The 57671-nt window shown below is 45.7% G+C and carries 58 protein-coding genes (1 of these 58 running past the window's edge); 39 read left to right on the top strand and 19 right to left on the bottom strand.

Going from position 1 to position 57671, the window contains the following annotated elements; genetic code table 11:
• Window positions 1–580: the 3' portion of an indole-3-glycerol phosphate synthase TrpC gene (gene trpC / locus IEV16_RS07225; RefSeq protein ID WP_188365017.1), read on the top strand. It extends 230 nt beyond the left edge of the window; 580 of the gene's 810 nt are visible here — the last part of the coding sequence; the start codon falls outside the window, past its left edge; its stop codon occupies window positions 578–580.
• Here trpC and IEV16_RS07220 read toward each other — a convergent pair.
• Window positions 566–937, bottom strand: coding sequence for a hypothetical protein (locus IEV16_RS07220; protein ID WP_188365016.1), 372 nt, complete (start codon window positions 935–937; stop codon window positions 566–568). The genes trpC and IEV16_RS07220 overlap by 15 nt on opposite strands.
• A 152-nt stretch (window positions 938–1089) precedes the next feature.
• Between IEV16_RS07220 and IEV16_RS07215 the strand changes: the two genes are divergently transcribed.
• Complete coding sequence (locus IEV16_RS07215) at window positions 1090–2295, top strand: YihY family inner membrane protein (RefSeq protein ID WP_188365015.1); 1206 nt, start codon at window positions 1090–1092, stop codon at window positions 2293–2295.
• Window positions 2292–2855, top strand: a complete 564-nt coding sequence (locus IEV16_RS07210; protein WP_188365014.1) for a TlpA family protein disulfide reductase — start codon at window positions 2292–2294, stop codon at window positions 2853–2855. Before IEV16_RS07215 ends, IEV16_RS07210 begins: the two co-directional genes overlap by 4 nt.
• Before the next feature lie 157 nt (window positions 2856–3012).
• Here IEV16_RS07210 and queG read toward each other — a convergent pair whose 3' ends face one another.
• Complete coding sequence (gene queG / locus IEV16_RS07205; protein WP_308611073.1) at window positions 3013–4080, bottom strand: tRNA epoxyqueuosine(34) reductase QueG; 1068 nt, start codon at window positions 4078–4080, stop codon at window positions 3013–3015.
• A gap of 34 nt (window positions 4081–4114) precedes the next feature.
• Between queG and IEV16_RS07200 the strand changes: the two genes are divergently transcribed.
• From IEV16_RS07200 to IEV16_RS07175, 6 genes are all read left to right on the top strand, one after another.
• Entirely contained in the window at window positions 4115–5548 is a 1434-nt protein-coding gene (locus IEV16_RS07200) for an NAD(P)H-hydrate dehydratase (protein WP_188365013.1), read from the top strand.
• Between the two features lie 17 nt (window positions 5549–5565).
• Window positions 5566–5979 carry a secondary thiamine-phosphate synthase enzyme YjbQ gene (locus IEV16_RS07195; protein WP_188365012.1) on the top strand — a complete coding sequence of 138 codons (414 nt, stop codon included), beginning with the start codon at window positions 5566–5568 and terminating at the stop codon, window positions 5977–5979.
• A gap of 173 nt (window positions 5980–6152) precedes the next feature.
• Complete coding sequence (gene tsaE / locus IEV16_RS07190; RefSeq protein WP_188365011.1) at window positions 6153–6569, top strand: tRNA (adenosine(37)-N6)-threonylcarbamoyltransferase complex ATPase subunit type 1 TsaE; 417 nt, start codon at window positions 6153–6155, stop codon at window positions 6567–6569.
• Between the two features lie 91 nt (window positions 6570–6660).
• Entirely contained in the window at window positions 6661–7956 is a 1296-nt protein-coding gene (locus IEV16_RS07185; RefSeq protein ID WP_188365010.1) for an N-acetylmuramoyl-L-alanine amidase, read from the top strand.
• A 42-nt stretch (window positions 7957–7998) separates the two neighbouring features.
• A complete protein-coding gene (locus IEV16_RS07180; protein WP_188365009.1) occupies window positions 7999–8274 on the top strand; it encodes a hypothetical protein in 276 nt (91 codons plus the stop codon).
• A gap of 135 nt (window positions 8275–8409) precedes the next feature.
• A complete protein-coding gene (locus tag IEV16_RS07175; protein ID WP_308611071.1) occupies window positions 8410–9117 on the top strand; it encodes a PepSY domain-containing protein in 708 nt (235 codons plus the stop codon).
• Window position 9118: 1 nt separating this feature from the next.
• Here IEV16_RS07175 and IEV16_RS07170 read toward each other — a convergent pair whose 3' ends face one another.
• On the bottom strand, window positions 9119–9679 hold the full coding sequence (locus IEV16_RS07170) for a MarR family winged helix-turn-helix transcriptional regulator (protein ID WP_188365007.1): 561 nt from the start codon (window positions 9677–9679) through the stop codon (window positions 9119–9121).
• Between the two features lie 113 nt (window positions 9680–9792).
• On the opposite strand from IEV16_RS07170, the gene IEV16_RS07165 reads away from it, so the two are divergent.
• From IEV16_RS07165 to IEV16_RS13500, 7 genes are all read left to right on the top strand, one after another.
• A complete protein-coding gene (locus tag IEV16_RS07165) occupies window positions 9793–10341 on the top strand; it encodes a carboxymuconolactone decarboxylase family protein (RefSeq protein ID WP_229728285.1) in 549 nt (182 codons plus the stop codon).
• A gap of 21 nt (window positions 10342–10362) precedes the next feature.
• Window positions 10363–10806: a DUF4399 domain-containing protein gene (locus IEV16_RS07160; RefSeq protein ID WP_188365006.1), complete on the top strand. Its 444-nt coding sequence runs from the start codon at window positions 10363–10365 to the stop codon at window positions 10804–10806.
• The gene (locus tag IEV16_RS07155; protein WP_188365005.1) at window positions 10796–11065 is read left to right on the top strand and encodes a DUF2024 family protein; all 270 of its coding nucleotides are present in this window, start codon (window positions 10796–10798) and stop codon (window positions 11063–11065) included. Before IEV16_RS07160 ends, IEV16_RS07155 begins: the two co-directional genes overlap by 11 nt.
• A 52-nt stretch (window positions 11066–11117) precedes the next feature.
• Window positions 11118–11900, top strand: coding sequence for a hypothetical protein (locus tag IEV16_RS07150; RefSeq protein ID WP_188365004.1), 783 nt, complete (start codon window positions 11118–11120; stop codon window positions 11898–11900).
• A 168-nt stretch (window positions 11901–12068) separates the two neighbouring features.
• Window positions 12069–14804: a M16 family metallopeptidase gene (locus IEV16_RS07145; RefSeq protein WP_188365003.1), complete on the top strand. Its 2736-nt coding sequence runs from the start codon at window positions 12069–12071 to the stop codon at window positions 14802–14804.
• A gap of 68 nt (window positions 14805–14872) precedes the next feature.
• Entirely contained in the window at window positions 14873–16267 is a 1395-nt protein-coding gene (locus tag IEV16_RS07140; protein WP_188365002.1) for a M28 family peptidase, read from the top strand.
• A gap of 534 nt (window positions 16268–16801) precedes the next feature.
• Entirely contained in the window at window positions 16802–16936 is a 135-nt protein-coding gene (locus IEV16_RS13500) for a hypothetical protein (RefSeq protein WP_268234409.1), read from the top strand.
• Between the two features lie 80 nt (window positions 16937–17016).
• On the opposite strand, the gene IEV16_RS07135 is transcribed toward IEV16_RS13500, so the two are convergent.
• Window positions 17017–20436, bottom strand: coding sequence for an IPTL-CTERM sorting domain-containing protein (locus IEV16_RS07135; RefSeq protein WP_188365001.1), 3420 nt, complete (start codon window positions 20434–20436; stop codon window positions 17017–17019).
• Between the two features lie 381 nt (window positions 20437–20817).
• Between IEV16_RS07135 and IEV16_RS07130 the strand changes: the two genes are divergently transcribed.
• Genes IEV16_RS07130 through IEV16_RS07120 form a run of 3 tightly spaced genes read left to right on the top strand, consistent with a single transcriptional unit; the run spans window position 20818 to window position 23754 of the window.
• Entirely contained in the window at window positions 20818–21708 is an 891-nt protein-coding gene (locus IEV16_RS07130; protein WP_188365000.1) for a prohibitin family protein, read from the top strand.
• A complete protein-coding gene (locus IEV16_RS07125) occupies window positions 21698–22189 on the top strand; it encodes a PH domain-containing protein (protein ID WP_188364999.1) in 492 nt (163 codons plus the stop codon). The genes IEV16_RS07130 and IEV16_RS07125 overlap by 11 nt, the downstream gene beginning before the upstream one ends.
• A complete protein-coding gene (locus IEV16_RS07120) occupies window positions 22186–23754 on the top strand; it encodes a PH domain-containing protein (protein WP_188364998.1) in 1569 nt (522 codons plus the stop codon). Before IEV16_RS07125 ends, IEV16_RS07120 begins: the two co-directional genes overlap by 4 nt.
• A gap of 4 nt (window positions 23755–23758) precedes the next feature.
• On the opposite strand, the gene IEV16_RS07115 is transcribed toward IEV16_RS07120, so the two are convergent.
• The 3 genes from IEV16_RS07115 to dut are packed head-to-tail and all read right to left on the bottom strand — an operon-like array spanning window position 23759 to window position 27165.
• On the bottom strand, window positions 23759–24316 hold the full coding sequence (locus tag IEV16_RS07115) for a cytochrome b (protein WP_188364997.1): 558 nt from the start codon (window positions 24314–24316) through the stop codon (window positions 23759–23761).
• A 10-nt stretch (window positions 24317–24326) separates the two neighbouring features.
• Window positions 24327–26759, bottom strand: coding sequence for a phosphomannomutase/phosphoglucomutase (locus tag IEV16_RS13525; RefSeq protein ID WP_308611100.1), 2433 nt, complete (start codon window positions 26757–26759; stop codon window positions 24327–24329).
• Window positions 26710–27165: a dUTP diphosphatase gene (gene dut / locus IEV16_RS07105; protein WP_188364996.1), complete on the bottom strand. Its 456-nt coding sequence runs from the start codon at window positions 27163–27165 to the stop codon at window positions 26710–26712. Before dut ends, IEV16_RS13525 begins: the two co-directional genes overlap by 50 nt.
• Window positions 27166–27466: 301 nt before the next feature.
• Between dut and radC the strand changes: the two genes are divergently transcribed.
• Together radC and IEV16_RS07095 are read left to right on the top strand one after the other, a co-directional pair.
• Window positions 27467–28150, top strand: coding sequence for a RadC family protein (gene radC / locus IEV16_RS07100; protein WP_188364995.1), 684 nt, complete (start codon window positions 27467–27469; stop codon window positions 28148–28150).
• A gap of 67 nt (window positions 28151–28217) precedes the next feature.
• Window positions 28218–28742 carry a hypothetical protein gene (locus IEV16_RS07095; RefSeq protein WP_188364994.1) on the top strand — a complete coding sequence of 175 codons (525 nt, stop codon included), beginning with the start codon at window positions 28218–28220 and terminating at the stop codon, window positions 28740–28742.
• Window positions 28743–29059: 317 nt separating this feature from the next.
• Here IEV16_RS07095 and dxs read toward each other — a convergent pair whose 3' ends face one another.
• Both dxs and gpmA read right to left on the bottom strand, forming a co-directional pair.
• Window positions 29060–30973, bottom strand: coding sequence for a 1-deoxy-D-xylulose-5-phosphate synthase (gene dxs / locus IEV16_RS07090; RefSeq protein ID WP_188364993.1), 1914 nt, complete (start codon window positions 30971–30973; stop codon window positions 29060–29062).
• Between the two features lie 3 nt (window positions 30974–30976).
• The gene (gene gpmA, locus IEV16_RS07085) at window positions 30977–31732 is read right to left on the bottom strand and encodes a 2,3-diphosphoglycerate-dependent phosphoglycerate mutase (protein ID WP_188364992.1); all 756 of its coding nucleotides are present in this window, start codon (window positions 31730–31732) and stop codon (window positions 30977–30979) included.
• A gap of 159 nt (window positions 31733–31891) precedes the next feature.
• Between gpmA and IEV16_RS07080 the strand changes: the two genes are divergently transcribed.
• Complete coding sequence (locus IEV16_RS07080; protein ID WP_188364991.1) at window positions 31892–32956, top strand: hypothetical protein; 1065 nt, start codon at window positions 31892–31894, stop codon at window positions 32954–32956.
• An 11-nt stretch (window positions 32957–32967) separates the two neighbouring features.
• Here the strand turns inward: IEV16_RS07080 and IEV16_RS07075 are convergent, their stop codons facing one another.
• Both IEV16_RS07075 and IEV16_RS07070 read right to left on the bottom strand, forming a co-directional pair.
• Window positions 32968–33222 carry a helix-turn-helix domain-containing protein gene (locus IEV16_RS07075; RefSeq protein WP_188364990.1) on the bottom strand — a complete coding sequence of 85 codons (255 nt, stop codon included), beginning with the start codon at window positions 33220–33222 and terminating at the stop codon, window positions 32968–32970.
• A 1-nt stretch (window position 33223) separates the two neighbouring features.
• A complete protein-coding gene (locus IEV16_RS07070; RefSeq protein ID WP_229728283.1) occupies window positions 33224–33478 on the bottom strand; it encodes a type II toxin-antitoxin system mRNA interferase toxin, RelE/StbE family in 255 nt (84 codons plus the stop codon).
• A 186-nt stretch (window positions 33479–33664) separates the two neighbouring features.
• Here IEV16_RS07070 and IEV16_RS07065 point away from each other — a divergent pair, with 186 nt between their 5' ends.
• Window positions 33665–33835 (top strand): hypothetical protein, encoded by a 171-nt coding sequence (locus IEV16_RS07065; RefSeq protein ID WP_188364989.1) that lies wholly within the window; start codon window positions 33665–33667, stop codon window positions 33833–33835.
• Here IEV16_RS07065 and IEV16_RS07060 read toward each other — a convergent pair.
• The 4 genes from IEV16_RS07060 to hemP form a co-directional block, all read right to left on the bottom strand.
• A complete protein-coding gene (locus IEV16_RS07060; RefSeq protein WP_229728282.1) occupies window positions 33819–35657 on the bottom strand; it encodes an SLC13 family permease in 1839 nt (612 codons plus the stop codon). The genes IEV16_RS07065 and IEV16_RS07060 overlap by 17 nt on opposite strands.
• Window positions 35657–36343: a tRNA (guanosine(46)-N7)-methyltransferase TrmB gene (gene trmB, locus IEV16_RS07055; RefSeq protein ID WP_188364988.1), complete on the bottom strand. Its 687-nt coding sequence runs from the start codon at window positions 36341–36343 to the stop codon at window positions 35657–35659. Before trmB ends, IEV16_RS07060 begins: the two co-directional genes overlap by 1 nt.
• 179 nt (window positions 36344–36522) lie before the next feature.
• Window positions 36523–37125 carry a hypothetical protein gene (locus IEV16_RS07050; protein ID WP_188364987.1) on the bottom strand — a complete coding sequence of 201 codons (603 nt, stop codon included), beginning with the start codon at window positions 37123–37125 and terminating at the stop codon, window positions 36523–36525.
• Window positions 37126–37206: 81 nt separating this feature from the next.
• Entirely contained in the window at window positions 37207–37377 is a 171-nt protein-coding gene (gene hemP, locus IEV16_RS13545) for a hemin uptake protein HemP (RefSeq protein WP_188364986.1), read from the bottom strand.
• A 148-nt stretch (window positions 37378–37525) separates the two neighbouring features.
• On the opposite strand from hemP, the gene hutU reads away from it, so the two are divergent.
• From hutU to ychF, 5 genes are all read left to right on the top strand, one after another.
• Entirely contained in the window at window positions 37526–39184 is a 1659-nt protein-coding gene (hutU, locus tag IEV16_RS07040) for a urocanate hydratase (RefSeq protein ID WP_188364985.1), read from the top strand.
• Window positions 39184–40710, top strand: a complete 1527-nt coding sequence (gene hutH, locus IEV16_RS07035) for a histidine ammonia-lyase (protein ID WP_188364984.1) — start codon at window positions 39184–39186, stop codon at window positions 40708–40710. The genes hutU and hutH overlap by 1 nt, the downstream gene beginning before the upstream one ends.
• A complete protein-coding gene (locus IEV16_RS07030) occupies window positions 40692–41489 on the top strand; it encodes an N-formylglutamate amidohydrolase (protein WP_188364983.1) in 798 nt (265 codons plus the stop codon). Before hutH ends, IEV16_RS07030 begins: the two co-directional genes overlap by 19 nt.
• Window positions 41490–41564: 75 nt before the next feature.
• Window positions 41565–42962: a metallopeptidase domain-containing protein gene (locus IEV16_RS07025; RefSeq protein WP_188364982.1), complete on the top strand. Its 1398-nt coding sequence runs from the start codon at window positions 41565–41567 to the stop codon at window positions 42960–42962.
• 110 nt (window positions 42963–43072) lie between these two features.
• Window positions 43073–44164, top strand: a complete 1092-nt coding sequence (ychF, locus tag IEV16_RS07020; protein WP_188364981.1) for a redox-regulated ATPase YchF — start codon at window positions 43073–43075, stop codon at window positions 44162–44164.
• Here the strand turns inward: ychF and IEV16_RS07015 are convergent.
• Window positions 44161–45393: a PQQ-dependent sugar dehydrogenase gene (locus IEV16_RS07015; protein WP_188364980.1), complete on the bottom strand. Its 1233-nt coding sequence runs from the start codon at window positions 45391–45393 to the stop codon at window positions 44161–44163. The genes ychF and IEV16_RS07015 overlap by 4 nt on opposite strands.
• Window positions 45394–45406: 13 nt before the next feature.
• Entirely contained in the window at window positions 45407–45811 is a 405-nt protein-coding gene (locus IEV16_RS07010) for a hypothetical protein (RefSeq protein ID WP_188364979.1), read from the bottom strand.
• Window positions 45812–46061: 250 nt separating this feature from the next.
• Between IEV16_RS07010 and IEV16_RS07005 the strand changes: the two genes are divergently transcribed.
• Together IEV16_RS07005 and trmH are read left to right on the top strand one after the other, a co-directional pair.
• A complete protein-coding gene (locus IEV16_RS07005) occupies window positions 46062–48050 on the top strand; it encodes a hypothetical protein (protein ID WP_188364978.1) in 1989 nt (662 codons plus the stop codon).
• 69 nt (window positions 48051–48119) lie between these two features.
• The gene (gene trmH / locus IEV16_RS07000) at window positions 48120–48770 is read left to right on the top strand and encodes a tRNA (guanosine(18)-2'-O)-methyltransferase TrmH (protein WP_188364977.1); all 651 of its coding nucleotides are present in this window, start codon (window positions 48120–48122) and stop codon (window positions 48768–48770) included.
• Here trmH and IEV16_RS06995 read toward each other — a convergent pair.
• Window positions 48747–49655 carry an ELM1/GtrOC1 family putative glycosyltransferase gene (locus tag IEV16_RS06995; protein ID WP_188364976.1) on the bottom strand — a complete coding sequence of 303 codons (909 nt, stop codon included), beginning with the start codon at window positions 49653–49655 and terminating at the stop codon, window positions 48747–48749. The two genes, trmH and IEV16_RS06995, sit on opposite strands and share 24 nt — an antisense overlap.
• 157 nt (window positions 49656–49812) lie before the next feature.
• On the opposite strand from IEV16_RS06995, the gene IEV16_RS06990 reads away from it, so the two are divergent.
• The 6 genes from IEV16_RS06990 to IEV16_RS06965 all read left to right on the top strand — a co-directional run bounded on the left by IEV16_RS06990 (window position 49813) and on the right by IEV16_RS06965 (window position 54686).
• Window positions 49813–49998, top strand: coding sequence for a zinc-finger domain-containing protein (locus tag IEV16_RS06990; RefSeq protein ID WP_188364975.1), 186 nt, complete (start codon window positions 49813–49815; stop codon window positions 49996–49998).
• Window positions 49999–50046: 48 nt separating this feature from the next.
• Window positions 50047–51153 (top strand): glycosyltransferase, encoded by a 1107-nt coding sequence (locus tag IEV16_RS06985; RefSeq protein ID WP_188364974.1) that lies wholly within the window; start codon window positions 50047–50049, stop codon window positions 51151–51153.
• A complete protein-coding gene (locus IEV16_RS06980) occupies window positions 51150–52391 on the top strand; it encodes an O-antigen ligase family protein (RefSeq protein WP_188364973.1) in 1242 nt (413 codons plus the stop codon). Before IEV16_RS06985 ends, IEV16_RS06980 begins: the two co-directional genes overlap by 4 nt.
• Complete coding sequence (locus IEV16_RS06975) at window positions 52381–53136, top strand: glycosyltransferase family 2 protein (RefSeq protein ID WP_188364972.1); 756 nt, start codon at window positions 52381–52383, stop codon at window positions 53134–53136. The genes IEV16_RS06980 and IEV16_RS06975 overlap by 11 nt, the downstream gene beginning before the upstream one ends.
• The gene (locus IEV16_RS06970) at window positions 53111–54013 is read left to right on the top strand and encodes a lysophospholipid acyltransferase family protein (RefSeq protein WP_188364971.1); all 903 of its coding nucleotides are present in this window, start codon (window positions 53111–53113) and stop codon (window positions 54011–54013) included. Before IEV16_RS06975 ends, IEV16_RS06970 begins: the two co-directional genes overlap by 26 nt.
• A 130-nt stretch (window positions 54014–54143) precedes the next feature.
• The gene (locus tag IEV16_RS06965) at window positions 54144–54686 is read left to right on the top strand and encodes a DUF4287 domain-containing protein (RefSeq protein ID WP_188364970.1); all 543 of its coding nucleotides are present in this window, start codon (window positions 54144–54146) and stop codon (window positions 54684–54686) included.
• 97 nt (window positions 54687–54783) lie between these two features.
• Here the strand turns inward: IEV16_RS06965 and IEV16_RS06960 are convergent, their stop codons facing one another.
• Complete coding sequence (locus tag IEV16_RS06960; protein WP_188364969.1) at window positions 54784–55746, bottom strand: integron integrase; 963 nt, start codon at window positions 55744–55746, stop codon at window positions 54784–54786.
• A gap of 217 nt (window positions 55747–55963) precedes the next feature.
• On the opposite strand from IEV16_RS06960, the gene IEV16_RS06955 reads away from it, so the two are divergent.
• From IEV16_RS06955 to IEV16_RS06945, 3 genes are all read left to right on the top strand, one after another.
• A complete protein-coding gene (locus IEV16_RS06955) occupies window positions 55964–56725 on the top strand; it encodes a penicillin-binding transpeptidase domain-containing protein (protein ID WP_188364968.1) in 762 nt (253 codons plus the stop codon).
• A gap of 96 nt (window positions 56726–56821) precedes the next feature.
• The gene (locus tag IEV16_RS06950; protein WP_106761487.1) at window positions 56822–57214 is read left to right on the top strand and encodes a VOC family protein; all 393 of its coding nucleotides are present in this window, start codon (window positions 56822–56824) and stop codon (window positions 57212–57214) included.
• Window positions 57215–57228: 14 nt separating this feature from the next.
• The gene (locus IEV16_RS06945) at window positions 57229–57591 is read left to right on the top strand and encodes a DUF1801 domain-containing protein (protein WP_229728281.1); all 363 of its coding nucleotides are present in this window, start codon (window positions 57229–57231) and stop codon (window positions 57589–57591) included.
• Window positions 57592–57671 lie beyond the last annotated feature (80 nt).

Raw genomic sequence — 57671 nt, 5'->3', positions numbered from 1 at the left:
TGAAGATTTTGATCCCAAAACCATTGCTTTGAATTATCAACAAGGTGGCGCTGCCTGTTTGTCGGTGTTAACCGATACACCTTATTTTCAAGGTCATGATGATTATTTAATGGTGGCGAAACAAGCCACGGATTTGCCGGTTTTACGTAAAGATTTTATCATTGATCCCTGGCAGATTTACCAGTCCAAAGCCCTCGGTGCCGATTGTATTTTACTGATTGTGGCCTGTTTAAGTGATGCGGACTTAATGCATATGACATTATTGGCACAGGATTTGGAGATGGATGTGTTGATGGAAGTGCACGATGAAGAAGAATTGCAACGGGCTTTGAAAACCCCGACACAGTTAATCGGCATCAATAACAGGAATTTAAAGACCTTTGAAACGGACATTGCCACCAGTGAGCGCTTAGTGAAACACATGGATGAAGGGCGTTTGGTTGTGAGTGAAAGCGGTATTGGCCATCATGAGGATATCACGCGCCTACAAGCGGTCGGCATTCATTGCTTTTTGGTGGGTGAGTCTTTAATGCGCCAGCCACAACCCGGTGTGGCGTTACAAGAATTAATGAGCGGTTAAATTAATCAGATCATACAACTCGCGGTATCTCTCCAGTCTATATATGGTGACTTGCATCTCTGTGCCGGCGGTTCTTCTTTGGCAATAACCATTGGGACTGCAGCGCCAGCGTTCAGCGCCATCCCGGGTGGTTAAATCCAACAAATATTCAAATTCAGCCGCCGCATTGTTGGCTTCATGACGATCATGAAATAACTGGCTGATGGTTTTTAACTGCTTTGAATCCTGCGTTTTAAAAACGGTTTCAAAACGCTCATTGATGGCGGCAAAGTGGGTGAGTTTAGGTGGACTTTGACCACAGCTTGCCAAAACCAGTATAAAACCCAAGAGAATTAATTGAGCGTGTCTATTTTTCATAATTATCCCCTGTTTACCCCACACAGTGGGTTGATAAAACCACCCATGACTCAATTAATATAACACAAAATTAATTTCTGCGCCATGAATAGCGACGTCGATATAAAAGGCCAAAGATGTGATAAGATAAACTTTAAAAATAGACAGAACTCATGGCTGACTACCAACGTTTACGCGATAATTCTAAATATTTTATTCAGGAGCTTTTCAGGCGCTATATCCAGGATGAGGTGGCGTTGGCGGCCGGATCACTGGCTTATACCTCGTTGTTGGCCTTGGTGCCTTTGATGGCGGTACTGGTTACCGTTTTTTCGGCGATGCCTTTGTTTGAAGACGCTTCTGAGATGTTACAGGATTTTATTTTTCAGAACTTTGTGCCCACAAGCGGTGAAATTCTGCAAACCCATATCCTGGGTTTCGTTGAAAAAGTCAGAAGCTTAACCGTGACCATGTTTTTGGCGGTGTTTGTAACCTCCTTGTTGTTGATGCAAACCATGGAAAAAGCCCTCAACCGTATTTTTGCCACCAAACCATCCGGTCGGTTTATGAAAAAAGTGCTCATGTACTGGGCGGTGTTGACCATGGGGCCTTTGCTGGTGGGTGGCGGGATTGCCATGTCATCCAGTGTTTTGCAGTATTCAGCTTTTGCCGGTGCCAAGACCTTTTTGTTAAAAGTGATGCCGGTATTGGCTTCGACCGTTGGTTTTTTTCTGATTTATCTGGTGGTGCCCAACACCAAAATTAAATGGCGGCATGCCCTGGCCGGGGCGGTTTTTGCGGCCATTTTATTTGAACTGGCTAAACTGGCGTTTACCTTCTATGTAACAAAAATCCCCACCTATGAAAAAGTGTATGGCGCTTTAGCCACTGTGCCGCTGTTTTTAATTTGGCTCTATGTGTCCTGGAATATTATTCTCCTGGGCGGCACCATGACTGCGACGTTATCCAGTTCAAAATGGCGGGTGCGAACCCGTCAATACCGCACCGAACAGCGCTTTGTTCTGTTGTTGGCGATTTTAAAAATGTTGCGTCAGGCCCATATAAAAGGCGAGACTCTGAATTATCAGACCATGGCAGACCAACTGTCTTTTGTGCCGGATAATGAATTGTCCGCCCAATTGTGCTGGTTGCAGGATGAGCACTTTATCAGCCTCGATAATGAAGGCGAGTATTTACTACAAAAAGATTTAAGCCGACTATCGGGTCGCGAATTTTATAAAAAAGGAAATTATAAAATTCCGTTGGAAGCGGATGCCTATTTTGCGGAATTTCAATCAATCCTTGATGAATTCTGGAAACCTAAGGATAATCTCCTGTCTCAATCGATGGATTCAATTCTGGAGCAAACCGAACAATGAAAATAATCTCCCTTGCGCTGGCGGTGGTTTTTTTAAGCGCTTGTCAATCGCCCGAAAATGACCAAAGTACCACGCAAAATGTACAAAGCAAACAACAACCCACTGAACCACAGGAAAATGTTGCGAACGAAGCCGCTTCAGACTTAGTTCAGGACGGCAAGTCAGGCCCTTTGAACTTTACCTTAAACAATCTCTCCGGTGAACAGGTACAAGCGGCTGATTACCGGGGACAATGGCTGATTTTAAATTACTGGGCCACCTGGTGTGCGCCTTGCCGGGATGAAATACCTGAGTTGGTGCGTTTTCAAAATGAACATGACAATGTGCAAATTCTGGGCATTGCTTACGAAGATGCCCCGGTCGAAAAGTTGCAGAATTTTGCCGCTGATTTTAACGTCAATTATCCTTTATTAACGATGGATATTTATGACCCGCCGGCATTTGCCGCTGAAGGTGGATTGGGCTTGCCAACCACCATCGTGTATACACCTGAAGGCATGCGGCATAAAAAACACATGGGACCGATTGATTACAAGGGTCTGCAGGCATTGATTGAATAAGAAAACATGGTCTTCAACTTAAATGATGTTGATTTTTTGTTTTGGTTTTTTCTCACAGACACTGGATGCCGGCCTTCGCCGGCAAGGATTTGAGTCAATTTAATTTCTGACAAAACCGGAATATAAATTCACCAAGAACAGGCGCATTGAGCAACAATCATTGAGCGTGCTGTTTAAGGGCCCATTCGATGTGTTCTTTAACCATGTCCGAGACACTGTCGCGCTTATTGGTCAAAGCCTCAACAATGGCCGGTTCGGTTACCGCGTTACCCAAGGCCACGGCTAAATTGCGTTGCCAGGACGCATAGCCGATACGTCTGATTGGTGAGCCTTCGGTTTTCTTTAGGAACTCATCTTCAGTCCAGGCAAATAATTCCAGCAGCTCAATGTCGTCTAATTGTTGTCGTGGTGAAAAATCCGATTCTTGGGATTTTTGGGTGAATTTATTCCACGGGCACACCATCTGGCAGTCATCACAGCCGTATATCCGGTTACCGATGGCGCTACGCAGGTGCTCTGGAATGGCACCTTGGTTTTCGATGGTGAGATAAGAAATACACCGACCGGCATCGATTTGAAACGGTGCCACAATGGCGCCGGTAGGGCAGGCGGGTATGCAAGCCGTACAACTACCACAATGAAAATCGTGGGCTTCATCCGTCGGTAATGGTATATCGGTATAAATTTCGCCCAGGAAAAAATAGGATCCGGCTTTCGGGTTAATCACATTGCTGTGTTTACCAATCCAACCAAGCCCGGCTTTTTCAGCGATGGCTTTTTCCATTACCGGGGCTGAATCTGAAAACACCCGATACCCCAATTCACCCACTTCGTTTTCGATTCTTTGTGCCAGCTTTTTGAGTTTATTACGCATCAGCTTATGGTAATCACGGCCCAGGGCATAGCGTGACACGGCGGCTTTTTGGGTTTCTTTGAGGGCTTGTTGATAGGGTTTAACGTCGGTGTCCATGTAGTTTAAGCGAGCCGAAATAATACGTACCGTACCGGAAACCAGTTGTTCCGGGTGGTAGCGCTTTTCACCGTGTTTGTGCATATAATCCATATCTGCATGGAAGCCTTTGGCCAGCCAGCGATTCAAATGTTCACCGGCTTCAGTTAAATCAATGTCACTGACGCCCACCTGAGAAAAACCGATTTCTTGCGCCCATTGATCGATGTCGCTTTTTAATTGGCTGTAGTCCATTTGTTGTTGGGGCGTGTTCACTGGTAAAATCTTGGTTTTAATCAATTCAATAACAATGCAGCCATTGTACCGCAGTCAACAGACCAAGCCAATTGATGCCGCTGCCGCTGATTATTTACAGATTGATTCTTATCAGTTGATGCAGCGGGCGGCTCTGGCGGTTTATCGTCATTTGCCGGATTGTGAAACCCTGTTGGTGGTCACCGGTCCGGGGAACAATGGTGGTGATGGCTGGGTGCTGGCGGAACTGGCACGCCAGGACCATAAAAAGGTGCTGGTCTGGGCTTTGCAAAAACCAGCGACTTTGAGCGGTGATGCCGCCAAAGCGGCTGAAGATTATCAGGGCGAAGTGGTTTATGCCGCACCTGCTGAGCCCGATCAGTTCGACGTGGTGGTGGATGCCCTATTCGGCACCGGTTTAAGTCGCGCCCCGGGCGGACTTTATCAAGATGCCATCGAATATATAAATCAGTGTCAGGCCAAAGTATTGTCGGTGGATATTCCCAGTGGTTTAGTCGGTGACACCGGTGTGGCGTATATACCGACAGTACAGGCAGATAAAACCGTGGCAATTTTAAATATGATGCCCGGTCATATCACCGCCGATGGTCGGGATTATTGTGGTGAATTAATATTGGACAGATTGGCGGTTCCTGAACGTGTATATGCTGACATCGATCCGTCGGCTTATGTGTTGAAGCAAGCCATGCTGAATCTTTTAAAGCAAGCACGAAAGCACAACAGCCATAAAGGCAGTTACGGCCGGCTATTGGTTGCCGGCGGTCAACATGGCATGCTCGGAGCGGTTTTACTCTGTGGGACTGCGGCCCTGGTTTCAGGGGCCGGTCTAATACAGCTTATCACCACCCAAGAGCAGGCGCCGTGGGTACCGGTACATCGACCTGAGCTTATGGCCTTGGGTTTTACCGGCAGCGAACATCAGATACATATTCCACCTGCCGATGTCCTGATTTTGGGCATGGGATTGGGCTCCTCGCAGTGGTCAAAAGCTTTGTGGCAGCAATTGATGACCGCCAATATACCCACCGTATTGGATGCCGATGGTTTGAATTTACTCGCAGATTGTGATGAGGCCGCTGATTCAATTGCCGTGATGACACCGCACCCGAAAGAAGCCGCACGTTTGTTAAATTGCGCTGTTAAAGACATTCAGGCTGACCGAATCAAAGCCGTTGAGACCTTGGCCAAACGTTATCAATGTGTGGTGGTTTTAAAAGGGTCCGGCACCATCATCAGTGATGGCGAAGAAAATTTTATTTGCCCCTATGGCTCGGCTGATTTAGCCACTGCCGGCACCGGCGATGTCCTCGCCGGTATGATTGGTGGTTTAATGGCGCAAGGTTTTTCAGCGCTGCAATCCGCGCAGATGGCGGTGGTCTGGCATGCCTTGACTGCAGACCATTGCGCTTTAGGTCGTTGCTTAACCGCAAGCGATTTAATTCGCCACTTACCGGAAGTTTTAATATAACTGATATCTTAGCAATTATGAAACAAACAACACTGTCTATAGACACCCCCGGCCGGGGTTATTACCTAATTACTGACCAAATTAATTCTGCCATAAAACCCTTATTAACGCATGATGATGTGGGTTTACTGCATGTTTTTTTAAAACACTCCTCGGCCGGATTAACCATCAACGAAAATGCCGATCCCACGGTGCGCGAAGATTTTAAAGCCTTTGAAGAGCATTTGGTGCCGCGTGATTTTCCCTATCAGCACAATTATGAAGGCAGTGATGATATGCCGGCACACATCAAGTCGTCTTTAATGGGCTGCCAGCTCACCCTTCCGATAACCAATGGCCGGTTGAACTTAGGTGTCTGGCAAGCGGTGTATTTGTGTGAACATCGAGATCGAGCGCATCAACGTCGTATAGTTTTAACACTGCAATGTTAGTATGAGACCTCTGTATAAGTCTGGGTTATTGAAAAAATGATTGAAATTCTGAAGTTCAAGGCAGGAAACGCAAGTAATAGCAAGGCTATTGCTCAGTTTTCTAACGCAGAAATTCAGGATTTCAGACATTTTTACTTAATTCACGACTTATGCAGAGGTCTCAGTATGTAATTATGATTCAGGGAAATTATGATATTGACCAATTGGCTGATTTGAAGCAGCTAAGCCGGCAATTTTTGAATGCGCTAAAGGTCGGTGACGTGGTATTTTTAAGCGGTGATTTAGGGGCTGGTAAAACCACCTTTACCCAATTGTTATTACAGGCCGCCGGCGTCACGGAGCCGGTCAAAAGCCCCACCTATGCCTTATACAATCACTACCGGATTGCGGATAAATCTTTTATTCATATGGATTTATACCGTCTCAGTGACCCTGAAGAACTCTATTTTATTGATATTGAGTGGATTCTCAATGGTCACCATATCGTACTGATTGAATGGCCGTCCAAGGGCGACGGTGTGTTGCCCAAAGCAAATTGGCATTTGAACTTTGATTGGGCAGGGGGCAACAGGACCTTAACAATTACATAAGCTAATCAAGCTATCTGATTGATTTTAGTCAGAAACCACTTGAAGTTACCTGATTTTATGATTAAACTTTAGTCGATTATTGGGTGAAATCATGGTGAAGAAGTCAATTTTACAACGGGTATTCTGCATAACTGCGTTTTTAGTGGCCTCACAAGCCACAGCGAAAACAGCGGATATTGAAAGTGTGCGCGTGTGGAGCGGTCCGGATCATACCCGGGCTGTTTTTGACCTCAGTGCCCAGGCTGACTATAAATTATTTCAACTGGATAATCCGCCACGGGTGGTGATTGATGTGGACGCCGGGCGATTAAAAAGCAATTTAGATTTACCCAAAAACCGTGATATCAAAGGCATCCGTTACAGCGAAAATAAAGAGCGGGTTCGTCTGGTGTTGGATTTAAATAAGGATTTTAAACCCAAAAGTTTTCTGCTCAAGCCCACCGGTAAATACGGCCACCGCCTTGTGGTTGATTTAAATCACCAACAGGAACAACCACACAAAACCATCGAACAGATTGTGTCTGAAAACCGCGATGTGCTGATTGCCATTGATGCGGGGCACGGCGGTGAAGACCCCGGTGCCATTGGTGCTTCAGGAACCTATGAAAAAGAAGTTACCCTCAAAATAGCCAGAGCGCTTGAGAAAAAAATCAATGCCCAAAAGGGCATGAAAGCCATGGTGATTCGTGATGGGGATTATTACATTAAGTTGCGAGATCGTTTTAAAAAAGCCCGTGATCACCGTGCTGATTTATTCGTCTCAATCCATGCCGATGCGTTTCACAGTTCCGAGGTCAATGGCGCCAGTGTCTATGTCTTATCCCAGCGCGGTGCCAGTTCCGAAGCCGCTAAATGGCTGGCCGATTCTGAAAATCAGGCTGACTCCATTGGTGGGGTAAAAATTGAAGACAAACGCGATATGCTGTCACAAGTGCTTTATGATTTATCTCAAAATGCAGCCATGGAAGAAAGTCATAAAGCAGGCCAAGCGGTATACAGTGCCCTAAAAAACAAAGTGAAATTACATGGCCGCGGCTTTGGTCAGGCAGCCTTTATCGTGCTGAAATCTCCGGATGTGCCATCCATGCTCATTGAAACCGGTTATATCAGTAATCCCGATGATGAAAAAAACCTCAAAAGTCCGGCCCATATCGATAAATTAACCACCCAAATCACATCCGGTATTCAAAATTACTTCTATCAAAGTCCACCGCCCAGAACCTGGATTGCCACGCAGTCTAAAGCCAAAAAACATGTGGTTCAGTCCGGTGATACACTCAGCGCCATCGCCAGCCGCAACGGCACCAGTATCGACACCATTAAATCCATCAACAATAAAAACAACAACTCAGTGATGGTTGGTGAAGTGCTGTTTTTGCCGCAGTGATAAACACCTGAGAGTCTTCTTTCTTTTGGGCAATCATTCTCAATGATATTTTTCTCAGGTTTGATTGTTTATCTGTTTGCTCTATTTTTAATGGTGATGGGAATTCTGTGTTTCATACGTCCTGTACCGATTCAGCATTTTTTTGATTTATTTGCAGCGACTAAAAAAGCACATTTGATTGAACAGGCGATACGCTTGGTGGTGGGGTTTTCCTTAATTCATTTTGCTTCAGTGATAAATTACACCTGGTTTTTTCAGGTATTTGGTTGGCTTATTGTGATCACCAGTTTGTTGCTGATTGTGTTGCCCTGGCAATAGCATCAACAATTTGCACAATATGTGATTCCCTGTGTCAAAAGGCATTTAAAACTTTATGCATTGTTGTCGTTATTCCTGGCTGTGCTGTTACTTTATGCCATTTGGGCACCTAAAGATTGGATATAATAAAAACCTATGGCTATGCGATTGCGAATAATAACGCGAAAAGTTCACAAATGGATGGGTTTGCTGTTAGCGATACAAATTCTTTTGTGGTTTTTGAGCGGCTTTTTAATGAGTTTTATGCCGATTGAAGAGATTCACGGTGACCATATACTGCAGACTACTGACCGTAAAGCCGTGTCTTTTCAGCCGGAAACCTTACAGGCTTTGTCAGCGAACATCAGTACACCCATCAAATCTGTGCAGACAAAGTTATGGTTAGGTCAATCCATTATTGAGGTGACAACGCCTCATGAAGTTCTGCGCTTTTATGCCGATACCTTACAAGCCTTACCGGCCATTGATGAACAACAGGTTCGAAAAATCATCGCCCATCGTGTGTTGCCGCATTACGATATTAAAGTCATCCGCCATTTAAGCCAATTGCCCGCTGAAGCCCGGGGGCGGGACGCACCTTTGTGGCAGGTCAAATTATTGGGTGATGAGAATCCCACTATTTATATTTCTGCAGATACAGGGGAGATTGTGGCGGTTCGTACTGATCGCTGGCGTTTATTTGATTTTGTCTGGATGTTACATATCATGGATTATGATGAGCGCACGGATTTTAATCATCCACTGCTTTACCTGACAGCCTTGAGTGCTTTGTTGTTTACCATCAGTGGCATTATTTTACTGGTTTACGGATTGAAGCCTACCCGGAAAAAAAGACTGCCTTGAGTTAATCGCTTGATTTAGTCGAACCCTCAAATTCGTGCTCACGACATATCTTGAACTTATCCTGGTGCGGTAGGTATTCGCCGGTGAGTCCGCATTTAAATTTTTGATTGGTCGCCTTTTGGTGGTATTTGCAACTCAGACATTGACCGAAACCACTGTTGTGATGGTTAAGCTGCCATGCTTTTAATACCTTTTTAATACCGTCAACCAACTCCGGATCATCGTCTGGAATCTGCACCATTTTTTGCGTCATCTTCTGTAAACATTCCTGGCCTTTTTTCGTCAGAAAAAGGCGTATGACACGTTTGTCTTTTGTACAGGGTCTGCGTTCAATGTGGCCCGATTGTTCCATGATCTTCAGGGTTTGGGAAATACTGCCTTTGGTTTGACCTAAATAGTCACTGATGGCTTGCGCGGTATTGGAATAATCATTGCAAATGGATAAATATTGCAATATTTCCAGATTGACCAACTGAACGCCTTGTTCACTGGCCGCCTGGCGCATTTGGCTTATATACAATGATGACAGGCGTTCCAGCCAGATTTCAATATTATTCAGCATGTGTATATAGTATCGTAACTAAACTTTATTGACAAGGTAAATATTTTATGTATACTGGGCATATAGTTTAGATACTAAACTATAATTTATTAAACTTTTTTAATTGGAGAAAAATGATGAGCTATATTCCTTTAATCGAACCGTCCACCACCACCGGTGAGCACAGTCAAACATTCCAGCAAATTCAAGGTGCTTTCGGCACAGTCCCAAATATGTTTAAAGCCATTGGTCAATCATCAGCGGCTTTAGAAAGTATGTGGACATCCTTCGTGGCCCTGGGCAAAGGTCAGATTAACAGCCAATTGGGTGAGCAAGTGGCGGTCTTTATTGCCAACGTGAATCGATGTGAATATTGTTTAGCGGCACACACGCTGCTGGGTCAGAATGCCGGATTGTCATCGGATCAAATAAAAGCCGCTCAGGCGGGCCGTTCTGATGATGCCAGAACTCAGGCAGCCCTTGATTTTGCCGCAAAAATAGTCAAACAACGGGCACAGCTTTCTGAGCAGGACGTGGCTCAAGTCAAACAAGCCGGTTTCAGTGATGCCGAAGTGGCGGAATTGGTGGCGCATGTGGCGTTAAATATATTTACCAATTACACCAATGTGGCCCTGGCCGTACCGGTTGACTTTCCCCACGTGCAACTGATTCAAGCCGCATAGCGGCCATTACCGGATTTAATCATGAACAGTATCACAATGATGACAATCTTAGGGTTAACCGCATCGGCTGCCCTGGCAGAAGTGAGTGAGGTTGGCAAGGCTCAGGTGTATTTTGTGCATTTACAAGATGGCGCTGAAGTGAGCAGCCCTTTTCCGGTGGTGTTTGGTCTAAAAGGTATGGGGGTGGCCCCGGCAGGGGTTGATCCGACAGTCTTTAAACAGGTCGGTCATCACCACTTATTTATCAATCAGACCTTAACCGCTGATATGGCTGGTCAGGTGGTACCCGCAGATGACAGCCACCTTCATTTTGGTGGCGGCCAGACTGAAACCATGTTATCCCTGGCGCCGGGCAGGTATCAGTTGCAATTGGTGTTGGCGGATCCTTATCACAGAATCCATCAACCTGCGATTGCCTCGCCGGCCATCTCCATTACAGTGACAGGGGGTGATCATGAAGATTGATGTTTACGATTCCTTTGCGACCTCAAACCAGGGCCGATTAATGCACTTTGATGTGTTTGTTGAATCAGGCACATCGGCGCAACAAGCCCTGGCGTATGGGCAACAGTGGTTGTTATCAATCGGTGAATCTTCCGCCGGTTTAAAGCAGTCCCATTGTAACTTTTGCCATTCGGAGGCGGCCAACCCCGAAGTGGCGCATCACATTAAAAACCATGGGTATTTCATCTTGCAAATGGAAGGCTGCCCGGCACCCTATTAAACAATTAAATTTTATATGAACCTGCAATCTGTTGGTTCCACAGGAGACGATTATGAAAACAAAACAATTTAAATTAATCCCATTCACCGCAGCGGTGTTGTTGGCCATGACCATGGGCCTGATCAGCACGGTCTATGCCCACGGTGATCAGGCCAAGCAAAGCGAGAATAATCAGGCGATTAAAGCGGTTAAGGGTAACGCAAAACTGGCGGCTTTTGATATCGTGCATGCCAAAATTGAAGCCAGCGATCGCTGGCTCAACTTTGTGATGCAGGTCAGTGACCAGGCAGGAAAAACAAAACCCACACCGACCGGTAAGTTAGAAGGCAGCGATGTTTTTTCTTATGTGTGGCCGACCAAGATTAACAGTGATGTGGTCGGATTCGAAGCCGATCAGGGTATTTTATCCATGGCCATCACCTCACATCCGGATTTTGATGACACCCCCTTGTTCGATGAGAATGGTGATGGCAACTTGGGTAACGATGGAACCGTATGGCATTCCCATTGGGTGGTGCTGGTACCGGATGATGCCTGCGGTGAAGGGGCTTTAAAAGTCAAAGACATTCCTGCCGGCAGCACCCCGAAACTACCGATTACTTGGCCCGGTTTGCCCATTTTAATTGACAGCCCGGGCTACTCACCGGTGATTAATCAAAACCAAGTCAGTGTCCGGGTGCCCTTTAATAACGCCAAAGAATTAATTGGTGTGGCTTTTGATGGGGTGACATCGGGCCTGCGAGTCAATGAAAGCGCCCATGCCCCCTTACTGTGTGTGGTCGATGTGTTTGACGTGGCTTCCGGTGATTTGTCTTTACCGGGTCAAATTCAATAATTTATTGATTAAAAGACCTTTGCGTTATGCATCATTGGCAAAGGTCTTTTTGGGTAATGAATTCCCTGTGACTTTTGGCCTATTTTGCGGATTGTTCTGGGATTTTTATTTCAAATTGACGGGGATTGGTGTATTTTACATGGGTTTGATTTTATGAGAGGATAATTCATGTTACACAGAACACTGTTAATGATGTGTGTGGCGCTTTTGACTGTGGTCACCAGTGTCCAGGCCAAGTTACCCAAAGGGATTGAGAAAGTCACGTCGGTGGAAGGTATCACCGAGTATCAAATGGACAATGGTTTGCAGATTTTACTGTTTCCCGATCCGACCCAGGAAACCATCACGGTAAATATCACCTATCATGTGGGTTCCAAGCATGAAAATTACGGTGAAACCGGCATGGCACATTTGTTGGAGCATCTGGTGTTTAAAGGTACACCGAATCACCCCAATATTCCCAAAGAGCTGACCGATCGAGGGGCCGAGCCCAATGGCACCACCTGGACCGATCGCACCAATTACTTCGAAACCTTTAATGCCACCGAAGATAACCTCAAATGGGCTTTGGATTTAGAGGCCGATCGGATGGTGAATTCGTTTATCGCCAAAGAGGATCTGGACAGTGAAATGACGGTGGTTCGCAATGAGCTCGAAAATGGTGAAAACAGTCCGATTCGGGTTCTCATTGAGCGCTTGTTGTCGGTGTCTTATGACTGGCATAATTACGGCAAAAGCACCATCGGAGCCCGCAGCGATCTGGAAAATGTCGATATCAGTAATCTACAGGCATTCTACAAAAAATATTATCAACCGGACAACGCCACTTTGATTGTGGCGGGTAAAATTGATGAAGAAAAGACTTTAGAACTGATTAAAAAGTACTTTGGTAAACTGAAAAAGCCCAAGCGTGAATTAACCCCGCTTTATACCGAAGAGAATATTCAGGACGGTGAGCGGGTGGTGAGTGTACGTCGTCCGGGTGATGTTCAGGTGGTGGCCACTGCCTATAAAGTGCCGGCCGGTTCTGACCCCATGTTTCCTGCGGTGGAAGTGCTGACCTATATTATGGCGGATTCCAGTAGCGGGCGTTTACATGAGAATTTAGTGAAAAAAGAACTGGCAGCCAGTACATTTGGTTTCGCTTTTCAATGGGCCGAGCCCGGTGTGGTTAACTTCATGGCACAAGTGGCCAAAGACAAAGACCTCAGTGCTGCTGAAGAGGCCATGATTGCGACCATAGAAGGGGTGGCAGATAGTCCAATTACCGAAGAAGAGGTTAATCAAGCCAAGGCTGCTTTGATTAAACAATTTGAATTATCGTTTAATTCATCCGAGCGGATTGCCCTGAACTTAAGTGAATGGGTTGGTATGGGTGACTGGCGTCTGATGTTTTTAAACCGCGATCGTCTGGAGGCGGTTGATCAGGCACAGGTACAAAAAGCCGCGGAATCCTATTTGATTCAATCGAACCGTTCGTTAGGCCGGTTTATTCCAACCCAGGATCCGGTGCGGGCAGATTCCATTAAACGTTACTCTCAGGAAGAAATCAGCGCCATGGTGAGAGATTATGAAGGCCGTGAAGCGGTCGCCATGGGTGAAGATTTTGATCCGTCCTTTGACAACATCGATGCCCGCACGGAAAAAAGACAACTTGAACAAGGTACACCGGTGGTGTTGTTGCCGAAAAAAACCCGGGGTGAATCGGTGGTTTTACGGGTGCGCTTAGACATCGGTAATTTAGAAGATCTGCGCAATCAAGGTGTGGTTGGTGGGTTAACTGCCGATATGTTAGATCGGGGTACTGAAAATTACAGTCGTCAGGAACTTCAAACGGCTTTTGATGAACTCAAAGCCTCAGTCAGTGTATACGGCGGTGCCACCGGTGCCACCGCACGGGTCACCACCACCAAAGAAAATTTACCCAAAGTCATTGAGTTATTGAAAGAAGTGTTTCATAAACCGACCTTTGCCGACGATGAGTTACAGGTTCTTAAGCGCGAGCGCATTGTGGGCTTAGAGCAACAAAAACAACAACCGCAAACGCAAGTCTTCCGGACTTTAAGCCGGCATGTGTTCCCATACGAACCATCGAACCCAAATTATCAAATGCCGATTGATGATGAGATTGCTGCCATTGAAGCAGTGACTGTGGATGATTTAAAGCAATTTCATGCTGACAATTACGGTGCGCAAGCCGGTGAAATTGTGGTGGTGGGTGATTTTGATGAGGCCCCTGTGATGGCGGCATTGAATGATGTCTTTGGTAATTGGCAAAGTCAAAACCCCTATGATCGAATAGAAAATGAATATGTTGAGGTGGAAGCCATTAATCAATTCATCAATACCCCGGATAAAGCCGGTGCGGCATTTGGTGCCATGATGGCCTTACCAATGAGCGATGAACATCCCGATTATCCGGCGATGTTAATGGCCAATCAAATGTTGGGTGGCGGCTTTATCAGCAGCCGATTAGCCAATCGTTTGCGTCAGCAAGACGGTTTAAGTTACGGTGCCGGTTCTAATTTTAGAGCCGGAAGCTTTGACCCGGTGGGGACTTTTGTGGCTTATGCAATTTGTGCCCCTGAAAACCTGCCAAAAGTCGAGCAGGGTTTTAAAGAAGAGCTGCAAAAAGCCATCAATGAAGGCTTTACCGCTGAAGAACTGGCTGATGCCAAAAAAGCGGTGCTGGAAAACAATGTGTTAGATCGGGCCAAAGACGCTCGATTGGCTGGTACTTTACAGAGTAATATAGATCTGGAACGGACCATGCAATGGCAGAAAAATCTGGAGCAAAAGATTCGTGATTTAACGGTGGAAGAAGTCAATGCCGCCTTTAAAAAGCACATTGTTCCGGAAAAAATATCGATTGTCAAAGCCGGCGATGAAAGTAAAATAAAATAACTTCTGCGAGGTTATAAATAATCACAAAGCCCGAACTTGATTCGGGCTTTTTTGTAGAGAGTGTTAAGATGAAAAAAATATTATTGATAAGCCTAATCATGTCACTCAATGTCATGGCCGAGTCGGATCAATTTAATCCTGCTTTTTTACAGCAGTTAAAAGTGTTAAGAGACCAGGCGCTTGATAGTCAGTTGGCCTATGAGATTACCGAATCACTCACCACTGAAGTCGGCGCCCGTCTGGCCGGTAGTCCCGGTGATGCCAAAGCGGTGGCCTGGGCTCAGGCGAAGTTTAAAGAATTGGGTTTTGATCGGGTGATGACAGAACCTGTACCGCTTAAACGCTGGACCCGTGGTCAGGAAACGGCCCGAATACTCAGTCCATTTCCACACAATCTGGCCATAACGGCATTGGGTCGTACCCATCCCACGCCGGATGAAGGGATCACGGCTGAAGTGGTTCATTTTGCCACTTTGGCAGATTTACAAGCGGCTGATAAGTCAGAGGTCGCCGGTAAAATCACCTTTATCAGTGAACGCATGGTGCGCAGTCAGGACGGATCAGGTTACGGTAAAGCCGTGGCCGGACGTGGTTTAACCGCCCAGGTCACCGCCGCAAAAGGTGGTGTGGCAGCCATTATCAGATCCATCGGTACCGACAATAACCGCACACCGCATACCGGCGGCGCACGTTATGATAAAGACATTCCTTCGGTGCCGGCGGGTGCCATTTCCAATCCGGATGCAGACTTACTGGTAAATATGCTCAAGCGCAATAAACCGGTGACCTTACAATTAAAACTGACGTCCCATTGGGACGGGGATTACACCTCACAGAATGTGATCGGCGATATGTTGGGTTCTGAAAAGCCGGATGAGTACATTGTCATTGGTTGTCATCTCGATTCGTGGGACCTCGGTACCGGGGCTTTGGATGATGCCGCCGGTTGTGGTATTACCATGGCAGCGGCCAAATTAATCCATGACACAATCGGACCATTAAAGCGCACCATCCGTGTGGTTCTTTGGGCTAATGAAGAATACGGTATTTCCGGTGCCATCGCTTACCATGAAGCCCATAAAAATGAATTAAAGCAGCATATTCTGGGTGGTGAATCTGATTTAGGCGCGGATAAAATTTACGCACTTGGTACGCGTGTGGCTGAATCAGCGTTGCCGACCGTTGATACCATGATGTCCCTGTTAAAACCACTGGATATCGAGTATGCAGGTAACCAGGGCAGTTCCGGAGCTGATTTAATTCCCATGCGGCGCGCCGGTATGGCAGTGTTTGGTTTAAAACAAGATGCCAGCTCTTACTTCGATTATCACCACACCGCGAATGATACCCTGGATAAGATTAACCCTGAATCCATGGCGCAAAATGTCGCTGCCTGGATTGTAGTGACGGCCCTGGCGGCTGAAGCTGACCACGATTTTGGCTTTGGCTTAAGTGAAGAGTAATGGAGATTAAATGATGAACATAAATCAAAAGACCATCCATGAAGCCCAGTAATTGATATACGATGCCTGAGAGAATGATTCTGCAGCTGAACGAAAACGCTTGGCAAAATAGGCATTGGCCATAGATCCTTTGTGTTCGGATGCTTATCAGTTACTGGCTGAAGAAGCCGACTCGTTGAGCCGTGAAATTGAATAAGGTGTGTTCTTGGGACTTACGCTTCCGCTCCCAGCTCACGCAGCACACCTCCATCCAGAGCAGCAAGCCATTGAAAAGCATGAATTGATTTTAGAACTGAACGAAATGGATAATCTGGGCGTTCGTTACAATCTAATCAGCTAGTTGCTGATACAAAGAAAGCTGGATAAAGCCAAAGATTTAATCAAGCTTTATCCCGAAGACAGTGCGTTTATGCTATTCAGTGAATTTTTTTATGTATAGTCACTGGTGCCGATAAGAAAAAAATTAAGGCACTGTGGGAGCGCGCCCATGAGGCCAATCCTTATGTGATCGAGTATTTAACGTTTAACAAAACAATGTCCGAAGAAATGCCTGAGTTTTATCAGTTAGGCGAAGAAACAGAGGCCATTAATTATTTTTCTATGGCGTATGAATTGTGGCTTGGAGACAGCCAGATTATGTCACAACTTAAGCAAGTGGCGGACAGGTGAATAAGTGATTGACAGGTCATAACCTAAAAAGCCCGCGATCTGCGGGCTTTTTAGTGTCAATGGAGAATAGTTCGTGAGAACTAATCTAAACGCCTTCGTATGCCTAACAGGGCCATAAGACTTACCAATATCAACATCGCCCATTGACTCAAGCTGGGTACCGGTTGTGCCGGTGCGGTTACTGAGCCGCCGTTGCCGGTATTGTCTTGGTTGTTCGTAGTAACTGGATCGGTTTCATCAGCTGTTACGGCTGCAGCATTGTCAAAATTTCCGGGACCATTGATGGTGGTGGTTACCGTTATGGTTTCACTGCCACCATTAACCATGGAAGGAATCGTACATGGTAATGCACTGCAGTTGACTGAACTGACCGATGTGATACTTAAGTTTGTGGGCGTATCTGTCACCACCACATTGTTCGCGGTATCCGGACCATTATTACTGACCACCAGAGAGTATTGAATACTTTGGCCTGGGCTAAATGGTCCACTCGTCAGCAATGTTTTAACAATCGCCATATCGGCGCTCACACCGGCGGTGCCACCATTGCCGGTGTTGTCATCGTTATTCGATGGATCCGGGTCGGTTTCATCAGCAGATACATTCGTGGCATTATCAAAAGCGCCAGCACTGTTAATGGTGGCGGTGACCGTAATGGTCTCACTGCCGCCATTGGCTAACGATGGAATGGTGCATGGGAAGGCTGAGCAGTTGGTTGAGGTCACCATATTAATGGTTAAGTTAGTCGGTGTATCGGTAACTTGTACATTGGTTGCCGTATCCGGGCCATTGTTGGAAACCACCAAGGTGTACTGAATGCTTTGACCATTGCTGTAAGGGCCTGCGGTGTCCAAAGTCTTGGTCACGGCCACATCAGCAGAAGCACCGGCTGTGCCACCATTGCCCGTATTATCCGTATTATTGGATGGATCGGGATCTGGTTCATTGGCATTTACTGTGGTGCTGTTATCAAAAGCGCCAGCACTGTTAATAGTGGCGGTGACCGTAATGGTCTCACTGCCGCCATTGGCTAACGATGGAATGGTGCATGGGAAGGCTGAGCAGTTGATTGAGCTCACCGTATTAATGGTTAAGTTAGTCGGTGTATCGGTAACTTGTACATTGGTTGCCGTATCCGGGCCATTGTTGGAAACCACCAAGGTGTACTGAATGCTTTGACCATTGCTGTAAGGGCCTGCGGTGTCCAAAGTCTTGGTCACGGCAACATCAGCAGAAGCACCTGCGGTGCCGCCGTTTCCGGTGTTGTCGTTATTATTACCGGTGTTAGGGTCGGTCTCATCAGCCGTAACAGCTGTGGCATTATCAAAAGCGCCAGTACTGTTAATGGTGGCGGTGACCGTAATGGTCTCACTGCCGCCATTGGCTAATGATGGAATGGTGCATGGGAAGGCTGAGCAGTTGGTTGAGCTCACCGTATTAATGGTTAAGTTGGTCGGTGTATCGGTAACCTGTACATTGGTTGCAGAATCCGGGCCATTGTTGGAAACCACCAAGGTGTACTGAATGTTTTGACCATTGCTGTAAGGGCCTGCGGTGTCCAAAGTCTTGGTCACGGCCACATCAGCTGAAGCACCTGCACTACCACCGTTACCCGTATTATCCGTGTTATTGGATGGATCGGGATCAGGCTCATTGGCTGTTACTGTCGTGCTGTTATCAAAAGCCCCGGTTGCAATAATGGTCGCGGTGACATTAATAACTTCTGATGCCCCATTCACTAAGAATGGAATGGTGCAAGGGAAAGCCGAACAATTGGCACTGCTGACTGTGTTAATGTTTAAGTTGGTCGGTGTGTCTGTGACTTGAATATTATTGGCTGTATTTAAACCATTGTTGGTCACGGTAATTGAGTAGGTCACAGTGCTGCCGGCGATATAGGGGCCTGTGCTGGTCAGGTTTTTAACCACCTGGACATCGGCACCGGCGGTACATATCGGCAAATCTGCCACGGCAGTGGTGCTTTCAGCGGGCAGGCCTGAGCCGCCCATGGTTGCACCATTGGGTGTGAATTCTGTGACAGAATCCGAAGCTGATGAGCCATTACCACCACCGGCTGCGGATGTGGTAGTCAGTCCGCCGGAGTAGGCAATGACGCCACCGCCGCCACCGCCACCGGGGCCTTCGCTTTCATTGCCGATGGTTAATTGATCGCCGCCCACACCGCCATCAGCAAAAATACCGGGGCCGGAAAAAGAAGCGGCAGAAATTACCACGGTGCCACCACCGCCACCGCCGCCGGGTGCGTCATTATTACTACCACCTTGCGTGTCTTCACCATCCGCTCCGTTGGCTAAAATCTGGCCACTACCATCAATGCTGTTGGCGATAATGTAAATCAAACCACCGCCGGCACCACCACCGCCGGCCTGGTTGTTATTGCCGTCACCGGCACCACCGCCGCCGCCAAAGAATAGTCGGCCGGTGTCATCAAAGGGCACAGGTCGGCCGCCTAAGCCACCTAACTCTTGACGGTTATTACCATTCCAGCTGGGATCACCCGGTGGAACGGTTAATGCGTCTAAGTTTGCTCTACCATAAGTATAGCCACCGCGACCACCACCTGAAGAAGTCGTGGCAGACGTTAAGGTACCATCGATATCCCAGGCCTGGTTCCAGTTGGTGCCGGATAAATCGGGATTACCCTGGCCATTCCAGGTAGTATTACCGCCATTGGCGCCACCGCCGCCACCGGCATTGTGGCCATTACCACCCCCGCCGCCATTGGCCGGAGCGCCACGGCCATATCGACCGCCGTAGTTATCATATTCAGTCTGAAAACCTAAGATACTTTCACCTTTTTCAGCCCCATCATTCGGCGATGAATAGTAATAGAGCGGTCGACTTTCACTGGCTGGGCTTGAGTCGTTATCAATAACGCCACCACGAAAACCTTGTCCGCTAACATCCATAAAGCCGTTTACGGTTAAGGTGCCGGCCACATCAACGGCCAATACGCCACCAATAGTGCCATTCCAGGGCGCAGCACTGACAGTGACACCGTTGTTAACGATTAAGTTATTAAACTGTGGTACACGAATGACCTGGGTGTGGCTGGTGCTGTAACTGTAAATCAGTTGGTCGGCCAGACATAAGTTACCTTGTTCAGCAACCACAATGTCATTGCCGGTAACCGAAAGAACCTCATGAATTTCATAACGACCGGCACTGTTTAAATTAAAATCACCATAAGTGTTTGTATTATTTCCGGCACTGGCGTAACTGGCCCCTTGTGCTTGATAGAGCATAATGCGATCGCCCGGTGACAAATCAGTGTTGGTGTAAATGCCTTGACTGTCATCAAGATTATTGATGTCGTCAACGGTAACCACAATGGTACCGGCGTTGACGATACTGGTCACCCGGGCATATTCATTCACCGTAGTATTGGTCGTTAACGTGACATCTCCGTCCAGACCCGGCGCGGCATTGACCGCAAAACAGGCACACAAAAAGACAAGTGTAAGTAATTTCTTCGTCATAGGTTCTCTCGGGGTTAGGGAATATGGTTGAGCATGGTAGCATTATTGTGACGCAGCTCACAAAAAAATTAAAAAAATTATTTAATTTAAGTTTCATATAATTAAGACTAAAAAATAACAAGGTTAACTAAATTTAATGGTACGGCAAAAAAAATCTTCCAAAAACAATGGGATATAGATATCTTGCCAACATATTAGAAAACTAATAGATTTTGCTTTATAGTGGCGACAGGTTTTTGATATGACAAATATGGTCACTATAAAGGTGTCATTAAGTTGATGATTCAATGATAAGTTATGGTTTATACAAGGCATGACTTTTGACAGACGCAGTTTTAGGCACAATCGTTTACAATGACTTTTTTTTAAAAAGAGTGTTCTATGAATCAACAAATTCCAGTGGCTAAAGTTATCGTCGGTGTGGTCTTTATTGTGATTGTTTTGGTGGCATCACGGTTTTGGGTCAGTGTACCGGCCGGTCATGTGGCGGCAGCCACTTTATTTGGTGAGGTGCAGAAAGAAACCTATCCCGAAGGCTTAAATATCCCGGTCAATCCATTATTGAAGTTTCATGAATTTGATGTGCGTGAAAAAACCCACTTTGAATCGGCGCAGGTACCTTCTCAGGATCAGCTGCAAACAAAAATAGATGTGTCGGTGCAGTATCGATTAAATGGGGCCATGGCCAATATGATTTTAAAAGAAACCGGTTCCATTGATAATATGCTGGAAGTTCAGTTAAAACCCAAATTACGTTCCTTACTAAGGGAGCAGGGCAAATCGATTGAACGGGCTGAGGATTTCTTCCAGGAAAGCACGCAGGAACGTTTACAGACTGATTTAACCAACGACTTAGCAGAATATCTGGCACCGAAAGGCATCGAAGTATCGGCGGTACTGATTCGTGATATTTCCTTACCGCCATTTATTACCAAAGCCATTGAAGCAAAGAAGGAACGCGAGCAAGAAGTGGAAAAGCAAAAAGCTGAATTAGAACGTTATAAAACTGAGCAACAACAACTTATTGCCGCGGCGGAAGCACAACGACAGGCAGCGGAAGAAGAGGCCACCAAACGGCGATTACTGGCCGACGCTCAAGCCTATGAAATTGAGAAAATTAACACCGCCATCGGTAATAATCCGAATTATGTGAAATTGCAGGCTTTAGAAGCGCTGAAAAGTATCTCCAAAGATCCGGCCAGTAAAATCTATTTTATTGACAGTGATTCACCTCAGCCGTTACCGCTGATGCATTTATCCGATGATAAATAAAACCAATCCGAGCCAAGCCATGCAGTCTTTGGAGCGTGACTATTTACGAATTATCCGATGGATTGGATTGGCGATGTGTTTATTGATTGCATTGGCTCCCAGCATTGTTTTTGGGGTATTGTGGTCTGTGGCATGGTATTGGGCGCTTCTGGCATGGATGCTGTTGGCGGCCCTGTTATATGTATCACTTAAAAGCTATTTAAAACACTGGTATTTGAACTATAAGTATCACTTAAATACAGATTGTCTGGCCATCAGACGCGGTGTTTTCTGGCGCCATCAGATTGCGGTGCCGGTCAGCCGGGTACAGCATGTGGATGTCAACAGCGGACCGCTTGACCGGCGTTATGGGCTGGCGAAACTGGTGGTTAACACCGCCGGTACCCATTATGCCCAAACCAGCTTGCCGGGGTTATCTGTTGATAAGGCCTATCAATTAAGAGATCAGTTACTGGCGGCTCAGGAGGGTGATACGGTTTGAGTGAGTCAGATATTAAACAATCCAAAGACGAACAACCTGATGCTTCAAAAGAGACATTAAAGAAGTCTGATTTAAAAACCGCAGGCTACCGTCTGGCACGGGTGTCGCCGGTGTTTTTGTTTATTGAAGTGGCGAAAAAAAGCATTTTCCCTTTGGTGGTCACATTTTTAGGCACCAGTGGCGGTTTACAAGACCGCATATTTATTGGTGTGGCGGTGTTCTTTTCTTTGTTCAGTATTATTCAGTATTGGTTCTTCCATTACTGGTTGGAAGAAGATCGTTTGGTGGTGAAGTCGGGTATTCTGTTTAAATCATTGCGTCAAGTGCCTTATGAACGGATACAAAATATCACCACAGAACGAAATATCCTACACCGGTTATTAAACGTGACCACATTACAACTTGAGTCGGCTTCCGGGCAAAAGCCCGAAGCCTTAATTCGGGTTATTACCACGGAACAAGCCCGCTATGTGCATCGGTTTATTGCTGATAAAAGCAGTCATGTGGATCGTCCTGAGGAAAATAGTTCCTCCGAACAGGGTGATCAAGCGACGCAACAAACCGCTCGACAACAGGCCTTGTTCCACATGCCACCCAAACAGGTATTTCGCCGGGGATTAATCAGTCTAAAAGCCTTGTTGCCGATTGGTATTTTATTTTCGTTTTTATTTCAGAATGATGCGTTGCGCGAGCAGGTGACGGTTTTTTTAACGCAGTTTATTGGCGGCTTGCATATAGAAATGTGGACCTGGCAAACCTGGGTTTTGTATGGTGGTTTATGGTTTGTTGCCGGTGTTTTCATATTATTGGCGATTTCAGTCGCCATTGCCTTTTTGCAATTTCATGAATTTACTTTGCATAAAAAAGGTCAGCGCTTACACATAAAAACCGGTTTACTCACCAACCGTCAGGCGACAGTGCCAATCAAACGGATTCAGCTTATTCGCATCATACAAAGTCCGCTGCACAAAATATTTGGCCAGGTGAGTATCAAGATGGAAACCGCCGGTGGCGTCAGTGAAGACAATGCCATGAGTATGCATTGGCTGGCACCTCTAATTCCTGAACTTGAAGCCCATGACTTTCTTAAGCAAATTCAGCCGCAAATGAATTGGTCAGAGATTGAATGGCAAGCCATTGAGCCGGAGGCCAGAAAACGGGTGTTTAAAAAAGGCTTGTTATTGGTTTTGGTGTTGATGGTACCGTTGGCGTACTTTTATGCCTGGTGGGCCATGATGATGTTAATGATGGTGCCTTATGCGTGGTGGTATGCGGGTCAATATGTGCGCAAAGCCGCTTTTACCCATAACCGCCAGGTGGTCGGTTCAAGATTAGGCGTTTTTTTTCATCAGCAACAGTTTGTTGATATCCATAAAATACAAAATATTAAGTGGCACCAAACCCCTTTTGATCGGCGTTACACGATGGCGAGATTAACCGTGGATACAGCCGGGTCCAGTGTGATGTCACAACCGGTGAGTCTGCACTATGTGCTTGATGAACGGCTTCAGCCGATTTACCAAAACCTCACCCAACAAGTGGCTGAAAGCCGCTTTGTGTGGTAGAGAATTATTGCTTTGTCGGGTGGCTTTTAAAAATACGGTGCATCACCGCGCCCTTGTTGGTGATGAGGTGTTTGAAGGAAGCCAGTACGTGAACGATGATGGTTACCCACAGTACAGTGCCGGTGATGACATGAACCTCTTCCACCAGTTCATGTAAATCGTGGTTTTCAGTGGCGATGGGTGAAGGGATGGTGAACCAGCCGAACACATTCAGGTCATAACCATTGCTGAACAACAGCATTGGTCCGCTGAGTGCCATAATGGCGATACAGGTCAATAAAACCACATGCACCAGTTGGCTTAAAAATTTAAAGGGTTGCGGCTGTTCAAAGGGCTTCGGTGAATGGGTGAAAGCGCGCCACATGACCCGAAAAAGCAGGTATATAAAGAACAGTCCGCCTAAATTAACATGCCAGCCGGCCCAGTAACTGCGGGCATCGCCTTTGGGCAATGAGGTGAAGTACAAGCCCAATATCACCATAACAATGACAATGAGTGCTGCAAACCAGTGGTTAAAACGAGAAATAAAACCGTATTGATCGGGGGTGTCTTTCCAGTTCATTGTTAATCTCCTAAAAAGGTAAGTTTAAATCCGCGCTGACTTTCAATAATTGGGTTCGGAACGATTCTTTAATGCGTTCCAGCGCCGCCTCGTTGTCGGCATCAAAACGAATCACCAGACACGGCGTGGTATTAGAACAGCGCACCAGTCCCCAGCCGTCTTCAAAATCAGCCCGGATACCATCTATGGTGGTGATTTTAGCCTCCTCAAATTTAACCCGGTTTTCAAATTCTTTCATAAACATATAATGTTCACCCTCGGCCATTTCGACTTTTAGTTCCGGGGTACTGACGCCTTTGGGCAAGGTGTCGAAGACTTCTTGTGGGCTGTCTTCTTCCTGATCAAGAATTTCCAGTAAGCGCGCCGCGGCATAAATTCCATCATCAAAACCAAACCAGCGTTCGTTAAAGAAAAAGTGTCCGCTCATTTCACCGGCCAGAGCGGCATTGGTTTCTTTGAGTTTGGCTTTCATAAAAGAATGACCGGTTTTCCACATAATCGGCAAACCACCGTGTTTAACAATCGCCTTGGGTAAATGGGAGGTACATTTGACATCGAAAATAATGCTGGAGCCCGGTTGGCGTATCAGTACATCCTTGGCAAACAGCATCAATAAACGATCAGGGAAGATGTTTTCCCCCTCTTTGGTGACCACACCAAGTCGATCGCCATCACCATCAAAAGCAATACCAATATCGGCATCCACCGATTTTAAAGTGGCTTTGAGGTCTTCTAAGTTTTCAGGCACGCTTGGGTCTGGGTGATGATTGGGGAATTCACCGTCCACTTCACAATGCAGTGGAATTACATTGCAGCCGATTTCTTCCAGCACGTCCACCGCAATCGGACCGGCGATACCATTACCGCTGTCAACCACCACGGTGGGTTCGTTCTCCAGCTGGATTTCAGAGCTGATGTAATCAATGTAATCATCGGCAATATCAAGTTCCTGAACCTGGCCGTCACCGCTGAGTAAATTACCCTCAACAATCATGTTATAGAGGTTGGTAATCAGTTTGCCTGACAGGGTTTCTCCATCTAACATAATTTTCAATCCGTTGTACTCTGGCGGATTGTGACTGCCGGTCAACATCACACCGGAACCGGTTTCCAGGTGGTGGGTGGCAAAATACAACACGCCGGTGGGCACTGCACCGATATTAATCACATCGCAACCGCTGGCTTTAACGCCTTGAATGAGAGCCTCCAATAAATCCGGGCCGGATAAGCGACCGTCTCGGGCCACCACCAAAGATTTACGTCCCCGGTTGATGTTTTCGGTACCAATCGCCTGACCGATTTGTATCACAGCATCACGGGTTAAGGTTTTATCGACAATACCGCGGATATCATAGGCTTTAAAGATTGAGGGGTCAGGGTGTTTTTTGTGGGTCATTTGTTTTCTGTCTGTGGGTTTTTTGTCCGGATCGTCAATGTTTTCTCCCGTGTTTTGACGGGGAACATAATGACTGGTTTTCTTTTTAACTTGTTGTTCTTTTTTGGCCGTCAGTTCATCAATGGCTTGTCGGCGTTTAAAGAAAAAAGCCACGGTTAAGAGTACCCCGGCCAGGGTTGCGATTATACTGCCCAGCAGGGTTAATTTGAATAAGCCTGCAGCCGCTTGCGGAGTTGAATATATCACATAAAAATTAGAATCCGGAATATGAATTTCATGTTCGTTGGTGGATTCTGAGGTCGCGGTGTTGCCCCATTGTTTTAGGGTCACGGTACTGAACCGACCGGATTTTTGCACCAGTTTAACTTCTCCGTTTTTAACGTGAATGCTTCCGTAATTAACCAGCTGTTCGACCGGGTAACTGATAATAACGTAACTTTTTTCCGGTTGTTGAATCAGGACATAATTGAGGTATTGATTTTTTTGACCGTATAAATGGATTTCCGGTAACTGTTCCTGCTGTTGTTCGCTGGTTTGTTTGAGCATATCCAATGTGGCGTAGTTAATGCCCGGGAATTGGGTTTCAGGGATGATGTCGTCAATCGGCTCAGACACTCGCAAAACCCGCAAAGTGTTGGGGACTTTTTCTTGAATCAAAGCCACAATATCCGCGTTATTAGGGTTATGTTTGACAATATCCGCCGCGGTTTGGTTGATACTTTTTAACTGCTCATTGACCTGTTGTGTGAGCTGTTCGGCGGTGTTGTTTAAGTTCGATTCCAGCCGTTCAGAAATCAGGTTGTGATAAGCCAAATAAGCAAAAAATAAACTCATGGCAAAAGCCGCCAAGGTGAAGCTGGTCCATAAAATCTCATCAGCCGGTTTAATTTTTAATAAAGATATGAGGTTAGCTACACCTCCGGATTGAGCGGTCTCTTCGGGCTGTTCTTTATTTTCCGGTTTTTTTATTTTGGTCAGTAATTTTTTGATGTCCATATTAACTGACTCCACTGTGCCCAAAACCACCGGCACCCCGGTCGCTATCATCAAAAGAATCCACTTGATTGAATTGCACCTGTAGCACCGGCACAAAAATCAGTTGAGCCATGCGATCACCCCGGTTTAAGGTCACCACCTGATTGGAACGGTTCCAGCAGGATACGTATAACTGGCCCTGGTAATCAGAATCAATCAAGCCCACCAAATTTCCAAGGACCAGACCTTTTTTATGACCGAGTCCCGAGCGTGGTAAAATCATGGCCGCAATCCCAGGGTTTTTGATGTGAATGGCCAGGCCGGTCGCAATCAATTGGGTTTCCCCGGGTGCCAGGGTGAGTTCGTGTTCTAAACAAGCCCGCAAATCCAGCCCTGCTGAACCTTCGGTGGCATAATTGGGCAGACCAAATTCCCGGTGAAAGGGTTTATCTAAAATTTTCAGGTCGATTTTTGTCATCAATGTCAGTGGTGGCGCTGAGCGAATTTTACAAACCATTGATTTTAATGGAGAGTCGGACAATATTCCACGCCTTTAAAAAAAAGGACTTGAAATGAGGGCTTAAAGCCGATTAAAGCGACATTTTATGGGTGACTGTGACTTTTTGTGTCATGTTTTAGAAGAATTGAGATGCGGTATTTGGTGATGTGACCATAGCCACTTCCATGTAATCAGCACTTACCCGATATCAGAATATATCGATGGTATTGCCGGTTTTAGGACAAGATAATGGTCTTTTATCCAATGGACTTTAACTGATATGGGTGCTTCAATGATCAAAGAAATGGCCGGAAAAGACCGGCCGCGTGAGAAATTAATACACAGCGGTGCGGCCAATTTAACCGATGCTGAATTGTTGGCCATTTTCTTACGCACCGGTATCGCCGGTACCGATGTCATGACCCTGGCTTTGCAGTTGCTTAACCGGTTTGGTAGTTTAAAAGGTATTCTGGGCTCATCGTTAAATGAATTTAAGCAAGTCAAAGGGCTCGGTATGGCCAAATACGCACAATTACAAGCGGCCGGAGAACTGGTCAAACGTGCCATCAATGAGCAATGGCATGAAAGCCACAGTTTTACAGATCCGGCGCATGTGAATGATTATTTACTGAATAATTTTGAATGCTGTGAATACGAACGCTTTGCCTGTTTATTGCTCAATTCTAAGCACCGCTTATTGCGTTTTGATTACCTGTTTAACGGTGGTATCAACAGTGCACAGGTTTATCCCAGGGTGGTGGCACAACATTGTTTGCGTCATAACGCCGCGGCCATTATCTTTGCCCATAACCACCCTTCCGGTGATGTTCAGCCCTCGCAGGCAGACCGGGATTTGACGGTGCGATTGGTAAAAACCCTACAATTGATTGATGTCAAGGTACTGGATCACTTTATCATCGGTCATCGCCAGACTTTTTCCATGGCCAGCCATCAAATGATATAAATTAAAGGGTATTTTTGGTAAGCTATCACTTTTATGTGATTATACGCCACACGTGTTTTTTAAACGCATGAACCCGGTTGCCAGGGCTGAAAAATATATTGAGAAAGGCAAATATAAAAAAGCCATGAAACTTTTGGGTAAAACTTTTGTGAAATACCCCAATAGCTTGGATTTGGCTCGTTTGCGGTTTGAGTATGGCAAATACATTCCTTTCGATGAACTTCACCATGAAGCGGCAGTGGATTATTTTAACCTGCAAATGCGCTTTGATGTGTCCGGTGAAAAAATTCACGGTGATTTTGTTAAATACATGACCACCACCCAGGGGCGCATTAACTTAGATGACGAAACCTTGAGTAAACTGGGTGTGGTGTTCGCCACCCATGGTTTTGAAAACAACGCCATTTACATCATCAACGGCCTGATGCGCAAGGAAACACGGATTGAATCTTTTGTTGATGCCTTGGTGGCGATGATCAATTATCTAGATGAAAAGGGTGCCTATAAAAAGACCCAAAGCTACAAAAACTACCTCAAATGGCACTATCCGGAGCATGAAATGACCCGTTATATTCTGGCCAAGCACCATTGAATAAGACATGATGAGACCTCTGCATAAGTCTGAGTTATTGTAAAAATGATTGAAATTCTGAAGTTCAAGGAAGGAAACGTAAGTAATAGGCCCTTTTTGTTTCTTAGGCGATTTGCCATAGGCAAGAAGCCTAAGAATAAAAAAAGCCAAGGCCGTAAGGCTATTGCTAAGTTTTATTCAGCGCTTCCCTGCGCTTCACCCCTGCGGGGCTTCCGTAATAATTCATTCCAGATGAATTATGCTGACGCGGAAATTCGGGATTTCAGACGTTTTTACTTAATTCACGACTTGTGCAGAGGTCTCATGATATAACAAATTCAGAGGTGCTGATTCTTATGGTTTTGCAAATAGACCAATTGAGCGTTTTGGGCTTTATCCTGGCTGAATAATTTGACTGTTTGGCGGATGCTGTCACTGTCCAGACCGGCTTCGGCCAACACTTCTTCCCGGCTGCCGTGATCCTGGAAATAATCCGGTAAGCCCAAATTGAGCACCGGCACGGTGATTTTAAGTGTGTGCAGTACTTCATTGACCGCACTGCCGGCGCCACCGGCCACCACATTATCCTCAACGGTCACCAGTAAATCATGACTGCGGGCTATTTTTTGAATCATGTTCTTATCCAGCGGTTTGACAAAACGCATGTCCACCACAGCGGCATCCAGTTTTTCTGCCGCCAGTAACACCTGATCAAGTAAGCCGCCAAAAGACAAAAAAGCAATGTGTTGGTTGCCTTTTCGAACCCGTCTGGCTTCGCCTATTGGCAATGCCGTCATTTCACTGTCAATGGCCACACCGGGACCGGTGCCGCGCGGATACCGCACCGCTGCGGGACCGGTGTGTTCATAACCGGTGTACAGCATTTGGCGGCATTCATTTTCATCAGCAGGCGCCATTATCACCATATTCGGGACACAACGCAAAAAGCTTAAATCCATACTGCCGGCATGGGTGGCGCCATCGGGTCCGACCACTCCGGCCCGATCAATAGCAAACAGTACATTTAAATCCTGAATTGCCACATCGTGTATGAGTTGATCATAGGCGCGTTGCAGAAACGATGAATAAATCGCCACCACAGGTTTGATACCCTCGCAGGCCATCCCGGCAGCCAGAGTCACCGCGTGTTGTTCAGCAATACCGACATCAAAATAGCGTTTGGGAAACAGTTTTGAAAATTCCACCAAACCCGATCCCTCACGCATGGCCGGCGTAATGCACACCAAATAATTATCATGGCGCGCCATATCACATAACCACTGGCCAAAAATAGCGGTGTAGCTGGGTTTACTGGGTTTCGCCTTCGGTTGCATACCCTTATCCGGGTCAAAAGGCGACACTGCATGGTATTTAATCGGGTCTTCTTCCGCCGGTTTATAGCCTTTGCCTTTTTTGGTGATAATATGCAGTAATTTTGGCCCTTTAATATCTTTGGCCACTTTCAGGGTGTTCACCAGTTGTTCGGTGTCATGGCCGTCAATCGGTCCTAAATGATGAAAGCCGAGCTCTTCAAACAAGGTGTTGGGCACAAACATGCCTTTGGTGTGAATTTCCCAGCGGGATAAAAAACGCCATAGCCAGGAATTGCGCCGCATCATGCGTTTGGATTTTTCGCGCATGCGGTTGTAGGTACGACCGCTGACGATTTTTATCAGCATTTTAGTCAGCGCACCAACGTTCGGTGAAATGGACATTTCGTTTTCATTCAGAATCACCAAAATATCGTTATCCACCTCACCACCATGGTTGAGGGCTTCATAAGCCATTCCCGCGGTCATGGCGCCATCGCCAATCACTGCCACACACTGGCGATCTTCGCCTTTAATCTGTGAGGCCAAGGCCATGCCCAAAGCCGCACCGATTGACGTCGATGAGTGACCGACGCCAAAGGTGTCGTATTCACTTTCACAGCGTTTAGGAAAGGGCGCCAGACCATCTTTTTGTTTGATGGTGGTGATGCGATCTTTACGGCCGGTGAGGATTTTATGCGGGTAAGCCTGATGACCCACATCCCAGACAATGCGGTCATCGGGCGTATTAAACACATAATGCAAAGCCACGGTTAATTCCACTGTGCCCAGGCCGGAACCGAAATGCCCGCCACATTGGGCAATGTGATTGATTAAATAACGGCGCAGTTCGTCGGCCACCTGGGGCAGTTTATCCTGATCCACCTCTCGTAAATCTGCCGGAATGCTGATGTTGTCCAGAATGGGGTATTGATTCGTCATCTTTTATTGGTTCTGTGCTTGTTTGCCTTGATTGGCGACCGCTTCCATGGCGGCTTTCAGTTCTTCGGGGTCACCCAAAAATTCACTGTTAATCGGTTTTAAATCATCGTCCAGTTCATACACCAACGGCACACCGGTGGGAATATTCAGTTTTAAAATCTCTTCATCAGAAATGTTATCCAAATACTTCACAATCGAGCGCAGTGAATTGCCATGGGCGGCAATAATCAGCCGTTTGCCTTGTTTGATTTCCGGTTCAATCACCTGCTGCCAGTAAGGCATCACCCGTTCCACCGTATCCGCCAGACATTCACCCAACGGAATCTGGTCTTTACTTAATGACGCATAGCGTCGATCGCCATAGACATTGCGCTCATCATCCCAATCCAGTTTCGGCGGTGGTGTGGCATAACTGCGACGCCAGATATGCACCTGCTCATCACCGTATTTAGCCGCCGTTTCGGCTTTATTGAGCCCTTGTAAAGCGCCGTAATGTCGCTCATTCAAACGCCAACTGCGTGTTACCGGCACCCATAGCTGGTCCAGTTCCGCCATGGTGATATGTAAGGTGTTGATGGCGCGTTTTAACACCGAGGTATAGGCCTGATCAAACTCAAAACCCTCAGCCGCCAGTAATTCACCGGCTTGTTGTGCCTGTGCCCGACCGGTTTCGGTTAAATCCACATCCTTCCAGCCGGTAAACCGATTGGCTAAATTCCACTCACTCTCACCATGCCGCAACAACACCAATTTAATCATATTAAAAGTCTGGATTAAAAACGGTTTATTATAACACAGTGCTTATTTTTGCCTTGTTAAAAACACAATAACTTGGTGTGAACTATTCGCTAATAAATAATTAATTATCTGATTGTTAATATGATTTTGTCGTAATTACTTCTGGACGTGGTCTATCACATGAAAAAAGTTTATCTACTAATCATTCTGATGTTTTTTGTTGACTCCCTACATGCAAAGGATAGAGAGGTCAATTTAATCAATGTTGTGAGTGGGTTTTATATTGGAAAGTTTGGCTGGGCTTACTCTAAAATTAATATGACGGATAATCAGGAACGTAAAAATATCGGATGTTATAAAAAAATAAATGGCTTTGAGATTGAAAACTGGACGGTTGAGTTTGGTGCACCCTGTGAACGTTTTGAGCAGATACAATTGTGGTTGTTTAAAGATAATTCGAAGGTGTTTAACATTTACCGTCAGAATATAGCACAATTAAAAAAGATGATTAATTATATGTACAGCCAGTCACCTGAGTTTGATTTACAGGTTGTTCTCATTGATCAAGAGTCAACGTTCGTAAAAAGTTATCATCATTTGGTACACGATTCTATACCGCTTAATACATTTGGTTTGGTTAACAGTGAAAATTTTACGGAAACCGAAGTTGATAAAATAAACAGTTATTTAATCAGTACAATTTCTCATGAATTTTTCCACCTTTATCAGAAACGCTATAGAAGCAATTTAAACAAAACTCAAAAAAAGATTCTTCGAAAAAACAGAAATAATGAAGCCTTAGCAAAAGTGCTTGAGCGTTGTGGCTCTTTTGCCATCGGTGCCGCAGGTTTTGAAGTTTTGGATCATAAAGCGCTTATTGAACAATACCTTAAAAACCCCGGCTCACAAAGTATTTACGATAAAACATTTGAAGAAAGTCCATTAAGTGTTTGGGGTGTTAATTTCAATGAAGCCAATATGGGTTACTCGTTAGGCACATACGCCCTCTGGGACCAATTCGGAACAGACGTTCAGCCCTATGAGAAAAATAAAATCAGCGATATACTAAAATTTTGTCGTTATGTGGTGCAGACGATTCCTGATGTTAAGGCTTTGCGTGAGATTAGTTTAAGTGATTATTTACCTATGCCACGACCTGACTTTTATTGGGATAATGACTCGCTGAAAACATCAACGATAAATGATTCTAAAACAACTGTTAGAGACCATTTAGTGAAAGTCTAACGAAATTCTATTTACGCTGCCTCAGAAATATCCCAACCCGGAAATACCAAAACCGCTGGATGGCATTGAAGCGCTTTTGCCAGGACTTTGGCCCGTTCTACACCCAAGTTGACACGATTATTTTCAATGGCTGAAATCGTTGATTGAGGTATTCCGGTCATGGTTGCTATTTGATTCTGGCTTAATTCTTGTAGCTCACGAATAATCCGAACCGACTCGCCGACGGTAACTTTGATTGTTTGTTTGGCTTTGTGATAATTTTTCATGTTATTTTTTCCTGTAATCATGGGCTGTGATTTTCTCGACAATAACATACACATTATCTTGATCAATTTTATAAATAACTCGATATTGCTTATTAAGTCGTGAAGATCGATATCCCAGCCATTGCCCGCTCAAAGGCTCATCATTAAACCCCCTTATGGCCTTTAACCCCGATTGGCCTGAAATGCGAACGATGTCTTTCCATTTCTCATAACGCTTTAGCATTTCAACAGGCAGTTTTTTAAGTTGCTTGGCCACAGACCTATGTTCATAAACATCCCACATACTAAATAAAGTATACATATCAAATTTAGTATGTCAAGATGTATCCATAATATCGACACACCAATCGAAATTTTCCTACAAGCCAATCGACTTTTTGCTGTATTTTTGTTTTGGCCGTTTTGTTGTAATGGTGGTGACTTTGTGAGAGGAGTAAAACACATGAACCAACAAGAATTTGAATTTGTAATGGCAGAAATTGAAATCATTATTGAGCAGTTGGCGGATTGTCAGTTTTGTCATAAGCCGGTGCATGAGGACAATATTAAATTGTTAAAACAGCTGTTTCGGATGAAGCTGGAGCGTGCTTGCGCGCTTAAAAGAGCTGGTTAATAACGGTAAGTGAAACACCCAGAAAAAGTAGGGTCATAAAGAAACCGACTTTAATGAAATCCCTCACGGCGTAACCACCCGGCCCCATGATGAGGGCGGAGACTTGGTGGGTAGGGAGGATAAAGGCGTTGGAGGTCGAGATGGCCACAATGAGTGCATACATGGCCGGGTTGCCACCGGTTTCCAGGGCCATATTAATGGCCAGAGGCACTAATAAAACGGTGGCACCAACATTCGACATCACCAGCGAGAAAATGGTGGCTAAAATCGCCAGGGTGAGTTGATAGACAATTTGTGGCACATCACCAAGGCCGGCGATGGTGTTTTGGGCAATCCAGACGGCGGTGCCGGTTTGTTCCATGGCGAAACCCAGGGGGATTAAACAGGCCAGCATAAATACGGTTTTCCAGCTAACGGCGCGATAGGCTTCATCCATATTAAGGACACCGAAAATAATCATGCCCACGGCGCCGGTGAGCAGTGCCAGTGACAGTTGCATATTGGTAAAAATAACCAGCGATAAGCTGAGTGCAAAGAACAGGATGGCAAAGGGAATTTTTTGTGGTCGTTGTTGTTCACTGGGGGCATCACTGACCAAAGTGAGGTTCCGGGAGCGGCTTAATCCCATCTGGTCATTCCAGCGGCCATGAATAATAAACGTATCACCCAGTTGGAGCTCTAAATCGTACATGGCTTCACCGGTGTAGAGTTTATTGTTGCGTGAGACGGCCAGTATGGTGATGGCGTATTCTTTACGGAAGTGGTACTCAGAGAGTTTGGTGCCAAGATAGCGCGATCCGGGAATAATCACTGCTTCGGAAACGCCCGAAATAGACGGGTTAAAACTGGTTTTAAAATGCCGTAACTTTGGCAATACGGTGAGGTTGAATTCTTCAGCAAAGCGTTTAATTTCATCCGGGCTGCCCATCACGCCCAGGGTGGCACCATTCCAGATAAAGCGGTCACGGGGTGGTGCCAGGGTGGACTCGCCATCGCTGAATAAAGCCACCACCGGTGGGATATGCGGGTCAAATTCCAGCTCTTTAATCATCTTGCCCACCAGTGGACTGTCTTTGTTAACAATCATCTCGGTGATGTTTTTATCGATGTTGTAATTTTCCCGGAAATACGCATCCGAGCGGTGATTATTCACATGTTTCACGGCTTTTTCCTTAGGCAGTAAAAAGCGACCCAGGACTAAAAAATAAATAATTCCCGAAAGCAGCAAAGCCAGTCCAATCGGCGTCACGGAAAACAAACCAAAGGTGTCCATGGTATCGGTACCTGAAGGCAGGGATTGGTTCGAGGTTTCAATTAAGTCATTCAACAAAATCAAAGGCGATGAACCGACCATGGTGACGGTACCGCCTAAAATGGCACAAAAGCCCATCGGCATGAGCAATTTAGAAATCGGAATTTTCGCTGAGCTGGCGATTTTACTCATCACCGGTAAAAACAAGGCCGTGGCACCGACGTTTTGCATAAAACCGGAAATGACACCGACGGTGGAGGACACCACCGGCATCACGGTTTTTTCGGTTTTGCCGCCGATTTTTAAAATGAATTGTGCCACGGCACCCATCACGCCGGTGCGATCCAGGCCGGCACCGAGAATCATCACCGCTATAATCGAAATCACCGCATTCGAGGCAAAGCCTGAAAACAGCTGACTTTCGGGCACCAGTCCGGTTAAACCCAGCATAACCAAGATTAACACCGCCGCCACATCAATCCGAATCACTTCGGTGACAAACATGAGAACGGTGTAGGCCAGTATCGCCAGTATCATCACCATTTCATTGGTCAGCGGTATAATTTCCATCAGTTTTTGGTCCAGATTAAATCAAATGAAGCATGGTTTAGCCGTTGCCCGCGACGCTCAAACTTTGTAATGGGACGCCAGTCAGGTCGTGGTGCGTATCGTGACTGGTCTTGTGTGTTGCTGAGCCAGTCAGTATTGTGTTCAAATAATAGAGCCACTTCTTCGGCATAGGGTTGCCAATCAGTGGCAAAGTGCAAACGACCACCAGTTTTGAGTTTGGGCCGAATTAAATCCAAAAAAGGTTGCTGCACCAGACGCCGTTTATGGTGACGTTTTTTATGCCAGGGATCGGGGAAGTAAATATGCACGGCTTGTAATGAATCATCCGGTATAAATTCTCGAATAATATCCACCGCATCGTTTCGAATAATCCGAATATTGTCCAAATCATGCTCATCGGCGGCCATCAATAAGCGGCCGACGCCGGGCAAGTGGACTTCAATCCCCAATAAATTAACATCCGGATTATGCAGTGCCGCATGAATCATCGATTCACCATTGCCAAAACCAATGTCCAGCCAAACCGGATTTTTATTATCAAAAATCTCAGCAAAATCAAGCAGACCATCGGGTTCCAGTGCATAGTCCGGCATCAGTTTATTCACCGCCTGTTGCTGACCACTGGTCATCTTGCCTTTTCTTAATACAAAACTGCGAATATGCTCGCGGTTGGAAATAAATTTCATGCCCGAAAAAAATCATGCCCTAAAAAAAGCTATTCTACTGAATTTATCAGTGAATTGACCACCGATTGGAAAAAAATTAACTGAATTATGGGCTTAGCGATAATTTCTGTCTGTCATCTTTACAAAAGCATACAAAAGCATGGCTGTCCCTGATTGATACCCTATTGATTGATTTGTAACTATCCACATTCAATGCTGACATGGGGTATGCGTTTAAATCGTTTATTGTGTAATGTGTTTAAGTGACAGTCATAATCACTGATGCGACCGGTTTTGGTATCTAGTAAGTGACAGTGCGGGTAGGGGTTTTTATCGTAGAAAATACGGTTGTTGGCGTGTATTTTTTGGATTAACCGCTGTTCTTGCAGCTGATGCAGCAAGTGTTTAAGGTGATCGTCACTTTCAATCACATGGCTGTGTTCTTGATAATCCATTAAATCCAGTTCATTCGGATGGTAATGGCTCATTCGGATAAACAGCAGTAAATCGTGTAAAGCGAGATCTTTGGCCTGGTGTATTTTTAAATCTTGATACACCCGGTAATGATGCAGACATTGTTGTTGTATCATCGCTGCCTCAATCAAAATATGTTGGGCTTCGGTTTTATTGAGGACTTTCGGTCTGGCAAGGGGAAGCTGTAAGCCGATGTGAATACTTTTAAATATTTCTCCGGCCAGTACGCCAAACCATTTTCTAAAAGGTTTGTGGATCTGGCTTAAATTTAAAACATCATTAAGCTGATGGGAATTGGCGGGCGTAAGTTCAATATGCCAGGTACTCATGAATCTCTCCTGTTAAGTGGCTGGCTCAGAATTATAGGGGTCATCCATTGGGCTGGCTTTTGGGTATTCATGAGTTTGCAACTATTTGGTTAAAATGACCTTGTTGTTTTTAGTGAGCCGCAGATAATACATGTCCTTGTCATGACGGATGGGTATTACATTGCGGTCTTTAAAAAGCTGACAGGTGCTCAGGCCTAATTTAGCGTGAAGTTTGGTGGCCGCACGGCTTAGTGTTTTTCGTGAATTTTTCATGGTTAATAATTTGGTTACTGCCTTAAAGTATAATGATAATCATTATCATTTCAAGAGTTTTTTAAAATATTTTAACCATGGGGCTGGTTGGCTAAAACGGGGCTGAATTGATACAATTTAAACTTTTCAAATCACACTCGATTTCATCATGACCCAAGTCTCTGAAATTCGCGCACCGCGCGGCACCAAACTGAATACCCAATCCTGGGTCACCGAAGCCCCTTTACGCATGTTAATGAATAATCTGGATCCCGACGTTGCCGAACGACCGGAAGACCTGGTGGTGTATGGCGGTATTGGTAAAGCGGCCCGCAACTGGGATTGTTATCATGCCATCGTTGAGGCCTTGAAGAATTTAAAATCCACCGAAACCCTGTTGGTGCAATCGGGCAAACCGGTGGGTGTTTTTACCACCCATGAAGACGCGCCCCGGGTGCTGATTGCCAATTCAAATCTGGTGCCGCATTGGGCCAATTGGGACCATTTTAATGAACTCGATAAAAAGGGTCTGATGATGTACGGTCAAATGACCGCCGGTTCCTGGATTTATATCGGCTCACAAGGCATTGTCCAGGGCACCTATGAAACTTTTGTGGAAATGGGTCGGCAGCATTATGGAGGTGATTTATACGGTCGCTGGATTTTAACCGCCGGTCTCGGCGGTATGGGCGGCGCCCAACCGCTGGCGGCGACCATGGCAGGTGCTTCGATGCTGGCCATTGAGTGTCAGGAATCCCGGATTGAAAAGCGTTTGCAAACCGGATACCTCGATCAACGGGCTGATTCTTTGGATGAAGCGATGGCGATGATTAATCAGGCGGTGGCCGATAAAAAAGCCATTTCGGTGGGTTTATTGGGTAATGCCGCTGAAATTCTGCCGCAGATGGTTCAACAGGGTATTCGTCCTGATGCCGTCACCGACCAAACCTCCGCTCATGACCCGACCAATGGCTATTTACCCAAAGGCTGGACTGTGGATGAATGGTTTGAGAAACGTGAAAGTGACCCGCAAGGCACCGCCCAATCCGCCCGGGAATCCATGAAAATTCATGTGGAAGCGATGCTGGCTTTTGAAAAACAGGGCATTCCCACCTTTGATTATGGTAATAATATTCGCCAGGAAGCGTTTAATGTTGGCTGTGACAAGGCCTTTGATTTTCCGGGTTTTGTACCGGCTTATATCAGACCCTTATTCTGCCGAGGAATCGGGCCGTTTCGCTGGGTAGCCTTGTCAGGTGACCCCGAAGATATTTATAAAACCGACGCCAAAGTGAAAGAGCTGATTCCCGATGACCCACATTTACACCGCTGGTTGGATATGGCGCGGGAGCGTATCCAGTTTCAGGGTTTGCCTTCACGGATTTGTTGGGTTGGACTCGGGCAGCGCCATAAACTGGGCCTGGCCTTTAACGAGATGGTCAAATCCGGTGAGTTATCGGCACCGGTGGTGATTGGACGCGATCATCTGGACTCGGGTTCCGTGGCCAGTCCCAACCGTGAAACTGAAGGTATGGTTGATGGATCGGATGCCGTCTCTGACTGGCCGCTACTCAATGCCTTACTGAATACAGCGTCAGGCGCCACCTGGGTGTCTTTACACCATGGCGGTGGTGTCGGTATGGGCTATTCACAACATTCCGGGGTGGTAATTTGTTGTGATGGCACGGATGCGGCGGCTAAACGCATTGAGCGGGTATTATGGAATGATCCGGCCACGGGTGTTATGCGCCATGCCGATGCCGGTTATGATATTGCCAAAAAATGTGCCTATGAAAATAACTTAAACTTACCTATGCTGGATAAATAATGACTTATACCCTCACACAACAAGGCTTTGAGCTGGCGGATTTACGCCGGATTTGGCAGCAGTCGGTCACTATTCAGGTGGATGATCATTTAATGCAGGGCGTGATTCAGTCACGACAAACCGTGGAACAGGTGGCGGCCGGTGATGACACGGTTTACGGCGTGAATACCGGTTTTGGTCTATTGGCACACGTTAAAATCGATAAAAGTGAACTCGATACCTTGCAGCGAAATCTGGTCATTTCCCATGCCACCGGTGTTGGTAATCCGATTGATACCGACACCACACGATTAATTATGACCTTAAAAGCCATGAGCTTAGCGCAGGGTGTTTCGGGGATTCATGCCAACACCCTCAAGCTTTTACTGGCGATGATTAACCATGAAATTTATCCGCTGATTCCGGAAAAAGGCTCAGTTGGTGCCTCCGGTGATTTAGCTCCACTGGCACATTTAAGCAGCGCCATGATTGGTCTCGGTCAGGTCAGTTATCAGGGCGAAATCAAACCGGTAATGGACGTTTTCAATGCCCTTGAATTAACACCGATTAAACTCGGGCCAAAAGAAGGACTGGCTTTACTCAATGGCACCCAGGTGTCCACCGGATTGGCCTTAAAAGGTCTGTTTCAGGCGGAGAATGTTTTTCATGGTGCGATTCTGGCCGGCGCTTTGTCAATTGATGCTGCCAAAGGTTCGCTGTCACCTTTTGATGAGCGTATTCATCAGGCTCGTCGCCAAAAAGGGCAAATTACGGTGGCCCGTGCCATCCGTGAATTATTAAAAAACAGCGAAATCGTGGTCTCCCATGAGGATTGTGACCGGGTACAGGACCCCTATTGTTTACGTTGTCAGCCGCAGGTTATGGGTGCGGTCTTAGATACCTTTGATTTTGTCGCTGAGAAATTATTGATTGAAGCCAATGCCGCCACCGATAATCCGCTGGTGTTTGCCGAGCAAGGTGATATCTTATCTGGCGGTAATTTCCACGCCGAGCCGGTGGCTCTGGCTGCAGATTATCTGGGGATTGCCATCACAGATATGGCCAATATGTCAGAGCGACGTCTGGCGATGTTGATTGATCCGACATTAAGTCGCTTACCGGCCTTTTTGGTACCGGATTCGGGGGTCAATTCAGGTTTTATGATTGCCCATGTAACCGCGGCCTCGCTGGCTTCAGAAAACAAAACCTACGCCCACCCGGCCAGTGTCGACACCATTCCAACATCCGCCAATCAGGAAGACCATGTTTCGATGGCGACCTTTGCGGCCCGAAAGCTTGGTGACATCGCGGTGAACTGCGCCACCATTATCGGCATTGAAATGATGGCCGCCTGTCAGAGTATTGATTTTCACAGTGATTTAAAAACCTCTGAAGCACTGTACCGGGTTTATCAGCGGGTGCGCAGGGATGTGCCGTTTTTAGACAAAGACAGGTTGATGGCGCCGGACATTGAAATAATGCAATCTCTGGCACTGAGCGGTGAATTAAACCGCTATTTGGAGCCATTGTGTCCGTCTTTGCGCTAAGCGAAATCGGGGCGCCATCACCGCTGGTTATCAGCGTGCCCCATGACGGCGACAAGATGGCACCGGGCATGGTCAAACGCCTGCAGCCTTATGCTGCCGATTGTCCGGATCGTGATCACTTAATCGCCCGGGTTTTTGATTTTAAGGATTTGCCGCACACCCGGATTAAAGCCGAATACAGCCGCTATGTGGTGGATTTAAACCGCCCGGCAAGCGGCGATGCTTTGTATCCGGGGCAGTCGGAAACCGGTGTTTGTCCCATCACCGGCTTTGATGATCGGCCCTTGTACCGCAGTGGCCGGGAACCTGATGATCAAGAAATTAAACAACGCATTGAAAAATACTGGCAGCCTTATCACCATGAACTGGCGAAATTAATTGACCGGGCCAAAAACCGATTTGGTTATTGCCTATTGATTGATGCCCACAGTATTGATGATGTGGTGCCCCGGTTTTTTAAAGGCTTTTTACCCCATATCAATGTCGGCACATTTGGTGGCAAAAGTTGTGATGCGCAATACCAAAATATCATTACCGACGCCTTATCTCAACAAGACCGCTATTCCTGGGTGATTAACGACCGCTTCAAAGGTGGCTACATCACCCGCCACTACGGTCAACCTGAAAAAAATGTCCACGCCATTCAGTTAGAACACGGCAAATCGATTTATGCCGAAAGCTTACAAAAATTGTCACATAAAGCCGATGCTTTAATTAATTTTTGGTATAACACCCTTAAAAAGTTTATTTCTCACACTCAAAATGGTTCAAAAGTCTAAAAATGTGAAGTTGTTACAAAAATAACCGACCGGTGTTAAACTAAAGTTCAGACTTTCCTGTGCTTGAGTCAAAAAATGAAATCATTGATATTAACTGCCCTGTTTCTGATGGCCCCATCAGTATTTTCACAGCACTTAGAAGGTGTTTTAACTCAGGTCTATGGTGATCCACAGGCTGACAGCCAAGATGCCCGCATAAATTATTACCTCAATTCGAACGACCGGTCATGGCGGCTTGATATATCCCAAACCAAACTGTCACAGCAGTCAATACGTTCTTTGTTGAATCAACCTGTACAGGTGATTATTGACGATGATCAACAAATTTACTCGGATCAATCTTTAATATCAGTTCTTTCTATTGAGCCGGATCTCAGTCGAAGCGGTTTGGCTCCGAAGGCTGTTATACTCGGTACCAAACCCTGGGTATCGGTGTTATGTAAATTTAAGGATCGTTCGAACGAGACTGAGCCACTTAATTATTTTCAGAATATGTACGCCAACCTGCCGGCCGGTTTAGACCATTATTGGCGCGAAGTGTCTTATGATCAAATCAATGTGGTGGGGTCGAACGCTTATGATTGGGTGACCTTGCCCAAAAACAGGGATGAATATTTGGATGTCAATAATGATCCTGACTTGAGTCAAATGTTCGATGATTGTATAGCGGCTGTTGATGCGCTGGTTGATTTTAGTGACAACGGTTTTGGCCAAGCTTATGAAGGCATCAATATGATGTTTAATGACACCTTTGGTTGTTGTGCCTGGGGTGGTGGGCGTTATGAAACCTTGGATGGTTTGAGTAAGTTGTGGCGCGTAACCTGGAATCCGCCCTGGGCCATTCACAAACAGGGCACCATTGCCCATGAAATGGGACATGGTTTTGGTTTGCCCCATGCCAATAACTCTGATGGAGACAGTAACCCCTATGACAGTCCCTGGGACGTGATGAGCAGTTCCGGTGGCTACAGTGTCAACGATCCGGTTTATGGACTTCTTGGAAAGCACATTAATATGTCATACAAGTATAACTTGGGCTGGGTAACGGATGCGGTGGGTTATATTGCCAATCCGAGTAGTCAACAAATTGTCACGCTGGAATACACCGCCAAAGCCTCCAGCCCACACCCGAGATTTATCCGTATACCCTTAAATGATGGCACAAATTATTTCGTTGAAGCGCGCAAAAAAGTGGGTAATTATGAAGCCAACCTTCCCGGTAATGCGGTCATTGTTCATCACGTTGATTGGAATAGAAATGAACCGGCCTGGGTGGTTGATGGTGATAATCCACCGGCTAATTATGCCGATACTGAAGGTGTCATGTGGAAAGTGGGAGAGACTTTTTATGATGCCCGTGATGGTTATCAAGTGTCAGTGTTGGCAGTGACGACCGATGGTTTTCAAATTCAAATAAATGGCCCATATGGATTGCCTGATTTGATTTTTGCAGACGGTTTTGAGTCCCCCTGATTGTATTTTAAAACGCTGATTTTAGCGGGCTTTGCTGTCACCTTCCTTTTTCATCCTTTAAAAGCGCCCATGTGATACAATGCGGCGCTTCGTTTTAGTGGTCGTTTTTTATGGGATTCAAATGTGGAATCGTCGGCTTACCCAATGTCGGCAAATCAACCTTATTCAATGCCTTAACCAAAGCAGAAATTGCCGCGGAAAATTATCCGTTTTGTACCATTGATCCCAATGTCGGGATTGTTGAAGTACCTGATCCGCGACTGACCCGGTTGGCGGCCATTGTTAAACCACAGAAAGTGCTGCCAACCACCATGGAGTTTGTGGACATTGCCGGTCTGGTTGCCGGAGCTTCGAAAGGAGAAGGGCTGGGCAATCAGTTTTTATCCCATATCCGGGAAACAGACGCCATTGCCCATGTGGCGCGCTGTTTTGTGGATGAGGATGTGGTGCATGTGGCGGGTACAATCAATCCGCTTTCCGATATTGAAACCATTAATACTGAACTGGCACTGGCGGACTTGGAGTCCGCAGAACGGTCACTGCAACGGGCCCAAAAGAAAACCCGCTCCGGAGACAAAGAAGCCCTTAAACGTGTCGCTGTGCTGGAAAAAATAGCGGCGCATTTATCTGAAGGTTTGGCTTTGCGCACATTGGATTTGAGTAAAGAAGAATGGCAGTTGGTGAAAGAATTCAGTTTTATCACCGCCAAACCCATGATGTACATCGCCAATGTGGATGAACAGGGCTTTGAGGATAATCCGTTATTGGATGCATTAAACCAATTTGCCAAAGAGGAAGGCGCCCTTGTGGTACCGGTGTGTGCCGCGATTGAAGCTGAAATCGCGTTATTGGATGACGAAGATAAAGCGGAATTTTTGGCGGAAATGGGACTCAAAGAGGCCGGTTTAAATCGGGTGATACGCGCGGGTTATGAATTGCTGGGTTTAAATACCTATTTTACTGCCGGCGTTAAAGAGGTTCGGGCCTGGACCTTTGTGGCCGGTATGACCGCGCCACAGGCAGCAGGCGTGATTCATACAGATTTTGAGAAAGGCTTTATTCGGGCCGAAACCATGGCCTTTGATGATTTTATTCAATACGGTGGCGAATCCGGCTGCAAGGAAGCCGGGAAACTGCGTTTAGAAGGCAAAGACTATATTGTTAAAGAAGGCGATGTCTTGCATTTTCGATTTAACGTTTAGGGAATCGCTTCAAATCCGTTTTGAAAGATCAAATCGGCGATCGGCCCATCAATGCGATATATCGGGCCACTTTGTGAAGTAATGTAAACATGGCCTAAATGGTCCTCGCCAAAACTGGTGACGCCGGTTGGATTGATGGCGGGGTTCCATTCTGTGGTTGTCCACTGATTTTGACTGTATGTCACCAGCGTCAACTGGCTTTTGCAATAGTCGGTAAAAATGTAGTGGTCTTGTAAACCGGTCACCGGACCGCGGTAGTTATAACCACCTGTTATGGAGCAATTGCCATCCGTATGGGCCTGCTCGATGATCGGATCGGTGAATGTTGGCAGCGGCGGGTTGCAAGTCGCATTGGGATGAGTGTTTTCATGAAAACCTTCACGACAACGCCAGCCATAGTTCTCACCACCTGAAGAATTGGCCGGTTGAAAATTCACTTCTTCCCAGTTGCTTTGACCCACATCCGCAATGTATATATCGCCGGTGACACGGTCAAAACTCCAACGCCAGGGGTTGCGTAAACCCGATGCCCATATTTCATCGCAGGTATTGTTAGTTGCCACAAAAGGATTGTCATTGGGGATGCCATACGGGCCAGGTTCCAAACCACAGGCTTCATCGCCTTGTTGTAAACTGCCATCCACATCAATGCGGAGCATTTTACCCAAAAGCTGGGTCATGTCCTGACTGCGGTTGTTGGGATCATTGCCGCTACCGCCATCGCCCATGCCGATGTAGAGATAACCGTCGGGTCCGAACAGAATATTGCCGCCGTTGTGGTTGCCGAAATCCTGTTCAATGCGCATCAGAATCGTGGCCGAATTAGGGTCGGCAATATCCGGGTTGGCAGAGACCTGATAGCGAACAATAAGGGTGTCACCCTGATTAGGCGACTCTTTGGTGTAATTGACAAAGAAATAGCCATTTTGATTGTAGTTGGGGTGAAAAGCGAGGCCTAATAGCCCTTGTTCACCGCCTGATCTGACCAATGCACTGATATCCAAAAACGGCGTACTGAGCAACTGACCATTGGCATCAATAATTCGTATGGTGCCATCCTGCGTGGCGGTAAACAGCCGACCGCTGCCATCGTAAGCAGAACGAATGCCCATGTTGTTGGGAATATTGGCGACTTCGGTTAAATACAAACCGCCGGGTACCTGAGCATGAGAAAAATTGAGCCACATGACATGGATAAGTAGATAAATTTGAAAGAATTTTTTAATCATGGCTCATGACCTCTTACTTGATACGTTTCACTTTAACACTGCGGTTACCATCCCCTGTGAGGGTCCATGAACCCATAAAGCCCGGTTCGATGGTGATGATTTGAGGGCCGTTTTTATCAATTGTGATTCGGCCTGAGGACGTTTGTTTCCAGATTTGGCCATTACTGAGTTGATAAAACTGATCGCCGATGGCGTTGCTGTAATGATTGTCCAGCCGGGCTTTAACAGTACTTTCGTCCATGTTGCGCAGTGTGTCTTTTAAACCGAGGTTTTTTTTGCGTTCGGCCATCATTAAGGCTTGTTGCTTCTGGGTAATCCAGCGCAGCAAGGCCTCTTGCTCAGATGCGGACAATTTGTGAATGCCGGTGACTTGTTGTTCAGATTCCGACATCTGGCTAAAGTCGATGTCTTGGGCCATGATCGAGAATGACAATAACAGCGTCAGGGTGAAGCAAGTGTTTTTAATGGTTAAGTTCATAAATAGGTTTAAAAAAGTCAATTTAAGGCTTATTATAAGTAATGAAATGAGAAAATCGCAAAAAACTCTGTTTTTTTACGGTTTTTTAAGGTGTTTTTAAGGTGTATAACAAACTTTTAACACCAGAGCCCTAAAAAATTGTAAAATAAGCCGGATAGTCAAAAAAACGCAAACAACCATAGGTAGTACCATGCAAAAAAACACAGTCTTAACCCTCGGTATACTGTCACTGGTCTTCTTGGGTCTGGCGACAGCCCACGCCGGTGTCAAATTGATTTTAGATAGCTCTTCACCACTGGGTATGGTTGGAAGCACCAACTATGATTTAAATAATAACACCATCGAAGTCAGCTTAGACCGTCCTATATTGTGTAATCAGGCACCTGGTTATAACACGGGCAGTTTGACCAAACTTAAAATCTTTGACCCCAATGATGAAATGAAAGGCTTTGCTTCAAATGAAGGCTTGTATTTTGCCTCAGATGCCGAGTATGAGGTTAACAATGGTCAGTTGTTTTTAGCCACCGACAATCCTGCTAAAGCCCTGTGTGTGAGCTCGGTATCCGGTGATTTTGACTTGATTTTTAAATCCGCTTTTGAACCCGCCACCCAAACGACTGCCACAGTCAACTACATCGGTTTACCCAGTGTTGTTTCACCGGGCCAGCAGATTAACTACCAAATTGAATTTAGTAACCCCACCGCACAATCGGTTTATTTTGACTTAATTGAATACTGGGACCACAACAGTGGTCTGCACAATGCTTATATGGCAGCGGCTAACCAAAGAGAATGTAATGATAGTGATTCGTTGGTGGTGTGCTCAGTCCCTCTTTATGACGATTCAGGTGTTATCAAAGGCATTCAGTTGTTTTCAGGCGGAACCTTTACCTTGGATGTGACCCAAACAGTTGATCCAAACTCAGCCACCGGTGAAGAGTTGGATTTTATGGCCGGTGTGTTTTTGACCGATGGTCATAACGGTGATTTTTTACCCCGAACATTATCAGGCCCTCACTTTACCACCAATCCCATCACCGTTTCAAAAACGGTGTTGGTGGAAAACAATGATCCTCCGACAGTAACCTGGGAAGTGGCACCACCGGCCTTAACTTCTTTTTATGAAGATGAAGCCACGTCACAAACCTTCGAAATTCGCTATTCTGATTTGCAAACACCGGCGGCTAACTTAACTGTTACCGTAGACGAACAACAGGGTGGCAAAGTTAATGTCGTGAAAGGTCCGTTTGTGGCCGATGGTTTTGATGGCACCATGACCCTGGAAGTATCTCCAGTGGCTGATGCCTATACAGATAATCCCGAACAAGTGACGGTAAATGTTAAAGATGCCGGTGGTTTGACCACACCCCTGACATTTGATGTGGAAATTACGCCGGTCAACGATGCACCCAGTTTTGCTATGAATTGTGCAGAATTAACCATTAATGAGCAAAACAATGAAATGACCTGTACGTCACCTGTCGGCAACGGTGGTGGCAATCAAATTGCAGGCGTCTGGGATGATGAGTTTATTATTGATAGTTTTAATCCGGGTCCCAACGAAGCTCATCAGGCAGTAAAAAAATATGAGGTAGAAATTGTCAATAACAGCGACAATTTACTGGATACCTTCGGAAGTGGCTCTGCAGTTAAGATTGATGCAGTTACCGGTGAAGTTACAGTTCACACAAACAATGGAGCGTATGGCACAGCCGAGGTTAGAATTCGGGTACATGACAATGGTGGTGTAAATGGTGTTGATGGTTGCGACAGCAACGATCCCAATTTCAACCCACAACACGGTTGTGATGTTTCTGATTGGCAGCCATTGACCATAATATCGGCGCCACCTGTGTTTAATTTCAGTGGTGTGATTAATGGTTTGCAGGCAAACAAATACGTAATTCTGGATTTATTAGATGCGGGCAATGGTGATGCGCCTATTGAAAACTATTACAACAATAGTCAGAACAATAATCCAGTGACATTTAGTTTTAGTTACGATGCGGTTAGTCAGTTTAATTACAAAATCATCGTAACTAATGAATCATCAGACTATAATTGTGATATTAGTTCAGTTAAAAGCAACCAGGTTGACCCTGATACCATTACAGGAACGATAAGTAATGTTCATATTGATGATATCGTAGTAACATGTTCTCAAAACCCACCTGATTAAAATGTAGAATTACAAAACTAAAAAAGCAGCTGTTCATCAGCTGCTTTTTTTATTGTGTAAAATACCATCATGACACCACAACGCTTTGCCACCTTAAAAAAAGTCCTCGATCAACGTCAGCCGGATCTGACGGTGGTGATGGATGGGGTGCATAAACCGCATAATTTTAATGCCATTATTCGCACCTGCGATGCGGTGGGGGTGTTTGAGGCGCATTATATTCCGGTAACGGAGCGCTACAGGGAACTGACCAATACCGGTAAAGGCTCGGAAAAATATGTTTATGCCCACCGTCACAATCATTTTTCCGAAATTGGCCCGGTATTAAAAAACCAGGGCTATCAGTTACTGGCGGCGCATTTATCCGATGAAGCCGTTGATTTTCGAGCCATTGATTTCACCCGACCCACCGCGCTGGTGATGGGTGCGGAACTGGAAGGGTTAAACCCAAAAACCGCACAACAGGTCGATCAGCATGTGATTATTCCGATGCAGGGCATGGTGGAGTCCTTAAATGTCTCAGTGGCCTGTGCCATTATGCTGTACGAAGCCCAACGGCAGCGTCTGGCTGCCGGGCTTTATGACAACATTCGCCTTGATGAAGAAACCTATCGTAAAACATTGTTTGAATGGTGCTGGCCGAGGGTGGCTGAATTGTGTCAGGAACAAGACCGTGATTATCCGCCATTGGATGCTTCAGGCGAGTTCGAGTCGTTTTAATAAATCCGTGTTTTCCAGTAATTCTTTCACCGGATCGGGCAGGGGTTGGGCTTTATCCAAACCCTCAAAATCAGATAAGCGATATTCAATCGACTGCATAAAGCGCTGGTGTTTTTTAGAAGGAATATAATCCCTAGCCAGTAAAGTGACGGCTGCGGACGAGGCACCGGCTTCATTCATCATATTAATACTGTCGGCTGTAACGAATATTTTATCGGCATTGGCCAATAACGTCTGATAGGGGTTGTCACCATCGCACACATCAAGCCATAGCGATTCAGCGGGTTTCATTAAGCCGCGTATAAAGCCTTGTGTTTCATGGTTGAGTCTGGGCGAGCCGCATAAAAATAGCTTGAATGATTTAAAAACCTCACGTATTCGTTGTAAATCAGCTTTAAATTGCTGCTTAAAATAAGTGTTTCCCGGATTGCCGATAAACAGGGCGATGGTGGCTTTGTTTTGGATCCGAGCATGTTGTTTAAACCACTGATTATTAAAAGGGTGTAAATTGCCCCGAAATGTAATGGCATTGGGGTACCGGTGACGGTCATGTTGCGGAACCAGTACCACATCGATGTCCTGGAAATAATAGCCCGGGTTCAGGATATGCACATGTTTGGCTTCAGACGGACTGTTTTTTTTCAGCCAACGGCCCACCCCGGCCATCTGTCGACCGGTGCTGATAATAAGCCGGGATGATACCCCTGATTCACTGAATTGTGACCGAATGCGCTGTCCAAGACCCATCATGCGATACGGTAAGGCCCAACGCCAGGGCGCAGGCACGGTGATGTGTTCGAGTTGGTATTGATGTGCCAGTGCTTTGGCCAGTGTGATGCTTTGTATTTCATGGCCGCGGGTGCCTTCACTTAAGACCCGTGCCATATTCGCTTTATTCAATGACAGACAGCGTTTATAATAAGCCCATTATTATAGTGACCTTTGATTAAAAGGTACACAACCCCAGAAATATCCGGGCGTTTCATGTGATTCATTAATCCACGCCAGGCGATACATGACCCTGTTCAATGAGGAAATTGATATGAGTAAAGAATTGGCCAATGCCCAGAAAGTCTATTATGTCACCCAAAAGGATTTGCCCTTAAGTTGCCCCGGCGATCATATGACTCTGTGGAATTCCCACCCCAAAGTCTATTTACCGATTGCCAAAACCGGTGAAGAAATGTGTGAGTATTGCGGGGCCAAATATATTCTGAAAGACGAGTAAGGTGCCCGGTTTAACGGCGTACTTGCCATACCTTAAATAGGCGAGGCCATGCAACGGTCGACGCCTCTCACTGTATTACAAATCTTACCGGCACTCGATATGGGTGGTGTGGAACGCGGTACGGTGGAATTTGCCTATTATTTAAAATCACAAGGTCATCGAGCCATTGTGGTATCGGGCGGTGGATATCAGGTCAAAGCACTGGAAGCGGCCGGCGTTGAACACATTCAATTACCCGTGGGCAAAAAATCACCACTGACCTTTCGGCATGTGCCGACATTAAGAAAGATATTTAAAGAGTACCGGGTCGATATTGTTCATGCCCGTTCGCGATTACCCGCCTGGCTGGTGTACTTTGCGCTGCGTAAAGAACCCCGACCGCCTTATTTTGTCACCACCTTGCACGGTTTACATTCGGTCTCGCGCTATTCATCGATTATGGCGCGCGGTGATGCGGTTATAGCTGTTTCGAAGACGGCAGCGAATTATTTACAGCAGCATTTTTCTGATTACTTATCCTCACCGCCACAGGTGATTTACCGGGGTGTGGATTTAGACCGGTTTGGGTATGGCCATCGTGCTGATGAAAAATGGGTGGCAGATTTAGAGCAGCATTTTCCGATGCTTATAGACAGTCAAAAACTATTACTTCCCGGCCGATTAACAGCCGTCAAAGGCTTTGAAAACATCATTCCATGGTTAAAACAAAGTCAAGCTAAGCAATACCTATTGGTCACTGCCAAGCCGGATCAATCGGATTACAGTCAACGAATTCATGCCCAACTCACACAATTGGGTTTAGCCGATAAAGTTATCTGGATTGGACGCCAGGACAGCATGGCAGATTTGTATGCCTACGCAGACATCACCTTGTCTGTTAACCGCAAACCTGAAAGCTTTGGCCGCACGGTGCTTGAATCGCTCACTGTCGGCACACCTGTTGTGGGCTATAACCATGGTGGTGTCGGCGAGATTTTGTCTGCCCTGTTACCCACAGGTCGGGTACCGGTGGAAGACAGCCAGGCGTTAATCACGCGGATCAATCAAAGCTTGCAAAATCCGCCGGACGTGGTACAACAAACCCAATTCAGTAACCAACGACAATTTAAACAAACCATGGACGTGTATCAACAATTAATGGAGCAACCGCAATGAATCCGGTTCGCCGACAACAATGGATGATGGTGGTGTTGCTGGTGGCTGTGTGGGGGCTGTTACCTTTTGGTCGGCTTTCAGAAATCCCTGTTTTGGTTTTAGCCATCATAGGCATGGGTATCACATTCCGGCATCGGGTCCTACTCAGTAAACAACCGTGGTTTATCGGGCTAACCGTGCTATCAGGTTTATATTTTCTGCTGACATTGGTCAGTGCGCTGGATTCATACTGGCCGCAGAAAAGCTTTACAGTAAGCTTTGCTTCCTGGCGGTTTTACTTTATGGGTGTTGCTGTGTTGTGGTTCAGCACCTTAAAACAAAACAGACAGGAAACAACCGCATATTCGGCCAAAGAGTTAAGTTTCCTAATTATAAAAATCATGGCCATTGTGGCTTTATTCTGGGGTCTGGACGCGATTGTTCAGGCCATTTTGGGCTATGATTTGTTTGCCCGAGAATCTTACCCGGGGCGTTTGACGGGTATATTTGGTGACAATGTCAAACTCGGACCGGTACTGGCCCTGATGTTGCCGGTGGTGCTAATTTGGACACGCAGCCAGCGACGCTGGATTCGCTGGCTGGCGCTGGTGGCGATTATGGTGGCCATCTTATTGTCAGGAACACGTTCAGCCTGGCTGATGATGCTGTTTATCGGCTTTTTATTTGCCTGGCAATTTTTACCGAAATCCCGTTGGCTGACATTAATTAAAGCCGGTGTATTGGTACTGGTTATAAGTTTTCTGATGGCCATGTTGGTGCCCGATTTTCAGCAGCGTCTGGATCGCAGTGCAGAGGTCCTCAGCGGCCAGGAAAGTGCCCTGGATTATGCGTTGGCAGATCGCTTACCGATTTGGCACAGCGCCTGGCAAATGTATAAAAAACACCCGATTAACGGTGTTGGTGCCCGGGCTTTTCGCAAGGCCTATCCTGATTTTGCCGCACAAGACGATCCCTGGGTGGCGCAGGATGGTGTCAGTTTGCAGGCCCATCATTGGGTACTGGAATTGATGGCGGAAACCGGAACCTTGGGTTTTGTGTTTGGCCTGGCCCTGATTTTCATTTATATTAGTGTGGTGAAGAATAAATTTAAACACCCCACCGTGTGGCCCTATGCCACGGCTTTACTGGCCGCTTTCCTGCCGGTGGTGTCATTGTATTCCCTGTTTTCTTCCTTCTGGTCCATTTGTTTGTGGTGGCTGGTGATTGTCAGTTTTATGGGGGTCAGCGGTGAAGACTGAGATTAGTGTGGTGATTACCACTTTTAACGCCGAAAAAACCATTCAAACCTGTTTGGACAGTGTGGTTTGGGCCGATGAAGTGATTGTGCTGGATTCCTACAGTGATGACGGCACTTTAGCGATCATCGCTGAATATCCACAAGTCATGGTAAAACAACAAACCTTTAAAGGTTATGCCCAACAAAAACAGGACGTGATTGATATGGCAAACCATGACTGGGTGTTGTTACTGGATGCCGATGAATGCCTCACCCCCAAAGCCATCAAGAAAATCCAACAATGGCAAACCAAACAACCCAAAGCCGATGCCTATAATATGCCGCGCATTGAATGGGTATTCTGGCACTGGGCCCATCCCTGGGTTAAGCGCAATGAATTTATCCGTTTATTCCGGAAATCCAAAAGCCATATGAGCCCGGATCTGGTGCATGAATCAATACAGGTCGATGGTGTGGTGAAACGTTTATATGCGCCGTTTAAACACTACGGCGAAACTTCGATTCAGGTTAAATTGGAAAAAATTAACCGCTACTCAGAATTGTCGGCGCAACAAAAGTTCGAACGCGGTAAACGTTGTACGCCCATGCGCTTATTCTTTTACCCGATTTTTTACTTCTTCCGCCAATATTTCATCAAGCGGCAAATCTTTAACGGCGTCGCTGGTGTGGTGAATGCCACCTTAAACAGTTATTACGCTTACCTGAAATACGCCAAACTCTATGAGCTTCAACAGCGCAAAGACTGATTTTAATGTGGCACTGGCCAAATTGTTTTGCCGTTTGCCCTTAAGCTGGCAGATGGCATGTGGTCGAACACTTGGTCGATTATTCTACTGGCTACCCAATCGCCGTAAACGCATCGCCGCCATTAATTTAAAGATATGTTTCCCCGATCATCAAGACCACAAATCATTACTCAAAGCCAACCTGATGGCCACCGGTCAGGGCGTCACCGAAATGCTGGCGGCCTTATGGTATGAACCAAACAATTTATCTGATCAAACCATGGCACGGTTCACTTTTTCCGGCTTTGAACATTTAGAGTGCGTACTTAAACAGGGCAATGGCTGTTTATTGCTCAGTTGCCACACCACCTCGATCGAATGGGGCATCCGCGGTCTCAATAAAAAGCTCAAGGACTTAAACCTACCCGTCGGCCATATGCTGGCCCGCCAACATAATAATAAAGACTTAGAAGCTCATTTAGAACAGGCCCGCCTGGGCTTCGTCGAAAAAGTCATCGATAAGAAAAACGTTCGCTCATTACTGCAATCCATTAAACAAGGCCATCCGGTCTATTACGCCCCGGATCAGAATTTCTCCTACAAAGTCAAATTCGCCGACTTTTTCGACCGCCCCGCCGCCACCACCACCGGCACCCAAAACCTCGCCCAAAAAGGCGTCAAAGTCGTCCCCTGGTTCTGCTTCAGAACCGGCCCTTGCCAATGGCATATCGATATCCTCCCCGAAATGAGTGAACTGGGAAGCCTGGATGAAACCACCGCCGCCACTAAAATCAACCAACTCTTCGAACATCACATCAATCAACACCCCGAACAGTATTTATGGGTGCACCGCCGATTTAAGAACCAGCCTGAGGGCTATGAGAATCCGTATAAATAGATGTCAGAAAACTCGTTACCATGCGCCGCGTGGGAATGTATAACCTGTAGTTTTGTCATGTGATAAAATTATAAATTTAACTCGGGTCATGCTGTTTTAAAGCAGGGTTCGTTACTTAGAGGTGATAACAATGGATAAAGCGCTTAAAACCATGATAGACAATATGCCTGATAAAACAGGGAAAAGTCTTGATGAGTGGATTAAGGTTCTCAAAGTAAAAAATTTTGATAAGCATTCTGAGGCGGTCAAGTTTCTAAAAGACACCCATGGCGTTACCCATGGCTATGCCAACACCATTGTGACGCTCTCAAAAGAAAATCCTGAAGAGCCGGTTGATTTGGTGAGCGCCCAGTACGCCGGAAAGGAATCGCTAAAACCCCTTTACGACCGCTTAATAAGTTTCGTGGAGACACTCGGCAAGGATGTCACCATCGCACCGAAAAAGACCAGCGTCAGTATCATCAGAAAGCATCAGTTTGCGTTAATAAAGCCTGCGACAAAATCACGCATGGACCTGGGTTTAAAACTCAAAGGCATCGAGCCGCAAGGCGTCTTAGAAACATCGGGGCCTTTTGGAACGATGTGTACACATAGAATTCAACTTAAAGATCTGGAAGATATCAACGACGAAGTGACCACCTGGCTGACCAAGGCGTATGATATGTCAGTTTAGGCATGACTTAAAGTTTCACCGATAAACCATTCAACACGTTAATAACACGCTTACCCTAAGTCGCAATTTTTCACACGACAATAAACACCGGTATGTGCTAAAGATAATCCAATGGACTAAATCGATTCTTTTCACTGAGCTCCTTCACCACATGGGTATAAATCATGGTTGTTTCTAAACTTTTATGGCCCATTAATTCTTGAATCGTTCGGATGTCTATACCGGCTTGTAACAAGTGTGTGGCGTATGAGTGACGCAATGTATGCGCTGTGATTTTTTTATGGATGCCAGATTTTTTAACGGCCTTATTGAGGTTTCTGCTGTAGGTACTTTTTAAAACATGATGTCGTCTGATGACACCCGATTTTGGGTCTTTGGATACTTTATTCATCTGGAATAAATATTGCCATTTAAATTCCCTGTCCGCATTGGGATATTTTCTTTTCAGGGCATTGGGCAATTCAACTGAACCATAGCCTTGTGATAGATCAGCCTCATGGATTTGTTTGTTTTTATTAATTAAATCCTGATAAGGCTTTATTAATTGCTGCGGCATGGGCAAAGACCGGTCACTCATGGATTTACTGTCCCAAATAATGATGCGATTGTAATCAAAGTCTAAGTCCTTTATTCTTAAATTCATCACTTCAGAAATTCGCAAGCCACAACCATAAATGGTTTGGGTGATGAGTTTGTAAATGTTGTCGTTAAATTGATCGAGTAAATGTTTCACTTCCCTGGGGCTTAAAACAGTTGGCAGGTGAATCCTTTGTTTGGCACGCAGGGCATTGATGTTTTCGTTTTCCAGCGAAATATCAAGGACCTTGTGATACAAAAATAATATCGCGTTAAACGCTTGATTCTGCGTGGTCGCAGATACCTTCCGATGGGTCGCTAAATACGTTAAGAATTGTTCAATCTCAATTTTACCCATCTCAGCCGGGTGTCTTTTTTGATTAAATAAAATATATTGTTTTATCCAATAACGATAAACTTTGGCGGTTTCATCACTGTATCTAAGGAATTTAATTTTTACGTTGACCTGGTCAAGCAGTTTCATATATGCATTTTAATCTCTATATAATCGAATAATAGCGCATTAATGCAACTTAAACTCGAAATATTCGAATAAAACTGCAATTTATAGGCATAAATAAGCCATTTTAAGTATAAAAACACTAAATTTAAGCGAAAAACAGCCAATTAATAATGCGGTAAAGGTTAAAATGCACATTTAATAAATTGTTATGCCCCTACACAATAAAATCGAGATATATATGAAGTATTTGGGACTACTTGTTATATGGGCTTTCTCAATCAATATACATGCTGCGGAAAAAGAGATAGAAAGCCTTTACAGATCTAACAATATTAATGGGTCAATTCTAATTGAATCTGCCGATGGCAAGATAAAGTTTCAATATAACGTTGACGATGAAGAAAGCTTTGTCCCAGCTTCAACATTTAAAATTCCAAATACTCTAATCATATTAGAGGAGGGTTTGATTAAAGACTCTTCTGAAGTCATCGCTTGGGATGGAGTAGAACGTGAATACGCTCCATGGAACAAAGATCAAACTCTTAAAACAGCCTTTCAGTACTCATGTGTATGGTGTTATCAACGTTATGCAAAAAAGGTGGGTAATATAAAATATCAAGAATACCTTAGAGATTTTAACTACGGAAACCAACTAACAGGTAGTGAGATTACACGGTTTTGGCTCGATGGTGATCTTAGGGTCTCTGTAAAAGATCAAATTAGTTTTTTGCGTAAATTATATGTAGAGAGTCTACCAATTGAGAAGCAACATATTAAAACGCTGAAGAGTATTATGTTGTCAGAGAGTAACAGTCAAATAAAGGTCTGGTCAAAAACAGGTTGGTCTGGCAAAGACGGTTGGTATGTGGGGTATCTTGTTGTTAACGAACAAACATGGTTTTTTGCAAACCACATTGAGATAAATCAAAGTTCGGATTTGGTGCTGAGAAAGAAACTTACAATGGATACATTCAAGGTTCTCAAAATTGTTCAACAATAATTGGCATAACAAGCGCATGTTGTCGGACTGGTTTTCCGCTGCGCTCCAAACCAGCCACAAATGCGGGCGTTATGCAAAAAGAGTACAGGAGTTAACATGAAACTCGGTTACACAATAATCTATGTCCCAAAGGTGGAAGAATCACTTGCCTTTTTCGAAGCGGCATTTGGTTTTAGTCGTCGCTTTTTGCATGAGTCAGGTGATTATGGTGAGCTTGAAACGGGGGAGACGACATTAGCGTTCGCGTCCTATGAGCTTGGGAGTATGAACTTCCCAGACGGTATCGTCGGTGCGAGCGAATCTACCAAGCCCCTTGGGTTTGAAGTTGCTATGGTCACAACAGATGTCGCAGGCTCTCACACCAAAGCACTGTCTAAAGGCGCTACAGAAGTTAAAGCACCAGAATCCAAGCCTTGGGGTCAAACAGTTTCTTATGTCCGTTGTCCAGATGGCATATTGGTTGAAATCTGCTCGCCCGTTTCTGTCTAATTTGGAGTAATATCTTGGCAACTAAGAGTCTTCAAGCATTACTGAGTGATATTCGCCTTCTGGGTGGAGAGCAATATTCGATAGTCGAAGCTGTACGTACTCTCGTCAAAGCCAGCTTTCCCGACATGGTTGAGGAAGTGAAATATGGCGGCATTCTTTTTTCCTCCGGCGTACAGTTCTGCGGTGTGTTTGCCTATAAAGAACATGTGTCCGTTGAGTTAAGTATGGGGGCTAAAATTGCTGATACTTATGGCTTCCTAGAAGGTCGCGGTAAAGGTCGCAGGCATTTGAAGCTTTTTACTGTGGTGGACGTTGAAGAAAAAAGGTTGGCTCACTATCTACCGCTTGCGTTAGAGGCAGCGGAGGAAAATGCATAACAAGGCGCTGCTACGGAAAATTTACTCGCTAGCGCTCCTAAATTTCCGCAGAGCGCGGCGTTAACCCCTAAGGAAGTATC

The sequence above is a fragment of the Marinicella pacifica genome, from assembly GCF_014636635.1.
GTDB lineage: Bacteria > Pseudomonadota > Gammaproteobacteria > Xanthomonadales > Marinicellaceae > Marinicella > Marinicella pacifica.
This window is presented reverse-complemented; position numbering and strand designations above follow the sequence as displayed.

Excerpts from the sequence above, each read along its gene's own strand:
- IEV16_RS07220 (WP_188365016.1), bottom strand. The coding sequence starts at position 937 with ATGAAAAATAGACACGCTCAATTAATTCTCTTGGGTTTTATACTGGTT.
- IEV16_RS07215 (WP_188365015.1), top strand. The coding sequence starts at position 1,090 with ATGGCTGACTACCAACGTTTACGCGATAATTCTAAATATTTTATTCAG.
- IEV16_RS07210 (WP_188365014.1), top strand. The coding sequence starts at position 2,292 with ATGAAAATAATCTCCCTTGCGCTGGCGGTGGTTTTTTTAAGCGCTTGT.
- IEV16_RS07200 (WP_188365013.1), top strand. The coding sequence starts at position 4,115 with ATGCAGCCATTGTACCGCAGTCAACAGACCAAGCCAATTGATGCCGCT.
- IEV16_RS07195 (WP_188365012.1), top strand. The coding sequence starts at position 5,566 with ATGAAACAAACAACACTGTCTATAGACACCCCCGGCCGGGGTTATTAC.
- tsaE (WP_188365011.1), top strand. The coding sequence starts at position 6,153 with ATGATTCAGGGAAATTATGATATTGACCAATTGGCTGATTTGAAGCAG.
- IEV16_RS07185 (WP_188365010.1), top strand. The coding sequence starts at position 6,661 with ATGGTGAAGAAGTCAATTTTACAACGGGTATTCTGCATAACTGCGTTT.
- IEV16_RS07180 (WP_188365009.1), top strand. The coding sequence starts at position 7,999 with ATGATATTTTTCTCAGGTTTGATTGTTTATCTGTTTGCTCTATTTTTA.
- IEV16_RS07175 (WP_308611071.1), top strand. The coding sequence starts at position 8,410 with ATGGCTATGCGATTGCGAATAATAACGCGAAAAGTTCACAAATGGATG.
- IEV16_RS07170 (WP_188365007.1), bottom strand. The coding sequence starts at position 9,679 with ATGCTGAATAATATTGAAATCTGGCTGGAACGCCTGTCATCATTGTAT.
- IEV16_RS07165 (WP_229728285.1), top strand. The coding sequence starts at position 9,793 with ATGATGAGCTATATTCCTTTAATCGAACCGTCCACCACCACCGGTGAG.
- IEV16_RS07160 (WP_188365006.1), top strand. The coding sequence starts at position 10,363 with ATGAACAGTATCACAATGATGACAATCTTAGGGTTAACCGCATCGGCT.
- IEV16_RS07155 (WP_188365005.1), top strand. The coding sequence starts at position 10,796 with ATGAAGATTGATGTTTACGATTCCTTTGCGACCTCAAACCAGGGCCGA.
- IEV16_RS07150 (WP_188365004.1), top strand. The coding sequence starts at position 11,118 with ATGAAAACAAAACAATTTAAATTAATCCCATTCACCGCAGCGGTGTTG.
- IEV16_RS07145 (WP_188365003.1), top strand. The coding sequence starts at position 12,069 with ATGTTACACAGAACACTGTTAATGATGTGTGTGGCGCTTTTGACTGTG.
- IEV16_RS07140 (WP_188365002.1), top strand. The coding sequence starts at position 14,873 with ATGAAAAAAATATTATTGATAAGCCTAATCATGTCACTCAATGTCATG.
- IEV16_RS13500 (WP_268234409.1), top strand. The coding sequence starts at position 16,802 with ATGTCCGAAGAAATGCCTGAGTTTTATCAGTTAGGCGAAGAAACAGAG.
- IEV16_RS07135 (WP_188365001.1), bottom strand. The coding sequence starts at position 20,436 with ATGACGAAGAAATTACTTACACTTGTCTTTTTGTGTGCCTGTTTTGCG.
- IEV16_RS07130 (WP_188365000.1), top strand. The coding sequence starts at position 20,818 with ATGAATCAACAAATTCCAGTGGCTAAAGTTATCGTCGGTGTGGTCTTT.
- IEV16_RS07125 (WP_188364999.1), top strand. The coding sequence starts at position 21,698 with ATGATAAATAAAACCAATCCGAGCCAAGCCATGCAGTCTTTGGAGCGT.
- IEV16_RS07115 (WP_188364997.1), bottom strand. The coding sequence starts at position 24,316 with ATGAACTGGAAAGACACCCCCGATCAATACGGTTTTATTTCTCGTTTT.
- IEV16_RS13525 (WP_308611100.1), bottom strand. The coding sequence starts at position 26,759 with ATGATAGCGACCGGGGTGCCGGTGGTTTTGGGCACAGTGGAGTCAGTT.
- dut (WP_188364996.1), bottom strand. The coding sequence starts at position 27,165 with ATGACAAAAATCGACCTGAAAATTTTAGATAAACCCTTTCACCGGGAA.
- radC (WP_188364995.1), top strand. The coding sequence starts at position 27,467 with ATGGGTGCTTCAATGATCAAAGAAATGGCCGGAAAAGACCGGCCGCGT.
- IEV16_RS07095 (WP_188364994.1), top strand. The coding sequence starts at position 28,218 with ATGAACCCGGTTGCCAGGGCTGAAAAATATATTGAGAAAGGCAAATAT.
- dxs (WP_188364993.1), bottom strand. The coding sequence starts at position 30,973 with ATGACGAATCAATACCCCATTCTGGACAACATCAGCATTCCGGCAGAT.
- gpmA (WP_188364992.1), bottom strand. The coding sequence starts at position 31,732 with ATGATTAAATTGGTGTTGTTGCGGCATGGTGAGAGTGAGTGGAATTTA.
- IEV16_RS07080 (WP_188364991.1), top strand. The coding sequence starts at position 31,892 with ATGAAAAAAGTTTATCTACTAATCATTCTGATGTTTTTTGTTGACTCC.
- IEV16_RS07075 (WP_188364990.1), bottom strand. The coding sequence starts at position 33,222 with ATGAAAAATTATCACAAAGCCAAACAAACAATCAAAGTTACCGTCGGC.
- IEV16_RS07065 (WP_188364989.1), top strand. The coding sequence starts at position 33,665 with ATGAACCAACAAGAATTTGAATTTGTAATGGCAGAAATTGAAATCATT.
- IEV16_RS07060 (WP_229728282.1), bottom strand. The coding sequence starts at position 35,657 with ATGGAAATTATACCGCTGACCAATGAAATGGTGATGATACTGGCGATA.
- trmB (WP_188364988.1), bottom strand. The coding sequence starts at position 36,343 with ATGAAATTTATTTCCAACCGCGAGCATATTCGCAGTTTTGTATTAAGA.
- IEV16_RS07050 (WP_188364987.1), bottom strand. The coding sequence starts at position 37,125 with ATGAGTACCTGGCATATTGAACTTACGCCCGCCAATTCCCATCAGCTT.
- hemP (WP_188364986.1), bottom strand. The coding sequence starts at position 37,377 with ATGAAAAATTCACGAAAAACACTAAGCCGTGCGGCCACCAAACTTCAC.
- hutU (WP_188364985.1), top strand. The coding sequence starts at position 37,526 with ATGACCCAAGTCTCTGAAATTCGCGCACCGCGCGGCACCAAACTGAAT.
- hutH (WP_188364984.1), top strand. The coding sequence starts at position 39,184 with ATGACTTATACCCTCACACAACAAGGCTTTGAGCTGGCGGATTTACGC.
- IEV16_RS07025 (WP_188364982.1), top strand. The coding sequence starts at position 41,565 with ATGAAATCATTGATATTAACTGCCCTGTTTCTGATGGCCCCATCAGTA.
- ychF (WP_188364981.1), top strand. The coding sequence starts at position 43,073 with ATGGGATTCAAATGTGGAATCGTCGGCTTACCCAATGTCGGCAAATCA.
- IEV16_RS07015 (WP_188364980.1), bottom strand. The coding sequence starts at position 45,393 with ATGATTAAAAAATTCTTTCAAATTTATCTACTTATCCATGTCATGTGG.
- IEV16_RS07010 (WP_188364979.1), bottom strand. The coding sequence starts at position 45,811 with ATGGCCCAAGACATCGACTTTAGCCAGATGTCGGAATCTGAACAACAA.
- IEV16_RS07005 (WP_188364978.1), top strand. The coding sequence starts at position 46,062 with ATGCAAAAAAACACAGTCTTAACCCTCGGTATACTGTCACTGGTCTTC.
- trmH (WP_188364977.1), top strand. The coding sequence starts at position 48,120 with ATGACACCACAACGCTTTGCCACCTTAAAAAAAGTCCTCGATCAACGT.
- IEV16_RS06995 (WP_188364976.1), bottom strand. The coding sequence starts at position 49,655 with ATGGCACGGGTCTTAAGTGAAGGCACCCGCGGCCATGAAATACAAAGC.
- IEV16_RS06990 (WP_188364975.1), top strand. The coding sequence starts at position 49,813 with ATGAGTAAAGAATTGGCCAATGCCCAGAAAGTCTATTATGTCACCCAA.
- IEV16_RS06985 (WP_188364974.1), top strand. The coding sequence starts at position 50,047 with ATGCAACGGTCGACGCCTCTCACTGTATTACAAATCTTACCGGCACTC.
- IEV16_RS06980 (WP_188364973.1), top strand. The coding sequence starts at position 51,150 with ATGAATCCGGTTCGCCGACAACAATGGATGATGGTGGTGTTGCTGGTG.
- IEV16_RS06970 (WP_188364971.1), top strand. The coding sequence starts at position 53,111 with ATGAGCTTCAACAGCGCAAAGACTGATTTTAATGTGGCACTGGCCAAA.
- IEV16_RS06965 (WP_188364970.1), top strand. The coding sequence starts at position 54,144 with ATGGATAAAGCGCTTAAAACCATGATAGACAATATGCCTGATAAAACA.
- IEV16_RS06960 (WP_188364969.1), bottom strand. The coding sequence starts at position 55,746 with ATGAAACTGCTTGACCAGGTCAACGTAAAAATTAAATTCCTTAGATAC.
- IEV16_RS06955 (WP_188364968.1), top strand. The coding sequence starts at position 55,964 with ATGAAGTATTTGGGACTACTTGTTATATGGGCTTTCTCAATCAATATA.
- IEV16_RS06950 (WP_106761487.1), top strand. The coding sequence starts at position 56,822 with ATGAAACTCGGTTACACAATAATCTATGTCCCAAAGGTGGAAGAATCA.